Genomic DNA, 54307 nt, shown 5'->3' on the forward strand with positions numbered 1-54307 from the left:
CGATGATCTCCCCGGTCACAGGATCGATCATCTCGGTCGTGTCCATCACGGCCTGTTCCTTCCAGTCAGGCCACCCCAGAAACACCGGAAATCAGACAGTCCCGCGCGTGTGGCCGGATAGCTCATTGATCGGGAAAGTCCCGAGGTCGCTGATGCCGGTTTCTATACTGGGCGCAACGGGCAGAGGGGGCCGCGCGATGCCGTCAGGACACCGACCGACAGCGAAGGTGTACGGCTTCTGGGTGTGGTCCGGACTCTGCTGCGCCGGGGCTGCGATCGCAGCGATCGCGGGCAGGTACACGTTGATCGTGCTGGCCGCCGTGGTGTTCGTGGCCCCGCTTCTGATCCTTGGCCGGATGTGGCGGCAGACGCACCAGCGCATGGGCGGCTTCCGGAACTGGTTGAGGAGCTGAAACCGCCCCCCTGGCGCAGAGCGATCTGGCAACCGGGACTTAAGTGCCCGGCGCAGGATCCGCCATCGTACGGTCGAGTGTTCCGTGAGGCGTTCGGGATGGAGCCGTCGGAGACATGGTGCCCGCGCCGCTTGGGCCAGAGGAGCGTGGTCAGCAGGTGCCGGAGTTCGTGCTGGGCGGAATCACGCCGGATGCTTCTGTGTCGGCGAGCTTCGAGCCCCCGCGTTTAGTGGCGGTGGGAAGCAGCGATGCTGCCGGATCGTGAACTCAATCGGCGCGATCGGGAAAGTACTGGTGTGAGCACCGACCGAGACATCATCGCTGAGTCGTTGACGGACCCTGCGGTGTTCGGTCTGTTGTTTCAACGTCATTCCGGCCCAGTGTCCCGGTATGCCGTCAAACGCCTTGGGGTGGATGAAGCTCAGGACATCGTGTCTGAGACCTTCGCGACGGCATTTCGACAGCGGGCCCGGTTCGATCGGAGTCGTGAGGACGCGGGGCCGTGGTTGTTCGGCATCGCGACCAACCTGATCCGGAAGCAGCGAGGTGTCGAGGCGCGTGCGCTCCGGGCGTTGGAGGTCTCCAGGGCTGCGTTCATCGGAGACGTGGACTCGGGACCGGCGCTCGTGGACCGGCTCGACGCGGAACGGGAGCTTGGTGCACTCGCCTCCACGATCCGAGATCTCACCGCGCGCGACCGGGACACGCTGCTGCTGTACGCCTGGGCAGACCTCGATTACAAGGGTGTCGCGCAGGCGCTCGGGGTTCCGATCGGCACGGTGCGGTCGCGCTTGAACCGGGTGCGCCGAAAACTCACTGCCGCCGCCGCGGAAGCCGGGATCCACAAGCAGACAACGACGAAGACGGAGGGAGCACGAGATGGACGTGTTGGAGAAGGTGCGCAGTCTGCGCTCTGACGTCGAGGGGCTGAACTCAGCACAGACGGCGGCAGCCCTGGCCTACTTGGAGGAGGTGATGGCTGCGGAGGCCGCGCCTACCTCGCACCGACGTCGGCCGGGTGTCGTCTGGACGGTCGGGATCACCGGCACTGCAGCCGTCGCGGCAGCCACCTTCGTCGCTGCATCAATCGGCGGCATCGGCCCCACAGCTACGCCCGGACACCACAGCGTGATCGGCGTCGCGGTGCCGCCGGCCAACGCCGAGGAGGTCCTCGCGGGCGCCGCGAAACTCGCCAGCGCGTCAGTGCCGCCTCAGCCCGTGCCGGGACAGTACTTGCGCGTGGAGACCGACAGCACCGAGCTGCGCACGGCGGGGCCCGGTACCGACGGGCAGTTCCGGCGCGGCTCCACAGCATCCTGGATCAATCACGCGACTCTCGTGATCTACGTGCCCGCCAACCGCTCCGACACCTGGATCGAGGACAACAACGCCGCCCCGGTCACCACCTCCGACGAGCACGGAACCGACGTGGCCGCTGCGATCGCCCAGGACCAGAAGACCTATGCCAAGCAGGATGCCGAGTCCGTCCAGTACCTCCCGGGAGGACTCGCACCCACCGGCATGCCCAACGGCCACAAGTTCGCACTCGGCCAGGTCGCCGGAGCAGGCGTCAACCCGGCCACGATCCCGACAGACCCCGCAGGCCTACTCGCCTTCTACCGGCACGAGGTCGACTTCGGCGACCCGACCGATCCGGACAGTATCGCGATCGGCAACGAGATGGTCTTCGACCTCATCGCCAGCGACCTCGCCTCCGACCTCCTGCCCGCCAGCCAGCGCGCCGCCGCATTCAAGGCAATCGCGCTCATCCCCGGCGTGAGGCTGCTCAGCACGACCGGCACCTCATCGACACTGCAGCTCCTTGACCACAGCGACGACTATCGCCTCACCATCGACACCGCGACCGGACTCGTCACCGGCATCGAGACGTTCCTCAACGAACCCGAAGGAGCGACCCAGACCATCGGCGCCGTCCCGGCCGGCACGCCGACCAGTTCCAGCGCCGTCAAGATCTCCGTCGTCGACAGCCTCCCGCCCGCTCTGCAGGCCGGGCTCGAGAAAGCGAGCAAATGAAAGCAGTCACGACCGCGACGACAAGCGAGCGCGGGCACCTCGACCCGAGCGCAATCACCCTGCCATCCACACGCTCACTCGACCTCAGCCACCTCATCGAATACGCGCTACAAGCGCACCAAGGCGACCCACCGCTGGAAGTCACCCCGCAACCCGCGCCCACCGGCCGGTAGGCGATCCCCACGGTGTTCCGTCACGGGGCAAACGATGGGGCACCGACTACGTTTCTGCGCGCATCCAGATGTAAGCCCGTGCTGCTACCACCCCGGAAACCGTTGATATTACGCGGCTTTCTGAATCCCGACGTAGGCACCTGCGAGGGCAAGAGTTCAACTCCTCCTTCGCGTCGCCGGCTACCCGGCTCGGCCCTGGCGTCCGGGCGGGAGAAGCCCGCGGGCGCGGGCACGGGTGACCCAGCCCTGCGCTGTGGAGAGAGCGACGCCGCTAATGTCTGCCATCGTTGCTGAGGGATTCGGGTCGCCCCGACTGGCGAGCCGGCCGTGCTGGAGCGCTACAAGCTCGTAGAAGTCCGGAGTTCGTTTCGGGTCTCCGAGCGGCTTGAGCAGGTCACGTTCGGAGACCTTGTGGCCGGACGGCAGGACAATCTTGCCGCCGGTGATGGTCTCGGTGCGTGTCATGGCGAACAGTCGCTTGTTGATCGCCGCCTCGATTCGCGCGGTCGGCAGTTCGCGCAGTAGCTGGCTCGTGATCGGATCGCCCGGCCGCCAGGGCAAGTAGATGACTCCGGTGATCCGCACCTCTTCGGGGATGGCGAAAGTCTGCCGCTGGAGGCGGATGAACACGCGAGTTGCGGTCGCGGTGTGCTCGAGGTAGCGCCATCGACCATCGACTGTTTCGTTATTGCCCGAGTCAAGCTGCGACTTCCAGGCCGTGTCCGTGGCGACCTGATCCGTGTAGCCCAGGACCGCGTCGATCTGCCCGCTCGTGTCCTCAGGCCGCTCGCCCGGGAAGCGGTCGGGCAAATACCACCCATCGGGAAGGTCGGCCTGCACGATCAGACCGTCGTAGGACTGATCGCCAGGACGGCGGGGGGATGCGGCCATGACTCAGAGTGTACCGACCCTGAGAGTCATCTAAGACACTTGCGGTTATCTGCGCATCGTGGTCTAATCTCAAATATCCGCGACTATCTTAGCGGCGTCGCGGGAGGAGGTCGCGATGGGTGAGAGCGCTGAACGCGTCGTGCAGAACTGGCCTGCACCGCTGTTCTACTCAGAGGAGGAGACGGCTGCGCTGCTCGGCATCCATCGCACGACGCTGCGCGCCCTGGCGCTCGCTGATCGCGCCCCTGTCGAGCCGATCCAGCTGACCCAGCACAAGCGCGTGTACCGCCGGATCGACGTGGAGCGGCTGGCGGGAGTGGCCAAGTGATCGAGCCGCGCACGACGAAGACGGGAAAGACCTACTACCTCGTCCGGGTCAAGTCCGGCCGCGAGCTCGCGGCGTCTAAGTCGTTCGACACTAAGCGCGCCGCCGAGGCGTGGGAGCGCCAGCAGAAGCACCTCATCGAAACAGGCCGACCTCTGGCCCCCAAGCGGTCGTACACACTGAATGAGCTGGTAGTGACGTTCCTGGCCGTTCGCGCGGAAGGCAATCCGCACACCGTGGACACCGACGCAAACAATCTGGCCGCCCTCCCTCAAGCGATGCTCCGCAGGCCTCTGGCCTCCGTCCAGGCCGGCGACATCCGCTCCCATCTGCTGACGCAACTGCGCGGCGGGAAGGCGCCGGCAACTGTCGCCCGTGCCAAGACGACGCTGAGCGCACTGTTCACCTACGCCGACGAGCAGGGGCTGCTCCACCAGCCGCACCCGGTACGCACCATGAAGAAGATCCCCGAGCTGGGAGCGGCCGCCCAGCGCGCGGTGAACCCGAACGAGATCCCCTCGCCGCGACGGGTCGCTGCAGCCCTCGCGACGTTGCGTCAGCGGCGCAGCGATATCGCCGACGTGTTCGAATTCATGTCCTTGACCGGCGTGCGGTGGGGCGAGGTGCGCGCGATACGAGTCCACTGGCTCTCCGAAGTTCCATTCCCGCAGCTGAACGTGGAGCGATCCCATTCCGACCGCTACGCGGAGAAAGGGCCGAAGTCCTGGCGCGGCACCCGCCCCGTGCCTCTCTCTCCGCGCGCCCTGGTGATCTTCCGCCACTACGCCACAGGCAAAGCACCCGACGACTACCTGTTCACCAACCAGCACGGCGGGCAGCTCTCGGTCGGCGTCGCCCGCAAGTTCCCCCTCGGCTTCCGCCGCCACGCCCTGCGGCACTATGCCGCCTCGACCTGGCTACGCCTCGGCACACCCCTTCACGAGGTCGCTGAGTACCTCGGGGACGAGCCGCGCACCGTTCTCGCCGTCTACGCGCACGTCCTCGGAGAAGGCCAGCGTCGCGATCACCTACACCGGCTCGCCGAGAGCGAGAGTGCGGACAGGGGTCACCTGGGGGTCACTCAGCAGAACCCCGGACTCGGACGCTGAATGAGAATCGCCCGGCAAGCCATAAGAAACAGGCTCTAACCAGGCATTTGGCGGAGACGGAGGGATTTGAACCCTCGGTGGGCTTGACGCCCACTCCACCTTAGCAGGGTGGTGCACTCGACCGGACTATGCGACGTCTCCAGGCAGCCTTGCGACTGCGCAGGTTCCACAATAGCGGAACCGCGAGCCGGTTCTCGCATCGAGGCGTGATCCGGGCCGGATGCGCCCGGCATCCGCTCAGCTCTCGACGGTGCCGCGCAACTCGATCGCGATCTGCGCCGCGTCGAGGTTCGCGAGCAGGCTCTCGAGAACGTCGGCGTCGAACGTGCCCGTGTCGCGTGCGTCGAGCAGTGCGGCGCGCTGCGCCTCGAAGACCTGCAGCCGGCGTTGCCGCACGGCGAGCAGGCGCTCCCGCGTCGGCGGGCCGTCGGGCGCCGGCGGGAGGGCGGGAACCGAGTCGGCGCTGGTCCTCATCAGGGCGATCATCCGGTCCTGCTCGGCTGCGGTCTGCTCGGCCACAGCGGTGGAGTCGACCTTCGGAGCGAGGCGCCGCACGAGCGGACCGATGGTGCCGCCCTGCACCACCAGTGACACCGCCGCGACGGTGTACGCGATGAGCACGAGCACCGAGCGTTGCGGCGTGCCGGCGGGCAGCGTCTGCGCCGCAGCCACCGTGACCGCGCCGCGCATGCCGGCCCATACGACGGCCGTGCCCTCGCGCCAGCCGAGGGGTTCGCGCACGAAGTAGTCGATGTCCGCGAGCGACTGTGCGACCCGCACTGCGACGCGCTCGATGTCCTGCTCGCTGCGCCGGAAGCCTCGCGCGCGTACTTCCTCGACGGTCTGCTTCTTCCCCTCGGGCGTGCTCAGCTTCTCGTGCATGTCCTGCATGCGATCGCGCATCTTGACGCCGTGCCGCGCGCGGCGCGCGAGCACGCCGAGCAGCGGGGTGACGTAGAGCGCCCGCACGATGATGGTGAGGGCGAGCGCGCCAAGTGCCACGATCACCGCGGTGCCCACTCCGCCGTGATCGTGCTCGACCTGCTCGATGATCTCCCGGATCTGCAGTCCCATCGTGAGGAAGACGGCGCCCTCGAGCAGCAGTTCGACCGTGCGCCAGTTCTGCGAGTCGGACAGCCGGTTCTGGGGGGACAGATCGCGGGCGGCGCGGATGCCTGTGACGATGCCCGCGACGACGGCTGCGACCAGGCCCGAGGCTCCGAGCAGGGTGGCGGGAACCGCCGCGACGAACGGCACGGCGAACGAGATCACGGTGTTGACAGTCGCGTCGCGGACGTGCCGCCGCACGACGAGGTTGAGCCACCCGACCAGCCACCCGAGGACCGCCGCGACGGCAACCGAGTACGCGAAGGTGCCGACGGCACCCCAGAACGAGAACGCCGCTGCGGTCGCGACGATCGCCGTGCGCAGCAGCACGAGCGCCGTCGCGTCATTGAGCAGGCTCTCGCCGTCGAGCATTGCGACGACGCGCTTCGAGACCGACGTGCGCTTGATGATCGACGTGGCGACGGCATCCGTCGGGCTCACGATCGCGCCGAGCGCGACGCCCCATGCGAAACCCAGCCCCGGAATGACGAGCGCGAAGAACGCGCCGAGCACCAGTGAGCTGGCCACGACGAGCACGATCGACAGGCTGCTGATCGCGCCGAATTCGCGCCGGAAGTTCATGGCGGGCATCGAGACGGCGCTCGAATACAGCAGGGGCGGCAGGATGCCCTCGAGAATCCAGTCGGGCTCGATATGGACCGACGAGAACGCCGGCAGGAAGCTCGCCGCGACCCCCACGACGACGAGCACGAGCGGGGAGGCGATGCCGAGGCGTGGCCCGAGCACGGTCGACGCGGCGATCACGAGGAACGCGATCACGAGCACGACGAGGAGTTCGGTCACGACTCCAGCCTGGCAGGCGCGGTGGCAGGGGCGCGAGCACTCAGCCGACGGCCGTCAGATGCGGCACGTAAATCGTTTTCGATTTCCGTCGCGTTTTGCTTGACCCCCGTTAGGGGGGCGAATACCCTGGCGACGCCCCCAAGGGGAGCCGAATCCCGGCACTCCAGACAATGGCGTAAACGGAGGTATCCAATGGAACGTCGTAGCGTTCTGACGATGGGCGCGGCCGGCGCGGCCGCACTCCTCACCGGCGGGGTCTCGCTCGCCGCCGCACCCGCATTCGCATCAACGCCGAGCAGCCGCCCGGGTTCCGCGCCCGACACCCTGCGCGGCGCGGGCGCCCTCATCAACCTGCCGATCGGGTCCGCGCTGACCCCGCAGGACATCGAGCAGTGGCCGAGCATCTCGGGCGGCCAGTTCTCGGTCGTCACCGGTGCCAATGCGATGAAGTGGCAGACCGTCGAGCCGAACGCTCCCGGTGTGTACGACTGGACGGACGCCGACCAGCTCGTCGCGTTCGCGAAGCAGAACGGTCAGCTCGTGCGCGGCCACACCCTGCTCTGGCACAACCAGCTGCCGAACTGGCTGGTGAACGGCTTCGATGCCGGGACCATCTCGAAGAACCAGCTCTGGGGTCTGCTCGAGAAGCACATCTTCACCGAGCTGGGGCGTTACCGCGGCAAGATCTGGCAGTGGGACGTCGCGAACGAGTTCTTCACCGATGCGAGCCCCTCGGGAATCGACCCGACCAACTGGTGGATCACCGCTCTCGGTGAGTCGGTCATTCCGCAGGCGTTCAGATGGGCACACGAGGCCGACCCGCACGCGCTGCTGTTCTACAACGACTACAACATCACCGGCGAAGACGGCACGAACGCCAAGTTCACCGCCGTCTCCACCTGGGTGCAGCAGCAGCGGGACAAGGGCGTGCCGATCCACGGCGTGGGCACGCAGGCTCATCTCGACACCCAGTACGGGTTCGACCCGCAGCGATTCCAGTCGGATCTTGAGAGCTACGGCAAGCTCGGCCTGAGGATCGCGATCACCGAGGCCGACGTGCGCACCAACGTGAACAACGCGACCGACCAGGTGCCCACCGACAGCCTCGCCCAGTTCGCGCAGCCCTTCGAGTACTCGGCGATGCTGCAGGCCGCGATCTCGGTTCCCGAGGTGATCTCGTTCACGGTCTGGGGCTGGACCGACTACGACTCGTGGGTGCCCAGCACCTTCAGCGGTGAGGGCTACGCCTGCATCTACGACGTCAATCAGCAGCCGAAGCAGGCCTACTACAGCCTGCTCAAGGACCTGCAGCTCGCCGCCGGCACGGCGCCCCGGCGTGCGGCACCGCCGCGCACCACCGCCTGAGCGAGCCCGTAGAGCCGCTGAAGCCGGCCGAGCGGGCTGGTGCTGTCATCCCGTTCGGCCGGCCGGCTGCCTCACAGTGCTCTACTCGGCCGCCTGCGTGCGCAGATATTCGATCAACGTGCGCGTCGCGATCGACACGGGCCGGTGCGTCGACCGGGCTATGCCGACCGTCCAGAGCGGACCGCCGGCGATCGGAATGCGGCGAATGCGCGGGTCGTCGGGCACCGCCTGGCGCGGCAGGAGCGTGACGCCGAGAGAACGGGCCACGAGGTCGACGGCGAGGTCGAAGTGCGTCACCTCGGTGCGGATCACCCGTGGGGTGAAGGATGCCTCGAACCAGGCATCCGCTACCGCGCGGTTGCCCCAGCCGAGCGGGTACTCGATGAAGTTCTGGTCAGTGAGGTCGCGCGCCTCGACGCTCTGGTGGCCGGCGAGCGGGTGGTCGGCAGCACAGACGAAGTCGAGCGGGTCCTCGTGCGCCGACTCGATCTCGACGTCGGCGGTGCTGCGCGGCATCCCGGCGATGAGTGCCACGTCGAGCGAGCCGCTGCGCAGCTCGGCAAGGCTCGACGTGCTGCCCGCCGAGGTCTGGCGCAGCCGCACGATCACGCCGGGGTGATCGCGCTGGAGGCGCTCGAGCGTGCCCACGATGTCGAAGGGTCCGGTGTGCTCCATGGTGCCGACCGTGACCACGCCGGAGATCTCGCCGCGACGCTGCGCCGCCGCATCCGCCACCGCGGCGACCGCCGCGAGCGCCTCGCGCGCCTTCGGCAGCAGCGCTGTTCCGTGGTCGGTGAGCGTGATGCCGCGGGGCCCGCGGTCGAACAGCCTCACCCCGAGTTCGCCTTCGAGGTGGCCGATCGCCGCCGAGACCGCGGACTGCGCGGTGTGCACACGCTGCGCGCCGCGCGTGAAGCTGAGCGTCTCGGCGACGGCGACGAAGTATTCGAGCTGATGCAGCTGCACGCCCTCTAAGTTACGGCGCAGGCGCGAACGCTCCGACTCGTGCAAGCAGGACGCTGACCGCCGCGAGCAGTACGAGCAGCAGCGCACCGAACGAGAGCACCGCGACGAGCGTCGACACGACGAGCAGCAGCGCGCCCACGGCGACGACGGGAATCGCGATGCCGATGTAGGAGACGAGGAAGATCCCGGCCAGCGCTTCGCCGCGCGCGTTCGCGGGGGCGATGCCGACGACGGTGCCGATCGCGGCCTTGAACGTCGTTCCCGCTCCGCCGCCTGCGACGAAGCCGCCGATGAGCAGCACGGGCAGGGCCGCGGCGGCGATGCCGACCGAGACGAGCACGATGCCCGCGGCCAGCACGAGCGTGCCGATCAGGTATTGCAGGTGGCGCGGCCACGACGACGTCACGACCTGGAACAGCGCGCACGAGCCGAACGCGATGAAGCTCACGCCCCCGGCGAGCACGTGCGACGTGAGGTGCAGCTGCCCGGCGAGGAATGTCGGCACGAGGGCGCTGAAGAATCCGAACATCGCGAAGCCGACGAATCCGGTCAGTGCCGCGCCGATGTAGGCCGCGCGTGACTCGGGCGGCACGACGACCCGCTGGGGCCGGTACCGCCACGAGCTGTCGGTGAACGCCACGCTCTCCGGCACGGTGACGAGGGCCAGCAGCCCCACGACGAGCAGGAACGCCAGCACCAGGTACGGCGTGAGCAGCGGCTCGGGCGCGAACTGCGCGAGCAGGCCGGCGATGAGCGGGCCCGCGCCGATGCCGCCCATGTTCGCAGCGGTCGAGACGGCCTCCGCACGCCGGCTGCTGCGCGTCGGGTGCGCGGTCTGGTGCAGCTCGGTCATGTGGGCCGTGGCCGTCGCGGTCAGCATGCCGATTCCGAGGCCGGACAGGAACCGGGCGACGAGCAGCAGCACGAGAGCGTGCGAGCTCATGAACACGAGCATCGCGAGCACGTTGAGCAGCACCGCGGGCGCGATGATGCGGCGGCGGCCGAAGCGATCGGAGATGTGACCCGCGAGGAAGAGGCTCAGCACGACACCGACGGCGTACACGGCGAAGATCACAGTGATCATGAACGAGCTGAAGTGGTCCTGCTGCTGGTACAGCACGTACAGCGGCGTCGAGACGGCGCCAGCGGCCATCGTCACCGCGAAGAGGTAGCCGACGAGCCAGAACCCGCGCGCGTGCGATGGCGATGCGGCAGGGGGGCGGGTGACGGATGCTTCGGCGGTGGTGCTCATGTCATCACTGTCGCCCCGAACGCACCATCGCGTCCAACGCTGAATTCCGATGACCGCGATCGTCGTACGCGATACCGCATGTTCTTCGTCGCCAGAGACGGTCCGCGAAGTCAACCCTCTCTGGCGCGTGAATTGCGGGGGGCGCGGCCGGGTACGTCGAAATCAAAGCCACCCTTCACCACTGGGGTTCACGCATGACATGTGGAAGGAACAAGCGATGAAAGCAGTCGTCTACAACGGGCCGTTCGACGTCTCCGTCGAGAACGTGGAAGATCCGCGCATCGAGGACGCGAACGACGCGATCATCCGCATCACCACCGCGAACATCTGCGGTTCCGACCTGCACCCCTACGAGGGCCGGGTGGAATTCGAACCCGGCTCTGTCTTCGGTCACGAGAACATGGGCATCGTCGAAGAGGTCGGCCCGGGGGTCAACCGCATCAAGGTCGGCGATCGCGTGTCGGTTCCGTTCAATCTGGCCTGCGGTACCTGCCGCAACTGCACGGTGGGCTTCACGTCGGCGTGCCTGCGCGCCAATCCGTCCGGGCAGCCGGGCGCCGGCTACGGCTATCCGATGATGGGCCCCTATCGTGGCGGGCAAGCCGAGCTGTTGCGGGTGCCGTGGGCGGACTTCAACCTGCTCGAGCTGCCGGCAGGCAACGAGCACGAGCTCGACTTCGCGATGTTGTCAGACATCTTCCCGACGGGTTACCACGGCGTCGAGCTCGCGAAGCTCGCGCCCGGCGAGACGATCGCGATCTGGGGGGCAGGGCCGGTCGGGCTCATGGCCGCGCACAGCGCGGTACTGCGTGGGGCGTCACAGGTCTTCGTCGTCGACTTCGAACCGGATCGCCTTGCCCTCGCCGAGCAGTTCGGAGCCACCCCGGTCAACGCCGCCGACGTCGATGCCGTTGAGGCGATCACCGATGCGACCGACGGCTTCGGTGTCGATTGCGGTGTCGAGGCGGTCGGCTACCAGGCACACGATCCGGCGGGTGACGAGCACCCTGCCATGGTCATGGACGGCTTGATCGCTGCCGTGCGGGCCACGGGCCGCATCGGCGTCGTCGGGGTGTACGAGCCCGAGGACCCCGGAGCCTCGGCGGATGCGGCGAAGGAGGGGCGCTATTCCTTCGACTTCGGCACGGCCTTCACGAAGGGCCTCGCGATCGGTACCGGTCAGTGTCCTGTGAAGCGATACAACCGTGAGCTGCGCGATCTGGTCATTCGCGGCGTCGCGACCCCCGGTCGCCTTGTCTCGCACGAGCTCGCCATCACCGAGGCGCCGCGAGCGTACGACCAGTTCGACAAGCGGGTCGACGGCTGGACGAAGGTGGTGCTTCACCCTGCCGCTTAGGCATCCGGTGGCAGCGCCACGTGCGTTTGGCGGACTCGGGTGTGCGCTACGGACGTCTGCCCGGCGCTTCCCAGTCCGTTCGGCGCACCTGGCGCGAGCTGCTACCCGATGACGCGGTCGCGCGCCGCGAACAGGCCGAAGACGATCTGCGCGATCGCTATGGCGAGCAGCGTCACCAGCGCCGTCGTCCACGAGCTCGTAGCGTCGTGCAACGCGCCGATGGCGAGCGGGCCGGCCGCCGCCAGCAGGTAGCCGATCGATTGCGCCATGCCCGACAGCGCGGCCGCCTGGGTGTGGTCGCGGGTCCGCAAGCCGAACAGCGAGAGGCCCAGCACGATGGTGCCGCCGCCGGCGATGCCCGCAAGGCATGCCCACACCGCCGCCAGCTCCGGCGCGAGCAGCAGGCCCAGAACCGCGGCGACGAGGAACAGGGGAGCGGTCGCCGCGATCAGCCGCTGGTCGGAGAAACGGGGGATGAGCGTGGCGCTCGCGAGACTGCCCGCGATCGCGAACGCGTTGAACAGCAGCTGATGCAGGCCCGCCGTCGCCGCACCGATGCCGTCGGCGTGCTCGATGGAGGCGAGCCAGGTGACCAGCACGTAGTAGCTCACCGATTGCAGTCCCATGAAGAGCGTGACCTGCCACCCGAGAGCCGTGCGCCATGGGCTTCGCCCTGCGGCGGCTGCCCCTGGTACGACCGGCGTCGTGGCATCCGTGGCATCCGTGGCATCCGTGGCATCCGTGTCTTCCGGAACCGAGCGCAGTCGAAGCTGCGGCGCGAACACCCCCAACGCGATGATCGCGAGCCCCGCCCAGATGCCGAACGCAAGTCGCCACCCCGATTCCGACGACCCGGCGATAGGCACGGCGAGACCGGCGGCAAGCGCGGCGAACACGGACTGCACAGCCGAGTAGAGGCCGGTCACCTGGCCGATCCGGTGCGGGAAATCGCGCTTGACGAGCGCGGGGAGCACGACATTCAGTATCGCGATGGCGACGCCGAGCGCAGCCGTGCCGATCCAGAGCAGCGCGAGACCGGGCAGCGACCGCAGCACGATTCCGACGGCGAGCAGCCCGAGGGCGAGGCCCAGGGTGCGCTCGATTCCGAAGCGGCGCGCGAGTGCGGGCGCGAGCGGCGAGACGACCGCGAAGGCGAGCAGCGGCAGGCTGATCAATACGGATGCTTCGACCGACCCGAGCCTCAGGTCGCGCTGCACGTCGTCGAGAACGGGCCCGACGGTGGTGATCGAGGCGCGCAGGTTCGCGGCGATGAGCAGCACCCCGACGAACACGAGGCCCGACCGCACCGCCCGCGCGGACGTCGAAGCGGGGGCCGGGGCAGCGGTCGAGCTCACGTGGATCCACGATAGCCGCGCGCGGTGACGGCGGCCGGCGCCGCCATCGTGAAGGCGGCGGCGATCCGGCGCTCGAAGCGCGGTCCGGCCATGGCGCGCACGATGACGTTGCGCGCCGCGAGCATCCGGCCGTGCCGTGGGCGCCCCATGGCCGTGTTGAAGAACGCCTGGCGCGCAGTCATCCGCTCTCGCTTCGCTGCTCTCGCGGCGTAGGCGGCGAGCGCGTCGCGAGGGCCGCCGCCGATCACCTGCGCGAGTGCGGCGGCGAGTTCGCTCGCGTCCAGCCACCCGAGGGTCATGCCCTGGCCGCCGATTGGACTGATCTCGTGAGCCGCGTCGCCCACGAGCGCTATACGTCCGCGCACCGCGGCTCTCGCCCACACGTGGCCGACCCCGAACGAGCTGACGTCGCCGATCGTGCCCCCATCGACGGCAACACCGGTGCGCCGGCGCACCGTGTCGGCGAGCTCGGACGCATCGAGCGCGGCTCGGTCAGCGCCGCGATGCAGGACCCAGCGCCGCCGCCCGCCCGGGAGCGGGAACGACTCGACGACTCCGTCGCTCTCGAGGTAGAGCACGGCGCGCTCGCCGAGCCCCGAACGGTCGGGCGCATCGGCCATCACATAGCGGTCGGGGTACGCCCGCCGGCCGACAGCGAAGCCGCCGAGCGTTCGCATGATGCTGCGCGGGCCGTCTGCGCCGATTGCCCACCCGGCCTCGACCGGTCCCCGGCTCGTCTCGAGCCGCACGCCCGTCGCGGTCTGCTCGCACCCCGTGACCTCGCACCCGGTGAGGAGCGCCTCGGGCGCTCGCGCGGCGAGGGTGGCGCGGAGCATCCGCTCGGTCACGTGCTGCGGCACGGACAGGACGTACGGATGCCTCGGCGACGCGCTCCGGAACGACAGCATTCCGAGAACGGCCCCGCCGCACCGCACTTCCCCCTCGCGGACTCGCACGCCCGCGTCGATGACCGCATCGGCACAGCCCAGACCGTCGAGCACGTCGAGCGCAGGCGGGTGGATACCGATCGACCGCGAGCTGTCCCGCGGTTCGCTGCGTCGTTCGAGCACAGTGACGGAAATCCCGCGTGCAATGAGCTCCAGCGCGGCGACCATGCCGACGGGGCCGCCGCCGACGATCGCGACGTCAGCCACGCGGCTCCCCGTGCAGCACGTAGCGGAACGGCGACCGCGCCTGCGCGTGCCAGCCGGGCGGTACGAGTCGCTGAAGCTCGCGTGGCCGGTAGCTGCGCCGGATCGAGCGCAGGCCGTCCTCGCGAATGAACGAGTCGCGGAAGAACGGCATGGTGCCCACCGAGAACGCGGCATAGCCGAGCCGGTTGCGCGTGATGTCGGAGTGCAGCACCGTGCGGCGCGCAAGCCGTGACGTGTCATCGAGGAGAGCAAGCAGCTCGTCGGCGCTGAGGTGGTGCAGCACATGGTTGGACACCACGATGTCCGCGCGCTCGCCGCCTGCGACCAGTTCGCTGGTCGAGGTGCGCAGGAACCTCACGCCGTCGATCGGCGGCCTCGAGCGCGCAAAGTCGAAGGCGCGCTCGTCGGGGTCGATGCCGGTCACGGTGAGCGCGAGGCCGTCGCGTCGCGCCCAGCCGCGCAACGCGACCGCGAGGTCGCCGCCGCCGCTGCCGACGTCGAGAACGGTGGTCGGGCGGTCGTGGCGCAGCAGCGGCCGGATCCCCCGTCGATACGTTCCGCGCCAGCCGGCCACGACCGCATTGATGGCGCCGAAGTGCCGATACGTGTTGTTGAGGAGCCGCAGGTCGCAGTCCGGGTCGTCCATCAGCTCGGTGAGCTGCGTGGCACGGCGGCTGAGACTCACCGCTCCCCGCTCGGCGGGAGAACGGTCATGAGCGCCGTCTCGACGGTGAGGCCGGGGCCGAACGCCATCGCGCACACGCGCTCGGGGTCGGCGGGTCCGCGCTCGGCCGCGCGCGATTCCGCCCCGTCGAGAAGGTTCCGCAGCACGAACAGGATCGTGGCGCTGCTCATGTTGCCGAAGTCGCGGAGCACCTCGCGAGACGCGCGCAGCTGTTTCTCGTCGAGGCCCATCCGGCTCTCGACCTTGTCGAGGATGCTGCGGCCGCCGGGGTGGATCGCCCACTGCTGGATGCTCGTCGCCGGCTGCTCGTGCGCGCCGGGCTCATGCGCGAAGAGGGGCTGCAGAGCATCCGTGATGTGATCGTCGATGATCTGAGGCACATACGAGCTCAGCACCATCTCGAAGCCCTGATCTCCGATCGTCCACGCCATGTCGCCCTCGCCGACGGGCGTGATCACGGTCTCGAATGCGTCGAGTCCCAGCTGGGGCCCGGGCGCGCCGACATCACGGGCCGAGACGACGGCGGCACCGGCGCCGTCCGCGAACAGCGACGACGCGATGATGAGGTCCGAGTCGTTCGAGCTGCGCACGTGCAGGGTGCAGAGCTCGACGCTGACGACGAGCACGACGGCATGAGGGTCGGCGTCGCAGAAGCTCTTGGCGAGCCTCAGTGCCGGCATGCTCGCGTAGCAGCCCATGAAGCCGAGGTGATAGCGCTGCGCCGCCGGGCTGATGCCGAGCTCACGGACGAGCATGTAGTCGGGCCCCGGCGCGAAGAATCCGGTGCAGGACACCGTGATCACGTGAGTCACGTCGGAGGGGCGGATGTCTGCGCACTGCTCGAGCGCGTCGCGCCCCGCGTCTACGAACAGTCGGGTCGCCTCGGTGATGTACAGCTCGTTGCGGACCTTGGTGCTCGGGCTGAGCAGCCGCCTCGACTCGCCGTCGAAGAACACCGGGTCGTCGCTGCGACGGTCGAGCTGCAGCTCTTCGAGCACGGTGTGACGGGTCTCGATTCCCGAGCCGTCGAACGCCGCGCCGAGGATGCGCAGGGCGAGGCGCGAGAGCCCGGGCTGGTCCGCGAACACGTCGCGGACCTCGTTCTGTATGAGCAGGGTCGAGGGAACCGCGGTTGCCAGTGACTGTATGCGTGCCGAAGTTCCCATAACCCCAGTGTCAGCCCCGTGGGGCCACTTCGCGCGGCCTTGACAGCGGCTCTCGCGTCAGCTGGTGCGTGGGCGGTGGATGAGCACGGGGCAGTGCGCGTACTGCGCAACCGCGGCGCTCACGGAGCCGAGCAGCATTCCGATGACACCGCCGTGGCCGCGGGTGCCGACGACGACGAGGTCGGCGTTGCGGCTTTCGTCGATGAGCGCCGCGACCGGTGGGTGATCGACGAACGTGCGCTCGTACCTCGCCGGCAACTCGCCGCCGAACGCCGCGGCTTCCGCCTCGGCAAGGATCCGCCTGGCGTCGTCTTCGGGGGAGTAGCCGCTCGGGGAGGTGCCCTCGAAGGGCGGCATCTGCCACGCGACGACGGCGACCAGCGTCGCGCCCGAGTCGGTCGCGATCCGCGCCGCCGCCTTCAGCGCCCCCACGGATGGCTGCGACCCGTCGACGCCGACCACGACACGGTATGCAGCCGATGATGCGGCGGCCACGGTGGAATTCGAATCCTGTTCCTCGCTCACGGTCTCACCGTAGCGACGACGGGGGCGATTGTGGCGGGTCGATCGCGTACTCGCGTGCGTCGTCAGCGCACCCGGATCGGCAGCTCGGCGACGGCGTGGACGGCGTCGTTGAACTGGAACACGGGGTCTCCCGGCGTCGCGTCGGGGAGACGCTGCAGTACCTCGCCCAGGATCGCCTTCACCTGTGCCCGGGCGAGCGTGTTGCCCAGACAGAAATGCACGCCGCCTCCGCCGAACGCCTGGTGGTGATTGGGGTGGCGCGCGAGGTCGAGGTCGGCAGGTGAGGTGAAGATCGTCTCGTCACGATTGGCGGAGCAGTAGAACAGTGCGATCTTGTCGCCGGCGGCGATGTGCTTCCCCCCGAGCTCGGTGTCGTTCATCGCGGTTCGGGCGAAGCTGAGGACCGGTGAGGCATACCGGACCAGCTCGTCGAACGCGATGTCGAACCGGTTGTCGTAGTCGGCCATGAGCCATTCGCGCTGGTCGGGGAAGTGCTGCAGAGCGAGGTACGACAGCGTGATCGCCTGCTTCGTCGTGTCGTCGCCCGCAACGACGAGCAGCACGACGGTGGAGAAGATCTGTTCCTCGGTGAGCGCCGCGCCTTCGACGCGAGCCTCGACGAGTGCGGTCATCAGGTCGTCGTGCGGTTGGTCGCGGCGCTCGGCCGCGAGTTCGGCGCAGAGTGCCTGCAGGTACTCGCCGCGCGCTGCGATGAACATCTCGGCGGACACGCCCGGCGGCAGTTGAGCCGGGATGCGCGTGCTGACGTACGCGTCGGCGGCCTCGACGAAGTGATCGACCTCGTCGTGGGGAACGCCGATGAGCTCGGCGACGGTCCGCAGCGGCATCTGCGCGGCCACTGTCGTCACGAAGTCGAACTCGTCGTGCGCGGCCGCGCGCAGCACGATTCGTTTGGCCCGGTTGCGGATTCCCGTCTCGAGGCGCGCGACGGCCTTCGGCGTGAACGCGCTGCCGACGATCTTGCGATACTCGCTGTGCGCCGGCGGGTCGAGCACGAGCATGTTGGGTGTCAGCCGATACGGCGCGGGTCGCACGCTCACCTGCCCGATGGCCGAGCTGAAGAGATCGGGGTGCCTGCTGACGTGGGCCACGTCGTGCGCTGTCGTGACCGCCCAGAACCCGGCCTCCCACGCGCGCTTCGGAAGGCCCGGGGTCTGCAGCGGCGGGTGCCAGCTCACCGGTGACTCCGCGCGCAGACGTGCGAATGCCCTGTCCCTGGTCGGGAAGTCTTGCTGCCAGAACCCGATCGTCGAGATGTCGACGTCGGAGTCGTGACGATGAGCCGTGCGGAAATACGACATTGTGATCGCGCCTTTGTGATCATGCCTCGAAGCGCATGACGCTAGCAGAGAATTCCTCAGGCCGAGAGGGCTCGTGTGCGAAGCATCCGTCTTAATTCGTTAGCATTGGCTAACGAAACATGTTGACGAGCGCCGCGGCGCACGAGGGGGTTTGAACGGATGCCTGCAACCCGCGGCCTCGAGTCGGGCATCGGCAAGACGTTCAGTTCGCTGCGCACGCGCAACTTCCGGCTGTTCTTCTTCGGCCAGCTCGTCTCCAACAGCGGGAACTGGCTCACCAACATCGCCATCACGCTGCTCGTACTCGATCGCACGGGCAGCGGCACGGCGGTCGGATGGCTCGCGGCCTGTCAGTACGGGCCGATCCTGCTGTTCTCGATTTATGCCGGGTCGCTGGCCGATCGGATGTCGAAGCGCAAGCTCCTCTACTGGACGCAATCGCTCGAGATGGCCGAATCGATCGCGCTCGCCGTGCTCGCATTCCTGCCGCACACGCCGATCGGCTTGTTCTTCGCCGTCGCGGCGATCGGCGGATGCCTGCTCGCCGCCGACAACCCCGCGCGGCGCTCATTCGTGCGCGAGATGGTGAGCACCGAGCAGGTCTCGAACGCGGTCACGCTCTACAGCTCGATGGTCAACCTGTCGCGCATCGCGGGCCCGGCGATCGCCGGTGTCCTCGTCACGACCCTCGGCTTCGGCTGGTGCTTCACGATCGACGCGGCGTCGTACGTCGTCGTGATCGTGGCGCTGGTCATGATGAGGGGGTCCGAACTGCACCCGACGCCGCGAGGGCCGAAAGGCCGCGGGCAGGTGCGGGCCGGCATCCGCTACATCGTCCATACGCCCGAGCTCGCGGTCTCGTTCGGCATGCTCGTCGTGATCGGCCTGCTCAGCTACAACTTCAACGTGACGTTCCCGCTGTTCGTCGAGAAGGGGCTGCACGGCACGGCGACGCAGTACACGTTGCTCTACTCCTGCTTCAGCGTCGGGGCGGTGATCGCGAGCTTCATCGTCGCGCGCCGTGCTCGGGTCACGCTGCGCACGATCGTGCTCAGCTCGGGCGCGTTCGGGATCACGCTGCTCGCGCTCGGCTTCGTGCCGAACGTTCCGATCGGGTACGTCGTCGCGGCCATCGTCGGCGGCTTCTCGATCTCGTACATGACCGCGACGACCGCGTTGGCGCAACTGCGCGCCGACCCGCAGATGGTCGGCCGCGTCGTCGCCGTGCAGACGGTGCTGCAGCTCGGCACGACGCCGATCGGCGGCCCGCTGCTCGGCTGGGTCGCCGATCTCTGGGGTGCGCGACTGCCGATCATCATCGGCGGCATCGCGGCACTCGCGACCTTCGCCGTCGCCTGGTTCGCGGGTCGGCGGCGGCTCACGACAAGCCCGGTCGCTGAGCAGCAGCACGAGGCCGCGGCGTAGCGAGCGCCTCGGCAGCGCACGCGACGCGTGGATTCGCGTTGGGGCAGCCGGCTATACCGTCGTGCAGGCGATGACGGTGACGATGAGCGCGATCAAGGGCGCGAGGCCCTGCGTGAGTGCCGCCGCCGCGAATTTCGTGCCGAGCGAGAGCAGGACGACGGATGCTGCGAGCATGCTCCCCACGCTGAGGAACACCAGCGCGTAGCCGGCGGCGTGCAGGCCGGCAGCCAGCAGTACGACACCGGTGACGGCGCCGAATGCGAGGAAGAGGTTGTAGAACCCCTGGTTGAACGCGAGGTCGCGGTTCGAATCGGCCTGCGCCTGGTCGGCGACGTTGAAGCGCGCCCAGATCGCCGGGCGCGTCCACGCGACGCTCTCCATCCAGAAGATCGCGACGTGGATCAAGGCCGCGATGATGACAAGCACGCACGCGATGACGAGCACCATGCCCGAAGCCTATTGGCGCGGGTGGGCTGCTCGGCCGAGCAGCGGCCGCCTGCTCGAGCGTGGGCCGGGCTCGGCTACCTGGTCGGGTTGCCCGTGTTTCCACGGAAGCGTCGGATCAGCAAACAGTTCACTCCCTAGCGTCCTTCTTGGCCCGTGGGTCAAAAGGTGACAACTGCGTGAAAGATCACGTCGCGGGTCGGAGATCACGAAAGGGCATTCGCACATGACACAGCAGGTTGCGCCCCAGGGCGCCCGGAAGAACAGCCGTAAGCGACGTGTGCTCATTGCGGCCACGGCGACAGCGCTGGCCGCAGGGGTCGTCGGTGTCGAGGCGCTCGACACGCTGCGCGTCTCACTCAAGGACAACGCCTCGGCGGTGAGCGGGGCCTACGTGCCAGCTCCGCAGCTGAACGTGGAGGGCGAGCCGTTCGAGATCGCTTACTCGGCCAATGGTGAGATCACGGGAACCGGCACGCAGCCGTGGAAGATCGCCAACACCGGAGACGCGGATGCATCCTGGGACGGCGTGTTCGTCCCCGACGCTGACGTCGACGAAGCTGTCGCGGCAGCGACCCGCGTGCGCGCCACCCTGACCGTTCCCATGTTCGCCGGCGTCGGTTGGTACACGGGAGACGTCGACCTGGATCTCGGCACGCTCGCGTCGCCGATCTCGCTGTCGAAGGCCTACGCCGCATGGGTGGCCGAAGATCCGTCAGCTACCATCGTGATGAGGAGCAGCACTGGCGGCCAGGCGCCGTACCAACGACGATCGGTCCCGTTCCCGAGCACGATCACCTACAACTACCGAGGCGATAGAGTCGGGCGCCCGCAGCTCTCCCTGACAGTCACGCCCTCGTTCGACGAGAAGGCGGTTGCTGAGGCATCCACGGGCATCGAGTTCGGCCAGCTCGCCAAGGCGAAGGCGTCGTTCGACGTCACGTACTCCAAGCGCTAAGCGCTGCGTACCCAAAGGGGGCGACTGGGGTGATTCCCGGTCACCCCCTTTCGTGTCTTCAACCGAGGCCCGGTGACAAGAAGAAGTCGGCCATGAGATCAAGGCCCGCCTCCACCATGTCGCCGCCGCTTGCGGTCGCGCAGCCGGCATCCTGTGCTGCGGAAATCAATCGCGTGACTCCGTGGCCCGCGATCACGTCGCCCACGAACTGTGCGGGCGTCAGCAGAGTGGGGACGACGGGAATGGGGTCGTCGGCGTTCATTCCCATCGGGGTGGCGTTGAGAACGAGGTCGCAGCCGCTCGGGTCGGGCGTGCCCACTGTCGCTCGGTCGTCGCTCAGCACGCTCAGCAGCGCCTCGGCGCGTGATTCGTCAGCGTCGTGAATGACAAGCCGGCTGACCCCGGCGCCGAGCAGAGCCATCGCGATCGCGCTGCCCGCTCCGCCGGCACCGAGAAGAAGCGCTCGAGCGCCTTCGATGCGGGCTCCGTTGCGCTGCTGCGCCGCAACGAACGACACACCGTCGAGCATGTCGCCGTGCCAACCGCCGTGCGGGCGACGTCGCATCACACTGACGACGCCGAGCGTCTCGGCTCGAGAGGAGACGGTGTCGCAGTACTCGATCGCGGCCCGCTTGTGAGGCATCGTCACGAGGATGCCGTCAACGTTGCCGACGGCGGTGAGTGCCGCCATCGTCGTGCTGAGCGCGTGCTCGGGAACCTGGAGCGGCACACAGATCCCGTCGTGCCCGCGGCCCTCGAAAGTACGAGTCAGGCGAGCGGGTGTCTCGACGTACTTTATTGGATCGCCGATGATCGGATACAAGCGCGTGGTGCCGCTGTAGTCGTCGAGGATCGTGAACTCCCTCCCGCGCTCGGCGCTCGTCCAGTGCGGGGGTCTACCTCGAACCCGTCCACCGGCGGCAACACGGTGCCCTCGCGATTACGACAGCGTATCCGCGCGGGCTGCTCTGCGTGAGGCCGTCACCCTCGTTCATCGAACGCGCTCGCCGGCGATCCACACGCCACGGATGTTGCGAGTCACGGTGATGTCTGTCGTCGGATCGCCGTCGACGAGCACGAGATCCGCGCGCTTGCCGGGCATGACCGCGCCGCGGTCCTTCAGATTGAAGGTGTCGGCCGAGAGCGATGTGGCGCCCGTGAGCACTTCGACCGGCGTGAGGCCGGCCTGCACGAGAAGCTCGAACTCGTGATGAAGCGACTCCCCGTGCTTCGGCCCGAACGGGGCCCCGGGTGCGGAGTTCGCGTCGGTTCCGGTAAGGATTCGGATGCCGGCTTCGTAGAACTTGACGACACTGTCGCGTGCGTTCTCATAGCGAAGCCCTCGGGCCGCGAACAGTTGCGCGGTGCCCTCCATCATCGTCAACGTCGGCACGGAAACCATCGCCATCTCGCGCATACGTGCGACGAGCTCGTCGTCGAGGACGGCGTCCAAGGGGGCGTGCGTGCTCACGTCGACTCCTGCCTCGATGGCCACGCGGAACGCGCCAGTCGTGATCGAGTGCGCAACGACCAGCAGGCCGTGCTCGTGCGCGGCCTGAACGATCGCGTTGACCGTGGGCTGATCCATCCCGGCAGGGGGAGCGGCCTCTGTCACGATCTTGATCCAGTCGGCGCCGTCAGCGACGCGCCGCTCGACGAACGACCTCGCCTCGGCCGGCGTCGTCACGACGCCGTCGGCCGGGAATCCTGGCATCTTCGCGTGATTGCCGCCCGGACCGACCGCGGGGACCGTGGCGCTGAAGATCTGCGCAACGTCCGCCTCGTGGCGCATCGCGTTCACGAATTCCAGGGGCCACGCCGCCATGTCCAAACCGGTGGTGACGCCCCACTGAGCCAGGTTCTGCAGATCCACCCGGCCGAGCACGGTATGCACGTGTGCGTCGATCAAACCGGGCAGCAGCGTCGCTCCCGCGGCGTCGATCACGACACCCGCTTCCGTCGCCGCGTCGGCGATGAGTACATCGCCGAAGATCACCTCGCGAGGCTCGCTCAGCCCCGCACTGTCGAATACCCGAACGTTCTGGATCACTGTTGTCATCACGCCTCCGTAAATACCTTTCGTGAAAGGTATCACGAAAGACGTTCCACTAGGCTGAGTCGATGGATCACGATCAGCGGGATTCGGCGCTCTCTCTCGCCCAGCACGCCGTGCGTCTTCAGACGCTCCTCGACCGCCGCATCGTGGACGTGCTGAACGCACACGGCCTCTCGCGAAGCGAGCTGGACGTACTTGGGGCCTTGGCTGAGCGCGGAGATGACGGCGCACGCCCCCGAGAACTTTCGTCGCGACTGCTGCTGACCACGGGCGGCACCAGCAACATCCTGCGCCGACTGCACGAGGACGGGTTGATCGAGCGCGAAGCCGACCCCTCGGATGCGCGCAGTCAGATCATCCGGTTGACGACGCAAGGCAAGGAAGCAGCGCAGCGCGCGGGCACCGCCGCAGGCGAGGTGATCAGTCAGGTGCTCGAGCCTGTCGACTCGTCGCTGCTTCAGTCCGCTGCCCAACTGCTCCACGAGGTACTCACCGCGATGAACGACGACGCGCCGGTGCACCGCGACCCGAGCGGCGCTTCGCGACAGCCTTAGGCGCGTCGTCGGTCAGGGGGGTCAGACGGCGTACGACCCACCCGCGGGCCGGCAGGCGATGCTCAGGCTGTGAAGAAGGCGAGTTGCTCAGCGAGGTAGGGGAATGATTTCTCCGCAGGGGAGCCGAGCAGGGAGCGCAGCTGCCGGGTCTCGTCATCGGCGAGTACTTCCAAGGCGCCATCCGAGATGCCGTCGTAAGCCTGAGTGACCACGCTGGCAGGGGCGGTCTTCGGAACATCCCAGCGCGCAGACATCGGGGTGTCGATCATCCCGACAAGGAGGCCGACGACCTGGGTTCCCTGGCCGTGGAGCTGGAGGCGCAGGGCATTGGTCGCCGACCATGCCGCGGCCTTCGATGCTGCATACACCGTGGGAACCGGCGCCCACGCGGACGATGACAGGACGTTCAGCAGGGTCCCGCCACCGTTGGCGGCGAGGATCGGGGCGAACGCGGTGGCCACGCGAAGGGTGCCGAAGAAGTTGGTCTCGAAGATGAGCCGCGCTTCCTCGTCGGGCCCGGTGATGGAGTCGCCGGCGGGAGCGATTCCGGCGTTGTTGATCACCAGATCGACGTCCGTGGCGGTCGCGGCCGCCCCGGCCACTGCGTTCGGGTTCGTGATGTCGAGCGGCAGGGCAACGACACGGGCATCCACCGTGTCCTTCGGGTTTCGGCGGCGGCGTAGACCCTGCGGGCGCCTCGTTCGATCGCCTGACGCACGAATTCCATCCCGAGGCCGCCGTTGGCCCCGGTGACAAGGACGGTGCGGCCGGCTAGTGACTGATTCATCTAAACTCCTCGATAGAAATGGGGATGTTCCCCGGATCCACTATATGGGGAATGTCCCCACTTATCCCGAGAGGTTGCCGATGGTTGCTGCACAAGGCTCCGATGCGCGTGAGTCGAGTCCGCCGCGGACTCCGCGACTCCGCTCGGATGCCCGCCGCAACCGAGAGGCCGTGCTGAGTGCGGCGCGTGAGATCTTCGAGTCCGACGGAGTCCTGGCCCCCCTGAACGGCATTGCCGTGCGTGCCGGGATCGGGAACGCCACGCTGTATCGCAACTTCCCTACCCGCGAAGACCTGCTCGCCGCGGTTGTGGAGACAAGCGTCGAGGATGCGGTGGTCAAGGCTGAGGAACTCGCGACCGCCCTGGCGCCGCGCGATGCCCTTGCCGAATGGCTGACGGAACTTGCCTGGCGGCTAAGGATCTGGCACGACCTGCCGTACTGCGTCGCGGCGGCTCACGGTGACGCAGATGCCCCCCTGAGCTCCGCCTACGCCCCGATCTTGCAGCAGACCGCGAGACTCCTCCGGAACGCGCAGGACGCCGGATGTGCCACTTCGGAGATCACGGCCGAGGAACTCTTTGAGCTGGTCACCACGCTGTCATGGGGCATCGATCGCTTTGGCGACGACGAGGAAGCGGCCCGACGACGGACCGGCATCGCTACGGCCGGCGTCTTCCTCTGAGTCGTCGCACTACCCGCCCGTTGCCGACCATTTTCCGGTGAGTGCGGGGCCCTCCGTCTTTCAGTTCGAGCCGACGGCAGGCGAGGAGCACGACCAGGTTCCGCACGTCGGCGGAACCGGCTACGAGGGACAGGCCTCGCGTCACTGCCGGGGCGTTGCCGCATTCGGCGGCCCCAGCGGCGGTTGGGCGATGAAGTCTTCACCTTCGGCGAAGTCGGTGATTTCAGCTGCGCACTTATGGTGAGGGCAAGAGATCGGAGTGCCAATGCTCGTTCGTCATCGTGGCGCTGAACCCGTGATCGATCCGACCGCCTATGTGGCTCCGTCCGCGGTCGTCATCGGCGACGTGCGAATCGCGGCAGGAGTGCGCGTTCTTCACGGCGCGGTGTTGAGCGCGGAAGACGGCGAAGTGATCATCGGTGAGGACACTGTCGTGATGGAGCAGGCGCTTGTGCGTGGCCGGGCCACGCATCCGGCCCGCATCGGAGCCGCGGTAATGATCGGCCCGCACGTACATGTCAACGGCAGTCATGTCGAAGACGAAGCCTTCATCGCTACCGGCGCCGCGCTGTTCCCAGGCAGCCGTGTCGGCGCCGGCGCCGAAGTGCGGATCAACGGGGTGGTCCAGGTCAATACGGCGCTCCCAGCTGGCGCGGTCGTTCCGATCGGATGGGTCGCGGTGGGGGATCCTGCCTCGATTCTTCCGCCAGACCGTCACGAGGAGATCTGGGCAGTGCAGCGAGAACTCGGCTTCGTCGAAACGGTGTACGGCGTCAGTAGTGACGCTCCGATGCGCGCAATCATGCGCGCCCAATCGGAGTACTACGGCGCTCACGCAGCGGACGTGGTCATTGACGGCTGAGCGACGAGGGCGACCATGGCGACTGCCCACCCGACAGCGGCGGTCACCGCCAAGGTCGAGCCCGATCTCGCGGTAGTCCCGGCCAGAAGTCGCGTCAAGGCCTGGTCGCCCTCCCCGCCGCTGTCATGGATCGTCGTGACATCGCAGAGGGCGTCGAGCTGGCGTGGCCTCGGGCGTCATCGTCTGGCGATCGAATCCGCGGGTGACAGCGCGATCGATGTCATCCTCCCGCTCCTCCTCGATCACCTGGAACAGGTCCGAATAGCAGCCCGAAGTGCTCGGTGCCGTATTCGTAAGGAGGTCGCCTCGCGCTCTGTGTAGGAGCCGTACCTCGCCTCGCGCTGAGGCCGCCCCACTCGTGCTCTCGACGGCGCACGCGGGCCGACGTGCAGTCTCCCGCCGCGCGGTTCACAACGACAAGTCGGCCTCACCGGCGCGCCTAGTCACCCGAACCTGAGTTATTCCTCGTCGTCAGCGGCTTCGGCGACCGCTCGCAGCGACTCGTATTCCGCCTGCAGTGCTTCGAGCTTCGCGAGGGTGACTGCGATGGACCCCGCGCCCAGTGGGAGGTGCGCGTTGGGACCTCCGGCGTGGACGTCTCGGACTATTGCGGCTGCAGCTTTGGCTGGGTTTCCCGCTTGCGGAGTGCTGTTGTCCTGGGCGCCCGCGACCATCTGCCGCAGGGGAGTGCTGTCGTAGTCCGCGATCGGCTGCCGTACTCCGCCGGAAGAGCGTGCCCAGTCGGTACGGAACCCGCCTGGCTCGACGAGAAGCACACGGATGCCGAACAGCTCGACCTCCCGGGCCAACGCCTCCGAGATCCCCTCGACCGCGAACTTCGACGCGGAGTAGTAGCCAACCGAGGGGAAGCCATTCAGCCCTGCGATCGACGCCATGTTGACGATGGTCCCGAATCGCTGCGCTCGCATGATCGGGAGCGCCGCGTCGGTCACGCGCATGAGGCCCCAGAAGTTGATGTCGAACAGCCTTCGCACATCGTCGGTGTCGCTCTCCTCGACCCCGGAGAAGTACGAGATGCCGGCGTTGTTCACGAGCACGTCGATCGTCTCGAAGCGTCGGATCGTCGCGCTGATCGCATCGCTGATGGATTCGGGGTCGGTGACGTCGAGGCGATGGGTGAGGATGTGGTCGCCACCGAGCGACGCGAGTTCGGCGAGGTCCTCGGGCCGGCGTGCAGTGGCTGCGACGTTGTCGCCGGTCGCGAGCGCCGCTTTAGCTATCTCGCGACCGAACCCGGACGAGCATCCGGTGATCAGCCAGTTCCTCGGAGTGGATGTGGTGTCTGCCATGAAGACATGGTCGGAAATCCCAGGGGCCGCTAGTAGGCCAGATATCGCACTCTCTTGCCCGATCCTCTCTGCGCCCCCGCCGGAAGTCTCGAACCATGCAAGGATCACTTGATGAACACGGTGGACGAGTTGCTCGATGAGATCACGTGCAGAGTCGAGCGCCAAACACGCGCGGTCCCGGTGCGCGAACTGGGCGATCTCATCGCGACCCGTCACAACACGTCCGAGCCGGACTACGAGCTCGCAGAGCCCCTCTTCGTGCTCATGGTGCAAGGCGGCAAGCGGCTATACGTGGGCGACGCTGTTGTCGAGTATCGGGCCGGCGACTGCCTGTGTGTGACCACAAGCATGCCTTTGTCCGGCCACTTCCTCGGCGCCACGCCCGAGCGCCCCGCTCTGGCTGTCGGGCTCCGCTTGACAGCTCCGAAAGTCGCCGAGCTGCTTCACCACCTGCCTGACGCCAGTCGGCTTCCCCGTGTGAGCGCGGCGGTCGCCACATTTCGCGCGGACACCGATCTCCTCGACGCAATCGCTCGCCTGCTTCGGATCGCCGACGACCCGGTGGACGCTGCTGCCCTTGGCCCGCTCATCGAGCGTGAAATCCTCTGGCGGCTGGTCCGCGGTCCTCATGGCGTGAACGTCGCACAGATCGGTCTGGATGGCAGTGTCCTGCATCACATCGGCGAAGCGATCTCCGCCGTTCGCAGTTCCTTCACCGAACCGCTCTCGATCCCCGAGCTCTCGAGAATCTCGGCGATGAGCCCGTCCACGTTCCATCGGCACTTCCGGCGCGTTACCGGCATGTCGCCGCTGCAGTATCAGAAGAGCCTCCAGCTGCAGGAGGCCCGCTCACTTCTCCTTTCAGAGAGAAGTGCGACCGAGGCAGCAATTCTCGTCGGCTACCGCAGCCCCACACAGTTCAACCGCGAGTACCGGCGGTACTTCGGGCTCCCACCCGCACGCGACGTCGCTCGGCTCCGGGGAGCGCAATGAGCAGTCGAACGTCGGTGGGGAACACCTTGGGTCACATGAAAGTGGGAACGCAACGTGAGTACAGGCGCCGCTAGGGCAAAGGAAAAGGCCCGGAAAACGTTGGTTTTCCGGGCCTTTTTTGTTGCGGGGGCAGGATTTGAACCTACGACCTCTGGCAGAATCGGAGAGGACTCCGGTTCTTGCGTGCTGAAGCTCGGTAACCACGGATTTCTCGTGATTTCTAGGTGAACCGGGTGGTTCACGTCTTCGAATATACGCGGTTGTTGCCGGTTCGCTGGGGATGATTTCGATGAGTAAAAGATGACGTTCGGGTGCCGCAGCGGATCAAATGGGATGCGCTCACGTGGGGTCGGTTCGCGCGCAAATGGCTAGCGTCGATCTGCTGAAGGCGAGTTCTGGGATTTGAGTAGCGCTTGTGGTTGGGCCGGCGAATGCGCGCTCGATGGCGGGTTGCCCTAGCGTCATTCATCGAGCAGCTTCGCCACGTCGAATGCGAGCGCCGCTGTCTTGCGGTGGATTGGGGGCCGCGTGGGGTGAGCTCGTGCGGTAGGTCGCGATGGCGTGCGCCTGCCGTGTCGGTCGAGCGGCCCCCGTGCATTGCTCTTGGCGGATTGTCTGAAGGCATCGCTGGCGTCCCTGGCGGCGCGGATGGGACTCATGCAGCAGATATTGATCTATCAATAGATGTCATGACACTGATTCACCGTCAGGGCTGCGGGATCATGTCGGCTATTGGCTGCGGCGGCTCTCGGATGAGGTGCATGTGAGTTTCGAGCGGAAGCTCGCGGTCAAGGACGTCACTGTCGCTCAGTGGAACGTCCTGGTGACCTTGTAGCGGGGGGAGACGGTGGGGGAGGTCGCGCGGTACATCACCATCGATCCGGCGGCTGCCTCGCGGGTGGTCGATCGTCTCGTGGGCAAGGGCCTCATCTCGCGCGGGGTCGATCCCGGGTCCCGGCGGCGTGTTCCGCTTCGCCTCACGCCCGCCGCGCGTGCGCTCGTCCCGGAGCTCGTCGCGCTCGCGGACGCGAACGACGCCGCGTACTTCGGAGCACTCACCTCGCGGCAGCGGCAGGAGCTGCTGGTCCTGCTGAGGAGCCTCAGCGCGCCGCGCTCGCCTGGCCCGAACCCCGACAAGCAACACCCGCCACGCGACGGAGAGCAATCATGAGCATCGCCACCGACAACCTGCAGGCCGCGCAGGCCCGCGCACGGGAGCTGCGACCCGCGGTCGGCGGGTTTCCCGTCCTTGCCCGGGTCCTTCACGATGCCGGTGTGCGCAGCAACGAGTGGCTGCTGCCTTCGGCCCAGAGCATCTACCGCACCGAGAAGGGGCCCGTGGTGGAGCAGGGTCAGCCGATCGCGACCGGTGTCCTCGATGTCCCGGAGTTTGACGAGGGCGGGGTGGTTCGTGCTCTGCGCGCCGACCAGGCGGGGCAGACGGCCTTCGCGGAGTTCCTCATTGCGATCTGGGAGGCGGGCGTGACCCGTTTCGTCGTCGACTTGCATGCGCGCAACGTGACTTACTACGGCTGCAACGGGGAGAGCTACCTCGAGGAGTATCCGGACGCCGACCTGGCGCAGTGGCTCGCGGTGAGCGTCTGCTGCAGCGAATGTGAGTCCATCGCGGGAACAGCTGTCGCTCAGCGCCGCGAGAGGATCCGATTTCTGCGCTGGTGCGATGCTGAAGTGATCGGCGGCCGGCTCGCGATGCGTGCAATGCAGCCCATCGCCGCAGGTTGATCTCTGCGGTTCGTGCGTTTCTGCGTGATGGTCTCGCCGTGCCACGCACATTGCTCGGCGAGCTCGCAGCGGCCAACTTCGACGGGATTGAACCGGCCGCGCAGCTCGTCGCGCCGTGCGTTTAGCCGGCGCGCGTCTCCTGAATGAATGTGACAGCGGCTGCGACGGTGGTGCAGCCCACCGCCACACAGATTTACCGCCGGGCTCGCGCGGCGGGAGGTTCGAGGACCGGTCGGCGCTGTCCGGTGCTACCGGAGACCGCTGAGGTGGCTTCTCCCGTTCGCCGCGATAACGATCGCGTGTTCACGCGGCGGCGTGGTGGCAGGAGCGGAGTGAGAGCGGATTGCTTCTTACTCGGCGTGATTCCGCTGGTACCGGATGTGCGTGGCCAGCGGCGAGTGGAGCACCTCGACGGGGGAGAACCCGAATGCCGCGGCGCCGTCGAAGATGCGCTCGCCGCGCCCGAGGAGCACGGGGGCAATGTCGAGGGTGAGCTCGTCGATCACGTCGGCGCCGAGCGCCTGCCGAACCGTCGAGGCGCCGCCGGCGATGTCGACGCCTGTACCGTCGGCGGCGTCGAGCGCCTGGGCGTAGGCGGCGTCGAATCCCTCAGTGACGAAGTAGAAGCTGGTGCCGCCTTCCAGCTTCAGCGGCGCGCGGGCGTAGTGCGTGAGCACGAACACGGGGGCGCGGTAAGGCGGCTCGGGTCCCCACCATCCGTTCCACGTGTCATCCCAGCTGCCGCGGATCGGCCCGAACATGTTGCGGCCCATCACGTAGGCGCCGCGTGGCCGCATGAGCCAGTCGACGGCGGTCCGGTCGGCGTCGGTCGCGCGAGGGTCCCCCATGTGCCAGCGGTGCAGCTCGGCGCCGCGCTTGCCGAGCCCGTCCTCCAGGCTCTGCTCAGGCCCGGCGACGAAGCCGTCGAGCGAGATCGACATGTGGCAGGTGGTGTCAGACATCGGCGTCCTCCCTCTGAGTTTTGTGGGCAACACTATGGTGGCGACGTGGACACGTCCGGCACCAGCCCGTTGAGCATCGTCTCGGATCTCGTGGTGCTCGTTCTGTTCTCGGCTGTCGTGGCCCGTCCACTGTGGCGGGGTGTGCTGCGACCGACGCCGTGGTTCTCGATCACCGCCGTGATTGTCGTCGGCGTTCCCTCGCTCCTGCAGTTCGCCTTCCCGCAGCTGGGCGCGGCACTCCGGCGTGAGCCGGAGCTGACCGTTCAGCACGGCCAGTGGTGGCGAGTCGCCACCGCGCTTCTCGCTCAGGACGGCGGGCCGTCCGCGGCAGTGTTCAATCTCGTTGTCGTCGCCGTTGTCGCGCTGCTCGGCAGCCGCGTGTGGGGTCAGTGGCGTGCGGCCGCGGTCTTCCTGGGCTGTTCTCTGGTACTGAACCTCGCCGCGCTGCACTGGCAGGCCGGCGGCGGGACGTCCTTCGCGAGCGATGGCCTTCTGGGTGCGTCCGCGGCGGGACTCGCGCTGACCAGCCCAAGGCACCCCGTGCGCTGCGGAGCGGTCCTCTGCCTGGTGGCGGCGATCGTCCTCGTCGCCGCGGATGACGCGCATGGGGTCGCGCTCCTGCTCGGCTTCGCGACCGGCGCGATGCTGGCCGTGCTTCGCCGCCCGCCCGCGGCCAGTTTGATCCGATGCTCAGGCGCTGACGAAGGGAGCCGGCTCAGCGCACCTGTCAGGTTAGGCGACACCGAGCCGTGGGGGTCAGTTGCGACGGCAGATCGCGAGATTCAGCGCGGTGGCGAATCCGGTCCACGCAGCGTATGGCAGGAGGAGGATACCTGCCGTGCGGTCGTGACGGAGGGTGCGCCTGACGAGGGCGGCGTTTGCCGCGTTGAGCGCGGCGATGGTCGCGAGGGCCGTCGAGGGTGAGCGCGCGGTGAAGAACATCCAGCACCAGCCGGCGTTGAGAGCGAGGTCGACGCCGAGGAGGGCCGCGTAGCCGCCGACGCGTCCCTCTCGCGATTCGGCCTTCAGGGAGCGGGCTGCCGACCAGGCGATCGACGCGTAGAGGGGAGTCCACACGAGGGGGAATGCCCGTCCCGGTGGCTGCCAGTCGGGCTTGTCCAACGCGCGGTACCACGCCGTCTTCGGTCTGGTACCGGCCGCGCCGAGGGCGGCGGCAGCGGCCGTCGCGGCTGCGGCGATGAGTGTCCAGCGTGCCATGTCCTCTACCCTCCCGGCGGCGTGCGGATCGGTGCCGACGCGCCCCGCTGCTCTTGCGGTGTCTCGGCTTCGGCGGTGGCGGTGATGCGAGTGGCCATGCCGCTGAAGATGAGCCCGTGGAAGGGGAGCACGGCGGCCCAGTAGAGCCGGCCTCTCAGCCCACGGGGGAAGAAGACGGCGCGCTGCTCGTAGCGGGCGCCGTCGCCGTCGGGGAGGCTGCGCAGCTCGAGCCAAGCGTGTCCCGGCACTTTCATTTCGGCGCGCAGCCGCAGCAGGCGACCTTCCTCGATCGCCTCCACGCGCCAGAAATCGATGGCGTCACCCACCCGCGCGGTGCTCACGCTGCGCCGCCCGCGCTGCAGCCCGACGCCGCCCGACAGGCGGTCCCACCAGCCGCGCAGCGCCCAGAGAAGCGGAGACGAATACCATCCGTTCCGGCCCCCGATCCCGATGATGACCGACCACAGCCGTTCGGGGGAGGCCGGGGTGTGGCGGGTGCGGTGGTCGGTGAAGACGGCGCGGCCGGCCCAGTCGGGGTCGCTGGGGAGGGGGTCGCTCGGGGCGGCGGTGAGTTCGGAATCGACCCAGCTGGTCTCCACGGCATCGGCATCGATGCGGCCCAGGGCGAGGCGGACGGCGCGCCGGTAAGGGGTGAGGCCGCCGGGCGGCGGCGGGATGATCTCATCGATCTCCCGGTCTTTGACGACGCATTCGTTCTGCAGCGAGGCGATCAGCGGCCGGGCGATCGAGCCCGGCACCGGCGTGACGAGATTCACCCACAGTGAGGCGAGGTTCGGGGTGAGCACCGGCAGCGGGGCGATCGGGCGCTGGGGCAGCCCGGCCTCGACCGCGTAGCTGTTCATCATCTGCCCGTAGCGCAACACGTCCGCGCCGCCGATGTCCACCGCCGTGTTGACATCGGCGGAAACGCGGGCGGCGCCGAGCAGGTAGTACAGCACGTCACGTACGGCAATGGGCTGGATCCGGTTGCGCACCCAGCGCGGGGCCGGCATATAGGGGAGCACCTCGGTGAGGTGGCGGATCATCTCGAATGACGCGGATCCGGAGCCGATCACGATCCCGGCCTGAAGGACTAGCGCCGGCGTCGGCGACTGAAGGAAGATCTCGCCGACCTTCACCCGCGAGCGCAGATGCGGAGACAGCTCGACACCGTGAGGATGCAGCGCACCGAGGTACACGATCCGGCCGACCCGCGCCCGGGTGGCCGCCTTCGCGACCGTCCGCGCCGCTCGTTCGTCGGCTTCTTCGAAGCCCCTGCCCGAAGCCATCGAGTGGACGAGGTAGTACAGCACATCCACGTCGTCGCACGCGCGAGCTAGAGCCTCGACATCGTCGGCCGAACCCGTGACGATCTCGCAACGGTCGCTCCACGGGAACGCTCGCGCTCGCGCCGCGTCGCGCGCGAGGACCCGCAGACGGTACCGGGCGGCAAGCAGACGCGGCACGAGGCGGCCGCCGAGATACCCCGTCGCGCCGATCACCAGCGCCCGCGGACCGGCGCCGTCCGCACGTGGCCGCGCGTGGAGCTCGGGCTCCTCGCCCGTCGGACCGGACAGCTCAGTCATCCGCTCACCTTAGAAGCACGCCCCGCGACGGCAACGCCCCTTGACGCGAGGCCGCGCACGTTCCTCAGAACCGGCACGGCCCCGGCGGCCCCACGCCATCCTGACCGGCACATCTGCGTCACGTCCGTGCCGGATGGACTCGAGGCCGCCACCGGGCGTGGTCAAATCCCGCATGACGCACGTCCAAGTCGGTGTCACTGGCGTCGGCGCGGGCTCTGAGCCGAGCCCTAGGCGGTCACCAGCCAATCGAGACGCGGTGATCATCTCCCGCTTCGCGACGGCCATGGCCACAATTGCGACGGCCTTGCGGAGTGAGGCGACCTCGGCGATGCCCGAGAGACCCTCCCGTCAAGGGCTCGACGCAGCTGCCGCCGTGCGGTTGTGTTCGGCGATGCGCGTTGTTTGTCGTTGGCTGCTCGCCGGCTCGATGGTCTTCGCAGGTCTGAGCCATCTCCTGTGGGCGCGGCGGGCATTCCAGGCGTAGGTGCCGGATTGGTCAACGAAGGTCACCCGCCTCGACAAAGACGGGGTGGTGATTGCGTCCGGCGCGCTCGAGGTCGCCATCGGCGTCTCACTCGTCACCTTGCCTCGGGAGCAACGTCGTGTGGGCGCATTTCTGGCGGCCTTCTTTACCGCGGTTTTCCCGGGCAACATCGAGCAATACCTGAAACGGCGCAACGGCTTCGGGCTGGACACCGACAAAAAGCGGCTCGTACGGCTGTTCTTTCAGCCCGTGCTCGTCGCATGGGCGCTTTGGTCGACACGTCGCTGAACTTACGCCAAACACGCCGTGTGAGATCGGAAGGGCGGTCACGATGCTGCCGCCGACGACAGTGACGCCGCGCGTTCAAACAGCTCGGCAGTCCTCGCGAACACGACCAAGGGCCCCGACAGCCTCACGACCGTGCCGCGAGGTTTCGCTCGGGCGTATCGGGGCGACTCGGCCGCGAGGGCGAGCCCCTCACGCGCCGGGAGCGATGGCTCGTGAGCTGACGCGCAGGCGAGGATGGCGCGGTGCTCTCCTGTCTGACTGGGTCGAGTTGTTCGGGCAAGCCGACGAGCGGCCTCAATCCGCGAATCGGTACTGACACGGAGCGCATGAAAGACCTGCGCGAAGGGGCGCCTGTGATGCTCGCGCTCGGCCGGCATCGCTCGGCTGCCCGCTCTACGCGCTGGCAGCTCATGAAGCGGGCCCCCACCACCACCAAGGCGAAGCAGCCCATGGGCGCCGCATCAGCCTCGCAGCCCGCATCGACGGCCACGCCGTGCGCCGACGCCGCCGCGTGCGGTCGGCGCAAACAAGACTGTTGTGATCAGCTGGGCGAAGGCCCAGTTTGAGGAAACGGGCGTGTGGCCGAGCGGACCGGAGCTGGCGGAGAAGCTGGGGCAGTCTCGGAAGAGAGGCCCGCGAGTTCGTGCTCAGTTTGTGGCTGAAATGGGGTAGCGAGAAACCGATCAAGGGGGTTCGGGTGCGAAAACTCCAGCTGCCTATGGCGTCTTGCAGCCCCGAAAATCGTCTGGCACTCTCGTGGCTCGAGTGCTAATCTGCTTCCAGGTTGAGTCGATGCGGCTCAACTCTCGAACACTACGTGAAGGAGCTGATTCCAATGGCCAACAACTTCGATCCGTTCCGTGAGTTCGACCGTCTGGCGGGCGCGTTCTTCGACCGCCCCGCCGGTCCGCGGCTGATGCCGATGGATGTCTACAAGGACGGCGACACCTACGTGCTCTCCGCCGATCTGCCCGGCATCGACCCGGGCTCGGTCGATATCGACGTCGACGGGCAGCTGCTGACCATCCGCGCGCAGCGCACGCTCGCGACCGGCGACGGGGTCAAGTGGCTCACGCGTGAGCGCCAGGGCGGCACGTTCCTGCGCCAGCTCAGCCTCGGGCAGGGCATCGACACCGAGCGCATCGCCGCCGACTACTCCAACGGCGTGTTGTCGATCACGATCCCGATGAGCGAGAAGGCGAAGCCGCGCAAGATCACGGTGACGTCGCGCCCCGAGACGGTACACCCGGCCGTTGAGGAATCGCACAGCGAGCACACCGACGCATAGCGGCGGCCTCCCCGCAGGTGGCCGCCGAGACACCATAGGCGCCCGCCCGCAGGCTGGGTAGCGATGAAGCCCGAAGCGCCTCGAGCCCGATGGCTCGGGGCGCTTCGTGGTCGTCGTGGACCCGGCGTCCGTCGTACTCGACCACGGGAGCGGTTGGCGGCCGGATGTAAGCGAGGTGTGTCCTCTCCTTGGTGTGAACCGCGCTCCGAGGCGCGATGTGCGTCATCGTCAGGTGGTGTTCGTGGCATGGACATTCCCGATCGGCGTGCCCCGCGAGACGATCAGCTGTTGTCGTGACCTTGCGCCCGTCCAATGGCCGGCGCGGTGAGCCGCTTCCGCCGTTCCGGAGCTGTGTGTCGTGCCGTTCGAGGAGTCGTCCTGTGCTGCTCGCTCGATGTTCGCCACGATCCTGCCGATCGTGTGGCCGAGATGCCGTGCGTGAGTCTCCTCGGTCCCGATCTGCCGACCGAACTTCGTGTTCGACGAGTGTCGTTCGGAGTCCACGAGCACGCTGTCACAGTCGAAAATCACGAGCGGCAGCGATGACGACAACAGCGTCGTGGCGCAACACGATGGGTCTATGTCTGCTGTTCCTCCCGGCGCGGACTGGCCGCATGAGTCAAAAAGGCCAAATCACGAGCTGGACGAAGCGGGTACCGGGCCCGGTGGCGGCGACCTGGCCACGCTGCGGGTCGCAGGCCGCGATCTACACGATGCCCCGCAGCGATGAGGCGGCGTGCGGATTCGTAGCCGATGCCCTTGTCGGCGCGGGTGATGAGCGTGGTGGTCATGTCTCGATACTTTGACTGGGTGATGGGGGGCGGACTTGGACGGCGCTCAGTAGTTGCCGTGTCCGATGGCGGCGTGGCGGATGCCGCCGGCGGCGTGTGGGACGTCGCTGGCGTAGCGGGGGATGACGTGGAGGTGGGCGTGGAAGATGCTCTGTCCGCTGGCTGCGCCGTCGTTGAATCCGACGTTGTAGCCGTCGGGCGTGAACCGCTCATCGAGGTGCCTCTTTACGGCGCTGACGAGCTGGATGGCGTCGCTGACTTCTTCGCTGGTGGCAGCGAACCAGCTGGCGACGAGTCGGTGTGGGATGACCAGTACGTGCCCGGGCGAGGCGGGGTTGGCGTCGAAGATCGCGAAGCAGCTCGCGTTGTTTGCGATCCACTGGCCCTCGGGGATACGCAGAAAGACGGAGTCAGGCGCGGTCATGGGTCCTCCTTTGGGTCGGTGGTCATTGCATCTGGCCGTGCACGTGATGGCCGCTCTTTCGCTGCCGTGTCGTTCATGGCTCGCGGTCTGTGTTCCTTGTCCCGAGGCGTCTGAGCTGTGCGCCGAGGTGGCTGAACCACTCGCGTGAGTCGCTGTGTTTGGGGACTCGGCGCAGCACGAGGTGTTGGAAGGCGAGTAGCAGGATGAGCCCGGCGACGACGGCGATCGCCGAGCCGAGCAGGCTTTCGGGGGTTGCGCCGGGCAGCCAGCCGATCTCGATGGCCAGGGCGACGGCAGGCGGGTGCACGGGGCCGCCGGCGGAGATCACGGCGGTGGCGATCGCGGCGGCTATTGCAGCGGCGATTTCGGTCGGCAGGTGGATCAGAGCGACGGCGGAGCCGGCGGCGAGCGCGAGGAGGTAGCCGCGCGCGACCGTGGGTGCTGCTGCCAGGGGCCCGTTCGGGGCGATCAGCATCACGAGCACGCTAAGCGAGAGTGGCACGATGACGACTTCCTGACCGCCGGCGGTCGCGGCCAACGCGATGCAGAGCACGGCGGCGCCCATGAGCGCGCCTCGTCCGACGGAGGCGGCGAGGCGGCTCATGGCGCTGGCTCGTTCGGCCGGTGTGTGCTGGGTGGGGGAGGGGTCACCGGTGCGTGGCGAGGAACTGGTGGATGTGGTGGGCGATGTCATCGGTGTATTCGGCTGAGGCGAAGTGTCCGCCGTTCAGGAGGTGCAGTTCGGCGTTCGGCAGGTCGGTGAGGTAGGCGCGGGCGCCTTCGGCGGTGAAGAACTGGTCGTTGGCGCCCCAGGTGATGAGGGTCGGCGGCTGGTTCTCGCGCAGGTATGCCTGCCATTCGGGGTAGTGGGCGGTGTTGCTCTGGTAGTCGAAGAGCAGGTCGACGAAGGCGTCTTTGCGGTTCGGCTCCTCCATGTGCAGCTGGTCCAGGAGCGGCGCGTCGGGGTTGATGGCTTCGGGACGCCCGGCGCCGTCGAAGTACTGGGCTCGGGTGACCGGGAGGGTGAGCAGCTCGCGGATGGAGGGTTCTACGCCGTTGCGGTCGGCCCAGAAGTCGCGCTGGATGTCCATCATCGGCCCGAGGCCCGCTTCGTAGGCGTTGCCGTTCTGGATGATGAGCCCGGCGATCTTCTCCGGGTGCCGGGTGGCGATGCGGAAGCCGACGGGCGCGCCGAAGTCGAACATGTAGAGCCAGAGGCGATCCAGGCCGAGTTCCTCGAGGAGGAGCTGCTCGGTGATACCGGCCAGGTGGTCGAACGTGTAGGTGAAGTCGCCGGTCGGCGGGGTCTGGGAGTGCCCGAAGCCCGGGTAGTCCGGGGCGATGAGGTTGGCATCATCGGCAAGGCGTGCGATGAGGCCCTCGTACTGGGCCGAGCTCGAGGGGAACCCGGGCAGGAGCACGAGCGTGGGAGCGTCCGGGCCGGCGGTCGTGGAGCGGCGGACGAAGAGGTCCAGGTCGGCGACGCGGTGCGTCGAGTAGTCGGTCATGGCACTCACCCTTTCGTAACGGTAATTGCGTTATCAGAATCAGAGTAACGCATTTGGCGTTATGCTGTGAGCATGCGGTTTCCTCTGATCGGCGAGCCCGTCGCCGTCGACCTGGCGAACACGATCGTGCGCGAGCGCGGCGTGGACATCGACCTGTTGTCCGATCGGGCGGGGATCGACGAGTGGCTCGAGCTGCACTCCGGTCAGCTCCCGTCCGGCCCTGTGGACGGCGAGGCGCTGTTGGAGCTTCGCGGGGCGCTGCGCGAGCTGCTTGAGGACGTGGATGCCGGCCGGCCGGTCTCGGCTGCCGCTGCGGCGGAGATCAACCGCGCGGCGGTCGCGGCGCCGGTGCCGCAGCTGCGCGCCGGAGACGGTGCGGCGCTCCTCAGCTGGGAGCGGGGTGGCACGGAGGCGACTCTCGCGGCGATCGCGCAGAACATGTTGCAGGTGCTGGCCGCCGGGTCGCGGCTGCGCACTTGCGAGAACCATGACTGCCTGCTGCATTTCGTGGCCTATGACAGTCGACGCCGATTCTGCGCAACGGCGCGCTGCTCCAACCGTGCTCGGCAAGCCCGGCACCGTGGGCGGCAGGCTGCGTCGTAGTCGCGTCACCAGGTGATCGATTTCGGGTCCGCGTTCAACCGGGCGAGGAACGTGTCCACCCAGGCGGGGATCGGCCCGTCATCCTCTACGTCTCTAGGGTCGGCCACGGGTCTCCTCCGGTCGGTCAGCTGCGATGGGGGCGCGCTCGGCACGCGGCCCACGGCTCGTGTTCGTCACGCGGCCGGGCGCAGCACCGCCGTGGGATCGTCTGCGAGCCGTGAAGACGCCGAGGCTTGCGAGGATTCCGAGGATGATGACGACCCCGCCGAGCGGCTCGCTCCACTGCACCGGCTCGCCCAGGAGCAGCAGCCCGAGGACGACGCCGACGACGGGCGACAGGTAGGTCACCGTCGACACCCGCGCCGGCCCCCAGTCGCGCAGCACCCGGTTGTACCAGATGTAGGCGAAGCCGGTCCCGAGCACACCGAGCGCGGACACGGCAAGTACGACCGGAACGCTGAGGTGGATGATGCCGCGAGCGTCGAGGGGCGCGATCAGCCATGCAATCGCCGCGCCGAGCGTGATCTCCACCGTGGAGAGCGTGATCCCGTCATAGCCAGTGCCGGACAGGAAGCGGCGCATGTACAAGGCGGTGAACCCATAGGAGGCCGTCGCACCAAGGCAGGCGAGCTGGGCCGGAAGCGACCCGGTGAGGGCGTGAGAGGCCAGCAGCTGCCACGGCTCGGCGAGCACGGCCACACCGGCCAGACCGATCACGATTCCCAGGATCTGCCGCCCGCGCAGCCGCTCGCTGCTCAGCAGGAGCGGCGTGAGCAGCAGCGTCATGATCGGGGTCGTGGCGTTGTAGATGCTCGCGAGGCCGCTCGGCACGTACTGCTCCGCCCACGAGAACAAGGAGTAGGGCAGCACGGCGAAGGTGACGGCGACGACCAGCATGTGCGCCCAGATGCGCAGCTCCCGCGGCCAGCGGCGCCGGGTGGTGAGCATGATCGTCACCAATGCCACCGTCCCCAACGTGAGCCGACCCAGCACCACCTGCGCTGGGCTGAGGCCTTCCAGGCCGACCTTCATGAACAGGAAGCTGCCGCCCCAGACCGCCGCCAAGGCGACGAAGGCGAACACGGTGCCGCGCGCCGCCGTGCCCGAGTTGCCGACCTGAGCCATGACGCCTAGTGTCAGCGCAGCATCTAAATGAGACAAATGCATATGGCTCATTCGCCCATGAAGGGATCTCATGGCACTCACTCTTGTGCAGCTGCGGGCGCTCGTCGCGGCCGCCGATCAGGGCTCGTTCACGGATGCCGCCAGCGAGCTTGGGGTCAGCCAGTCCGCGATCTCCCATGCGGTGCACGGGCTCGAGCGGGAGGTCGGCGGCCGGGTCCTTCATCGGGAAGGGCAGGTGGCGCTGACCACCTTGGGCTTCCGCGTCCTCACGCATGCCCGCGCCGTCCTCGACGCGGTCTACGCGCTGGAGGACGCGATCACGCAGGACGGGGAGCCGGCCGGAGCGATCCGACTCGGTGCCGTCGCGACGGTCTGCCAGGGCTTGCTGCCGGAACTGCTCCCGGCCTGGAACGCCCAGCTGCCGAACGTCGAGATCTCAATCTATGAGGGCGACGATGACGAGATGCCGGAGTGGCTGGAGAGCGGCGTCGTCGACGCGGCGATCCTCGTTGAACCCACCCCGGACCCGCCGGGCAGTGTGCTGCTGGCCTCCGACGAGTTCGCGGCCGTTGTGCGCGCGGACCACCCGTTGGCCGGCCTGGACGGCATCCCCTTGGCGGAGCTCGACGCGGATGGGCTGATCGTGTCCACCGGGGGCTGCGAAGCGCACGTCAGGAAGATGCACGACGAGGCCGGCCTTCCCTACGTCTTCACCCACCGGGTGCGCGAGATGAGCACCCTGTTGCGCATGGTCGAGCAAGGCCTCGGCGTCGCGATCGTCCCCTCGCTGGGCCGGGACATGCTGCCGAAGAGCCTCATTATGAAGCCTCTGGCGCAGCGTCGCCCGCGCCGCCTGGTGCTCTCCGGGCCCGCCTCACGGCCGTGGCATCCGCTCGTGCAGACCCTCATCGACCACGTCGCATGACGGGCGGTCCCGAAAACTCAAGACGGCCGAGCCTCGTCTGCGGTGTCGGTTCCGCGGACTGGCCAGCAGATCTCGGTGATCCATGCCGCCTCATCGTCGGTCTCCAGCGGCCCGACCAGATAGACCTCGCGAATCGGACCGGGCGCAGACACCTCCTGTTCGGCGACATGCGCGCCAAGCGCCGCGTAGGAGCGGCCGATGGATGTGTGCGGCCCGGAATGTGCGATCACGCACAACTCAACCGCCGGCGTAGTGAACGTCGCAGCGGAGCCCTCAGCGCGCGTAGGTGATGACGGGATGACGATGCGTGCGGTGCCGGAGCCGCGGGTGAACAGGGCGTCCTCGAAGATCCCGACGGCAGGCCCCACGGCATGAGCGCCGGCTTGACGCAGCGCCATGGAGAGCCGACCAAGACTGCGAGACAGCCACCCCACCACCGATGCCGCAGCGATCTCCTCGCAGAGCGTCAAGCCCGTGACCTCCGGCATGCTGCGGCGGGAGACCACCCCGCGGGCTATTTCAGGGGCGAGCAGAGTCTCGAGCTCAGTGATCGCGTTCTGAATGTCGGCGCGCTCAAGGAGGAGATCAGCACGATGCCGCTGGATCACCCTGCTGCGCCCGGAGACGCTTCCCGCCTCCAACAGCTCACGGATGCGATCCAGGGGCATGCGCAGCTGCCTCAGCCGCTTGATCAACACAGCCTGCTCGATCTGCTGCGTGCTGTAGCGGCGGTACCCCGTCGCCTCGTCGACCGCCGCCGGCACCAGCAGCCCCACCCGGTGGTAATGCCGCAGCGCCGTGACGCCCAGAAGCGTCGCCCGGGAGAAGTCGCCGATCGAGAGCGTACCCATACCCCGATTCTGTCCCGACCCGCATCGGACGGAGGCCGTGGCGGCTTGACTCTCACCCTGGGTGAGACCGCATCGTGTTGTTGATCCACTGTCGACCTGAAATGAGGACCACGATGCGCAAAGCCCAGCTCCCTGACGTTCTGACCGAGCACATCCGGGCAACCAACGCCTTCGACACGGACGCCATCCTCGCTACGTTCACCGGGGACGCCTACGTGCAGGACATCGCCCGCGAATTCGTCGGCCACGCCGCGATCCGCGCGTTCATCGAGAAGGAGATCGTCGGCGACCACGTCACCTACGACCCGGTCGAGGTCCTCGAGCACCACGGCGAGTGGATCGTCCGCGTGAAAACGGACGGCGACTACGACAAGTCGGACCTGCCGGACCCGCTGATCCTCACGCACTACTTCCGCCTGGACGGCGAGAAGATCGCCTCGGTGATCACCATCCGGGTCCGCCCGGCGGACTACTGAGCATCGGCCGTCGAGGTCAGTGGAGGCCCGCGGTGCCCGACTCAGCGACAACACCGGAAATCGTCATCTTCGACGTCCTCGGCACCGTGCTCGACGAGCGGGCAGGATTCCGCCACCAGGTTGCACGCCTGGGCACGGTGTCGGACCCGATCGCGTTCGCCGACCAATGGTTCGACGCGGTGAGCGCGGGCGTCGCGGAGATCGCCGCCGGCCGGAAGCCGTGGCGCCCGTGGGAGCAGGTCATCGTCGGTGTGCTCCGAGACCTCGCACCGGGGCTGTCCGAATCAGTGACTGCGCAGCTCGGCCAGGTGGGCCGCCGTCTTCCGGCATGGCCCGACAGCCGGCAGGGATTGCAGCAGATTCGCTCCCGCCGGCGCGTCATTGCGCTGTCCAACGCAGGAGTGGAGGCGCTGATCAGCTCGTTCCGGGCTGAGGACCTGCAGTGGGATGCGGTGCTCTCCAGCGAGATGGTGCACTCGGCCAAGCCGAACCCGCGCGTGTACGAGTTCCTGCTCGACCATGTGCGGGCTGATCCCTCTGCGATCGTCATGGCCGCGGCACACCCGTGGGACCTCCGCGCCGCCGCACAGCACGGCCTGCGCACGGCCTACATCGCGCGGGCCGGGGAAGGAGACGCCAGCCCTGACGACACCTTCGACTGGCAGGTGGAGAGTCTGACCGGGCTGGCCGAGGCCCTCGACGAGTAACAGGCAACCTCGCCCTGGACGGAGAGACCATATGACCATCAGCACCCACGACGCGCCGGTACGGCGGACAACGAGCTGGCTCATCACCGGGACGTTGAGCGGATTCCGGCGCCCGCTCACCACGCAGCCGATAGCGCGCGGCGATCGCGCCGCCGGCGTGCGACGGCCGGAATCCCTGCCGAGGGAACCGCGTCCTACAACAGCATCGCCTTCGCCGACCTCAGGGATCGCGCGAGCGCGCACTAGGCAATCGTCGCGTGAGAACCCAAGCGGGCGCCGTCAGCGCGCGTCGTAGATGCCGCGGGCATCGAGCACATCGGTGATGTGGGTCAGAGCCCACTCATGTACGGGCATCACGATGGCCAGCAGCGAGCGGCCGAGCTCGGTGAGCTCGTACTCGACGTGCGGCGGGATCTCCGGGAACACGGTGCGCGTGGCCAGCCCGTCCCGCTCGAGCGCCCGCAAGGTCTGGGTGAGCATCTTCTGCGAGATGCCCTCGATGTCCTGCGACAGGACAGAGAACCGCACGGGCCCAGCAGCCAGGCGCCCGATGACCAGCATCGTCCACCGGTCTCCGATGCGATCCAGCAACGAGCGAGTCGGGCACTGCGCGTGGTACGGCGAAAACCCCTCGAGCGCTGCGTCACTCATCGCGGACTCCTCACTTACTTCAAAGTGCCTACTTACCAGAAGAGACTAACCCTGCCTACGGTAAGTGGGCTACCAAATGAGATGAGGAAATTCATGAGCAACATCACGGTCTTCGGCGTCACCGGATACGTCGGCGGTGCGATCACCGCGGAAGCGCGATCCCGAGGCCACCACGTCCTCGGCGTCGCACGCGACACCTCCGCCATCCAGGAGGGCGAGGGCCTCACGCTGCGCTCCGGCAGCATCTTCGATGCGGCATTCGTGGAGACGGCGGTGCAGGGGGCTGACGTGGTCGCGATCGCTCTGCCGGGCGCACCCGGAGAGCACGGCGGCCTCGCCGATGCGATCCCGGCCATTCTGGAGGCGATGCAGAAAGCCGGGGCGCGGCTCGGCATTGTCGGTGGCGCCGGGAGCCTTCTGGCTGCCGAGGGCGGTCCTCGGCTGATTGAGGTGTTCGAGCCTCCGGCCGAGCTCAAGGCGGAGATCGCGGGGACCGCCGCGGTCCTGGAGCGGCTGCGAGCCACGGACACGCCGGTGGACTGGTTCTACCTCATGCCGCCGACCGAGTTCGGCGCCCATGTTCCGGGCACCCGGACGGGGAAGTTCCGGGTGGGTGGCGAGGTGCTGCTGAAAGATGACGCCGGAGAGTCGAAGATCTCTGGCGCGGACTTCGCGATCGCGTTCGTCGACGAGATCGAGAAGCCTGCTCACCAGCAGAGCCGATTCACTGTCGCGTACTAAAGCGACGAAAGCGGGGCCTGCGGTTGCTCCGCAGGCCCCGCTTCGCCTCCCGGCTAGTTGGGCTCGTGGAGCCGGAGGCCGACGAGCGCCGCGACGACGGGCATCAGCACGAGCGTCGCGATCGACATGGACAGCCCGGCGTGGTCGGCGATCACGCCGAGGACCGGGGCAAGCAGGCCGCCGACGCTGACGGCGAGGCCAAGGGTGACGCCGCTAGCGGTGCCGACATGGTTAGGAAGGAAGTCCTGCCCGAGCGTGACATGGATCGAGAACGGCACGTAGGCAGCGACCGCGGTGGCGGCGATCGCGAGGAACACCGCGGGTCCAGGGATGAGCCACACGCCGAGCGTGAAGAGGATGGTCGCGGCGTACGCAGCGCGAATCGTCGGGATGCGGCCGAAGCGCTTGGCGAGGCGTCCGCCGAGCAGGGTGCCGACCGCGCCGACACCATAGAAAGTGATGAGGGCTGCCTCGCCGACGTTGGTGCCGGTGTGCAGGCGGTGCTCGACGAACAGCGCGAGGAACGTGCCGAACCCGGCGGTGAGGATGGAGCGGGCGATGACCGGCACGACCAGCGTGCCGAAGCCCTTCCAGTCGTCCTTCTTCGCCAGAGCCGCAGGCTGGGCGGACGCCGTCGTCGTGGCGCCGGTCTGGGTGCTATTGGTCGGCGGGGTGATGCGGCGGCGGAGAGCGCCGGCTGTTACGAGGGCCCAGATGATGGCCGGAACCGCCAGCGGCAGGGTGCCGGAGATGCCGAGCGGGATGAGGACGAGGGGAACGAGGAGCGGGCCGAGGGCGAAGCCGATGTTGCCGCCGAGGGAGAACCAGCTCATTGCCACATGCGAGCCGCGGGCGGCGTCCCGGGCCAGGCGGGCGGACTCGGGGTGGTAGGCGGCCACCCCGACCCCGGAGAGCGCGACGGCCAGCAAGGTGATCGCGTAGGAGCCGCTAAGACCCGACAGGGCGATGCCGATGCCTGCCAGTGCCATCCCCAGCGGGACGAGCCACGGAAGGCGGCGCCGGTCGGTGATGACGCCGAACGCCGGCTGGATGAGCGCGGACAGGACCGTCGCGGCGACCGTGATGCCGCTGGCGGTGGAGTAGTCCCAGTGCCGTGCGGCGACGAAGAACGGGATCAGGGCGGGCACGGCCCCCTGGTAGAGATCATCGACGGCATGACCTACCGAAAGCAGCCACACCTTCGGGCCCGCGAGTTCGCTCGGGGCACCGCGGAAAGACGACGCGGCCATCTGTGGGCTGCGCGGCACTTCGGAGGAGGTGGTCATGACTTAATGGTCGGCCGTCACGAGCGTGCAGACTACTGATACTCTGCCTGCTAATGCGGGAAAACAGCCAAGCTGTAGAGCAGGTTTCGTCGCTCGCCGTGCCGCGGCAGGTGCCAGCCAATCTGCACCGCGCCCTGGGGGCGGGTGAGCTGATCGATGCCCATCACCACGATCGCAACCAGATCGTCTACCCCGCGCACGGACTGCTGGCTGTGACCACCTCGCAGGGGACGTGGATGGCGCCTCCGCATCGGGCAGTGTGGATACCGGCATTCACGGAGCACCAGCACCGTGCCTGGGGTGCCACCGACATGCGCGGCGTTCTGATGTCCGCCCGCACCCGGAGTCTGTTCCCGAAGCCCACCCCCATCACTGTCATGCCGCTGCTTCGCGAGTTGCTCCTTGCCCTGACTGAGCCCGACCCGCTGTCGGTAGCTCAGAGACGCAGGCTCGAGGCGGTGGTGCTTGACCGACTCGTCCCATCGGACGACCAGCCTCTCCACCTCCCCGAAGCGCGGGACGACCGGCTCCGAGACGTCCTCGCGGCCCTGCAAGCGGACCCGGCTACGCGCGCCAGCCTGTCCGAGCTCGGCCACCAGGTCGGGGCAAGCGAGCGCACTCTGAGCCGCCTGTTCCAAGTCGAACTCGGGATGACCTTTCCGCAATGGCGCACGCAGCTGCGCATCCACCAGGGCCTCATGCTGCTGGCCGAAGGCCAGAGCGTGACTAGGGCAGCAGCCGAGACCGGGTGGACCACCACGAGTGCTTTCATCGAAGCATTCGCCCAGGTCGTCGGTACCACTCCGGGCCGCTATCTGGCCGACCTTCAGCACCGTTGAGCCTCAGACGCCGCCAGCGGGCGTCTGAGGCTTTGCGCTCGCCTGTGTGCGAGCACGGAATTCGTTACAGCTTGGCGGCTACGGCGGCCCCGAGGTTCGCGTCTACGTTCGTCCAGTACTGCACGAATCTGCCGCGGATGCCCTGGTCGCGGATCTGCCGGCCCTGGCCGATGAGCGTCGCCTGAAGCCGGGCGCGGGTCTTCTCCGAGAACACGTTCCGGTAGAGATTACCGGCTTGCCCGAAGTCGTCGTCCTCGGCGTGCAGGGTGGCTGCGGCGCGGGTGAGCTCGCCGTCGGACTCCCAGCAGCCCTGTCTCGCTGCCGCCGCGTCTCCGGTCGGACCGCCGAAGGAGTTGGGAGCATAGACGGGCGCGGTGGCCGGCTTGAAGTTGCGGCGTCCGGAGCCGTCCTGGGTGTACGAGTGCACGGGCGCGATCGGCGAGTTCACGGGGATCTCGGTGTAGTTGGTCCCGACGCGGTAGCGCTGGTCGTCCGCGTAGGCGAAGACTCGGGCCATGAGCATCTTGTCGGGGCTGATGTCGATGCCGGGGACGGTGTTCGCTGGCGAGAAGGCAGCTTGCTCGATCTGGGCGAAGAAGTTCGCGGGGTTCTCGTTCAGCGTGTAGTGGCCGACCTTGATCAGCGGGTAGTCGGCGTGCGGCCACACCTTGGTGACGTCGAAGGGGTTGAACCGATAGCTCTTCGCGTCCTGGTAGGGCATCACCTGCACGCCGACATCCCAGCTCGGGAAGTCGCCGCGCTCGATCGCCTCGTACAGGTCGCGGCGGTAGTAGTCGGCGTCCTGGATCGCGGCTGCTTCCGCCTCGTCCATCTCGGCGGTGCCTTGCCGCGGAGTAAAGTGGCACTTCACCCGCACGCGCGTGCCTTCGGCGTTGATCTACTGGAAGATGTGCGAGCCGTACCCAGACATCTTGCGCCACGAGCAAAGCCTGACGAGGTTCTGAGGTAGGCCTGCGGTCGATCTGTACTCGCACGAAGCACACTGATTCCGGGCGGTTCCCCCGCCGCCCGAAACCCGAATACCCGAACCAGGCCGTGGGGGTCTACCTGTTCCGACGCTGAGCAGGCCCGATTGTCGCCTGACGGGTCTACGCGGCGACATCAACCACTGTGAAATCGGTGCCGACGGTCGTGGTAAGCCACACGGAGGTGTAACTGTTAGCGGTCTGTGGGGCTTTTCGGAAGCTCTTCGGCGCGGGACTGAGAGGGGATCGGTCGGCGGGGCACCTCCACACCAGGCGCCCGGCTTCCCCGCGTCCGCTCTCAGTCCGAGCTCGCGCCACTCGGCTTCGGAAGGTTGAGGCTCGCCGGTCCCACCGTCGCCTGCACCGGTACCTTGATCCGCTCGACCAGGTTCCCCGCCCTGTTCTTCGCTGTGATGTCGACGGTCAACTCGAACTCATCGAGATTCGTATCGTCGTCGGCGATCAGCGCCATGTTCTGGAAAGCATGAGACCGGCCGGCGTGTAGCTCGTCGAGGTGCAGGTGGACGACCGTATCCGTGATCCGCTGCTCGATGCGCCCGTCGTCCGGCTGAGGAATCCGTGGCATTCCGCTGACACCCGTTGGGTAGGAGCTGCGTTCGGTCCAGAGCCTGGTCGTCTTAAGCAGCGGCGGCTCGGGGATCTCTCCGAGCTTCGGCGCCCAAAGCCAAACGCCGAGCCCATGCGGTACGTGGACCGTGATCTGAATCGACTCGAGCGCAGTGTTCCCCGTATTCCGCAACCTCAGGTTCGTCGGCCCAGTCTGCAGCCGTTCCCTCGCCCACGCCGCAGTCGCAGCCGGTCCGAGATCGCTGCGCAGTCGTCCGACGTACTTCTCGATCTGTTCACGGAAGAGGGTGATCTCGCCCGAGGTTGTGTAGCGGAAGCGCCTGCCGTCCTTCGGGGCGGCCTCGTCGGAGCCGACAGCGTTGATCTGAGATTCGAGAAGTGCACGGTGCTCTTCGACGATCGGCTCGACGAACTCGGGGCGCCTGCTGACGCGGATGACCGGGGCAGCACTCGTCAGCCGGACCTCTGCGTCGATCGTCGGGAGGCCGCCGCCAGCGATAAGCCTGTCTTGCAGCATCTGGAAGTCCTCGGGTGTCGCCGGCTCCGTCTTACCTGGGCGGCGCACGAAGACTGTCCCCGCCGCCACCTGCCGAGTCTTGCCTGCGGATTCCACTTCATACGCGGTGAGGAGCGTGGCGATCCGGTCGCCGGCCATGGGTGATTCGACGGTGAACACCGCGACCGCCTTTCCGCCGGTCGATGTGGACGTCGAGTTCCAGCGCACCGAAACCGGGACGTACTTCCCGATCAAGTTCGAGAGATCCGCCGGGTCCGGCATGTCTACGCCGTGCACGGCTCCGGGCTCGGCGCCGACCACTACATATGCGACGCCCTCGAAGGTGGTCTTCGCTGTCTCCACATGCCGGTTCGCGAACGCGAGCATGGCGCGGGCTACGTGCGCGGCGCCAGCCTTCGAGCGCAGGTCGAGTATGCCTTTCCACTCGATGTACGTCGTTTCGTCTGGAATGCGTCCATCGACTACTGCGCGAACGAGCGATTCGATCTCAGTAGCTGACCGCGCTGCGCGTCTCACGTCGAAGTCCGTCCCCACAGGCGAATGCTCTCACGGGGCTATGACATGAGCGGCGGGCACTCGCCTGGCGACGTGATCTCCAGCGTCGTGCTCCGACCTCATATGTTGGCGCCCGACGCCGGCAACCGGAGCGTTCCAGGATCCGCCAGCGTGCAGCTTCGCCGTCAATGAGTCGGCGAGGGACCGTGCGAAGCTGACGGCATGCGCGAATTCTGGTCTGCTTCGGCTAACGCGTTCCTGAGGTTCGTGGACCTGCCGGGCGACGATGTCCCGATCCTGTTCGTTCATGGGCACGGTTGTGCCGGCAGCTTCGATTATCCCGAGGTTGCGGCCCAGCCCGGCCTGGCACAGCATCGTCGAATCCTGGTCGATCTGATCGGTGCTGGGTACAGCGACCGTCCGGCGGAGTTCGGCTACACCGTGGACGATCACGCGGGCGTGCTGCAGGAGTTGGTCGAGTGGCTCGATCTGGACGCGCTGATCATTTTCGGTCACAGCGCTGGTGGCGCTATCGCACTCGAACTCGCCCGGCGAGTCGGCCGGCGGCTCCGCGGGCTGGTACTGAGCGAGGCGAATCTGGACCCGAGCCCGCCGGATGCCGGTTCGTACCGTGTTGCGAGCCAAAGCGAAGAACAGTTCGTCGGCCGCGGCTAGCGCGACCTCATCGACGAGGCTCGGCACTCGGGCAATCAGCACTGGGCGGCCGCGCTGTCGCACTGGTCGCCTGCCGCGACCTGGCGACTTGCAAACTCTTTGAAGCAAGGGCAGCAGCCCAGCGGGCGAGAGGTGTTCTACCAGTTGACGGCGCCTCGGGCGTATCTCATCGGCGAGAACTCGCTCCCGGACCCGGACCAGATTGAGCTACCCCGACACGGGATCAAGATGCTGACCGTGCCCCACGCCGGTCACTCGATGGCATGGGAAAACCCGACAGGACTCGCCCAGACGCTCAGCGCGGCCATTGATGAGTGGATCGTGTCAGAGCAGGCGTAGGGATCCCGCGCCGGGCAGTTAAGTCCCTGTTGCTAGATCGCTCTACGCCAGGGGTGGGGCGGTTTCAGCTCCTCAACCAGTTCCGGAAGCCGCCCATGCGCTGGTGCGTCTGCCGCCACATCCGGCCAAGGATCAGAAGCGGGGCCACGAACACGAGAGCGGCCAGCACGATCAACGTATACCTGCCCGCGATCGCTGCGATCGCAGCCCCGGCGCAGCAGAGTCCGGACCACACCCAGAAGCCGTACACCTTCGCTGGCGGTCGGTGTCCTGACGGCATCGCGCGGCCCCCTCTGCCCGTTGCGCCCAGTACAGAAACACGGCATCAGGGACCTCGGGACTTTCCCGGCCAATGAGCTATCGGGCCACACGCGCGAAGGCCGATCCGCTTGCGCGCACGGCCATCCATTCGGTCGGGGTCCTACCAACGCTCGCCGATGGAGTGACGCAGGCGCACGACCTGAGCCTCGAGATGCTGATGGCACTCTTCATTCGTCGGCACATGCCCGATGTCGTGGCCGAGATCACGACGGTAGCGATCCATCATCGCCTCGTCACCGCCAGCCTCGGGGGCGAGAAACCAGCCCGCCAATCTGGCGAGAACACCAATCGTCAAGACGCGGTCTTGGTGCGTGTACTCGTCATCGGACCTCACGCGTAAGTGTTTCAGCCCCGGAGCGAGATTCGAAAGCGCACCGGCTTGCGTGCCTTGGACCTCTGATCAGGTTTCAGGGCTGGTTTGCGGTATTGGGGCGGTGACGTCAACCGAGTAAGTCGGAGGCAGGGTCACCGCGTCAGGCCGGATCTGGTGTTCCATGGGATCCGCGTTCCAGCCCGCGCGTGCGGCGAACGATGAGTACAACCGCAGAGGCTATGGCCCACGCCACGGCCATGATGACGAGGCGCTGCAGGATCCTCGAGGTCGGCGCCCATCCTGTCCAGCTGATCGCGTATGCCGCCAATGCGGCCGCAGCCCACGGGGCGAGGGAGAACACGATGGTCGCTGCCGCGGTGCGTCGGCCGGCGAGGTTGACGATCGCGGCCAGGATCAGGGCCGCGGTGATCACTGTCAGGACAGCAGCCGGGGCCTGCCAGAGGTAGCGGCCGAAGAAGTCGTACCACCACCACCGCCACTGAGTCTGGGGTATCGCGGTCCGATCCAGTTGGTGAGCGGTCAGGATGAAGCCCGATAGGGCGATGCCCCATCCGCCTGCGGTCGCCAGAGTGCTCCAGTGCCGGCGCGGTCGTCCGGCCGAGGCAACCAATGCGAGCGCGGCGAGCAGGACGAACGTCGGCCGGTCCGGGCTCGGGTAGCTGAACGTTGGCGATGGTGTTGGCGGCTGAAGGGCCACGATCACAACGGCCGCCCCTGCGGAGGCCAGCAGGGTGATGCGCGCCGCTGCGACCTGCCCGGCCCAGAGCAGCATAATCGCAGCGGTCCACAGGGTGGTGACGATGACTCCAGGGCTGTTGAACACGCCGAACGGCTGCGGCGCTAGACGGTGCGCGGCGGGCGCCCAGGGCATCCAGTCTTCGATGAGGAAGTAGAGCAGCGACCACGCTAGACCTGTCGCCAGAGCGAAGCGCGCCGCGCGCTCGCGGGCCGCAGCGGGCAGGACGGCGGCAATGCGGGCGCCGACGCCATTCGCGGCAAGGTCGAGGATCTCGCTGGGCCGCGGATGGTCTCGCCCTTCGCTGTCTGCGATGTCGAGCAAGGTTCCCANGGGCCCGGTGACCGATCCGCTTGCGTGCCCTGGACCTCTGATCAGGTTTCAGAGCTGGTTTGCGGTATTAGGACGGTGACGTCAACCGAGTAAGTCGGAGGCAGGGTCACCGCGTCAGGCCGGATCTGGTTTTCCATGGGATCCGCGTTCCAGTGCGCGCGTGCGGCTCACGATAAGTACAACCGCAGAGGCTATGGCCCACGCCACGGCCATGACGACGAGGCGCTGCAGGATCCTCGAGGTCGGCGCCCATCCCGTCCAGGTGATCGCGTACGCCGCCAACGCGGCCGCAGCCCACGGGGCGAGGGAGAACACGATGGTCGCTGCCGCGGTGCGTCGGCCGGCGAGGTTGACGCCCGCTGCCAGGATCAGGGTCGCGGTGATCACCATCAGGACAACAGCCGGAGCCTGCCAGAGGTAGCGGCCGAAGAAGTCGTACCACCACCACCGCCACTGAATCTGGGGAATCGCGGTCCGATCCAGTTGGTGAGCGATCAGGATGAAGCCCGATATGGCGATGCCCCATCCGCCTGCGGTCGCCAGAGTGCTCCAGTGCCGGCGCGGTCGTCCGGCCGAGGCAACCAATGCGAGGGCGGCGAGCAGGACGAACGTCGGCCGGTCCGGGCTCGGGTAGCTGAACGTTGGCAATGGTGTTGGCGACTGAAGGGCCACGATCACAATGCCCGCCCCTGCGGAGGCCAGCAGGGTGATGCGCGCCGCTGCGACCTGCCCGGCCCAGAGCAGCACAATCGCGGCTGTCCACAGGCCGGTAACGATGACTCCAGGGCTGTTGAACACGCCGAACGGCTGCGGCGCTAGACGGTGCGCGGCGGGCGCCCACGGCATCCAGTCTTCGATGAGGAAGTAGAGCAGCGACCACGCTAGACCTGTCGCCAGAGCGAAGCTCGCCGCGCGCTCGCGGGCCAACGCAGGCAGAACGGCGGCAATGCGGGCGCCGACGCCATTCGCGGCAAGGTCGAGGATCTCGCTGGGCCGCGGATGGTCTCGCCCTTCGCTGTCTGCGATGTCGAGCAAGGTTCCCAGGAGCGCTTCCTCGTTCTCGTTGCGCCATCGATCCGGGTACCACCGCAGCAGTCGTCGGTAGCGGGCCTCCAGTTGTCCGCCGGCCGTCATCAGGGTGCTCATGAAATCCACCCGAACTGAAGCTGTCCGGTCCCAGCCGGGCGCCAGCCGGCAATGCGCGCGCGTGCCGCTGCAGCATTTGCCTCCAGCCGGCGCGCTTCGCCCTCAAGCGCGTCGATTCCCTGCGCGGTGATCTCGAAGTACCGGCGGTTGCGGCCGTCCACGACTTCGTCCCCCGCGATCTGAACCAGGCGCTGCTCGACGAGCCGATCCAGCACTGCGTACAGAGTGCCCGCTTTCAACTTGACGCGGCCTGCTGAGAGGTCAGTGGCGTCGGCTATCAGCGCGTAACCATGCTTCCGCCCTCCAGCGAGGGAGGCGAGAACCAGCATCGTGGGTTCGCGCATTTCGGTCTGAGTCATTACGCCAGCATATGCAGATGAAATGATTATTCAAGCGACTTGACCTAAGTTCCGCAGCGTACGGTGATCGATCGGCTTGCGTTCTGGCCTGTCCGTGGAGCGGCGTTGCGTAAAGCGCGGGTTTTGAGACGATTCGTCGCGTGCTGACATCTGTTGTATGTGAGTGAGTTTCAAACCGTGCGGGGGTCAGCTGTGATGGATGCCGATGCGCGCACGGATGCCGAGCTGCTGGCTGCTGCGGGTGATGACACTCGAGTGTTCGGGACAATGTTCGACCGGTATTCCCGGGTGGTGTTCGCCGCGGCGTTCGTGATCGTGGAAGACCGGCACTCTGCGGAAGAAGTGATGTCGGACGCATTCATGGTGTTGTGGCGTAAGCGCGAATCGATCGTCCTCGCGAACACGGTCCTCCCGTGGCTGCTGGCGACCGCCCGTAACCTTGCGCGCAACCGGCGGCGCAGCACGCGTCGGGACGTCGAGTTGAACGAGGAGATCCTCGCCTCGCTCGTGCCATCGGCGGAGCATGTCGCGGCCGTGCACGATCTCAACCGCCAGCTCGCGGCCATCGTCGAAGGCCTCCAGCCGCTGGACCGGTCGATTGTCCAGCTGTGCCTGATCGACGGGCTCAGCTACGACGACGCGGCTGCGCGCCTCGGCATCAGCCATGGCACGGTCCGAAACCGGCTCTCTCGCAGCCGTAGCAGCATGCGACGGCTCTTGAACAACCTGACCGATCAGGAGGAATCATGACCCCCCACATCGACAGCCCCGTCTTGCCGGACGAGGCCGAGTTCGATCGGATGCGCGCGGAGATTCTCGCCCGCATTGACACCGAATCCCTTGAGGCGGGCGCCCATGTCCCATCTCGGAAGCGGCGACGTGCCCGCGTCCCGCGCCGACGCGTCGG

At 67.6% G+C, this 54307-nt stretch carries 58 protein-coding genes, 1 tRNA gene and 1 pseudogene (1 of these 60 cut by a window edge); 26 read left to right on the forward strand and 34 right to left on the reverse strand.

Going from position 1 to position 54307, the window contains the following annotated elements; translation table 11 throughout:
* Positions 1–197: 197 nt before the first annotated feature.
* The 3 genes from ACFOYW_RS00005 (at position 198) to ACFOYW_RS00015 (ending at position 2447) form a co-directional block, all read left to right on the forward strand.
* The gene (locus ACFOYW_RS00005) at positions 198–413 is read left to right on the forward strand and encodes a hypothetical protein (protein WP_390226476.1); all 216 of its coding nucleotides are present in this window, start codon (positions 198–200) and stop codon (positions 411–413) included.
* A 248-nt stretch (positions 414–661) separates the two neighbouring features.
* Complete coding sequence (locus ACFOYW_RS00010; protein ID WP_390226477.1) at positions 662–1330, forward strand: RNA polymerase sigma factor; 669 nt, start codon at positions 662–664, stop codon at positions 1328–1330.
* Positions 1293–2447: a hypothetical protein gene (locus ACFOYW_RS00015; protein ID WP_390226478.1), complete on the forward strand. Its 1155-nt coding sequence runs from the start codon at positions 1293–1295 to the stop codon at positions 2445–2447. The genes ACFOYW_RS00010 and ACFOYW_RS00015 overlap by 38 nt, the downstream gene beginning before the upstream one ends.
* A 353-nt stretch (positions 2448–2800) precedes the next feature.
* Here ACFOYW_RS00015 and ACFOYW_RS00020 read toward each other — a convergent pair whose 3' ends face one another.
* Entirely contained in the window at positions 2801–3511 is a 711-nt protein-coding gene (locus ACFOYW_RS00020) for a hypothetical protein (protein WP_390226479.1), read from the reverse strand.
* 115 nt (positions 3512–3626) lie between these two features.
* On the opposite strand from ACFOYW_RS00020, the gene ACFOYW_RS00025 reads away from it, so the two are divergent.
* Both ACFOYW_RS00025 and ACFOYW_RS00030 read left to right on the forward strand, forming a co-directional pair.
* Complete coding sequence (locus tag ACFOYW_RS00025) at positions 3627–3839, forward strand: hypothetical protein (RefSeq protein ID WP_390226480.1); 213 nt, start codon at positions 3627–3629, stop codon at positions 3837–3839.
* Entirely contained in the window at positions 3836–4945 is a 1110-nt protein-coding gene (locus ACFOYW_RS00030; RefSeq protein WP_390226482.1) for a tyrosine-type recombinase/integrase, read from the forward strand. Before ACFOYW_RS00025 ends, ACFOYW_RS00030 begins: the two co-directional genes overlap by 4 nt.
* Positions 4946–4993: 48 nt before the next feature.
* On the opposite strand, the gene ACFOYW_RS00035 is transcribed toward ACFOYW_RS00030, so the two are convergent.
* Positions 4994–5086, reverse strand: a tRNA-Ser gene (locus ACFOYW_RS00035).
* A 96-nt stretch (positions 5087–5182) separates the two neighbouring features.
* Positions 5183–6856 (reverse strand): cation:proton antiporter, encoded by a 1674-nt coding sequence (locus tag ACFOYW_RS00040; protein WP_390226483.1) that lies wholly within the window; start codon positions 6854–6856, stop codon positions 5183–5185.
* Between the two features lie 192 nt (positions 6857–7048).
* Between ACFOYW_RS00040 and ACFOYW_RS00045 the strand changes: the two genes are divergently transcribed.
* Positions 7049–8221: an endo-1,4-beta-xylanase gene (locus ACFOYW_RS00045; protein ID WP_390226484.1), complete on the forward strand. Its 1173-nt coding sequence runs from the start codon at positions 7049–7051 to the stop codon at positions 8219–8221.
* Positions 8222–8302: 81 nt separating this feature from the next.
* Here the strand turns inward: ACFOYW_RS00045 and ACFOYW_RS00050 are convergent, their stop codons facing one another.
* On the reverse strand, positions 8303–9187 hold the full coding sequence (locus ACFOYW_RS00050; protein ID WP_390226485.1) for a LysR family transcriptional regulator: 885 nt from the start codon (positions 9185–9187) through the stop codon (positions 8303–8305).
* 10 nt (positions 9188–9197) lie between these two features.
* Positions 9198–10439 carry an MFS transporter gene (locus tag ACFOYW_RS00055; protein ID WP_390226486.1) on the reverse strand — a complete coding sequence of 414 codons (1242 nt, stop codon included), beginning with the start codon at positions 10437–10439 and terminating at the stop codon, positions 9198–9200.
* A 217-nt stretch (positions 10440–10656) separates the two neighbouring features.
* Between ACFOYW_RS00055 and ACFOYW_RS00060 the strand changes: the two genes are divergently transcribed.
* Complete coding sequence (locus ACFOYW_RS00060) at positions 10657–11796, forward strand: glutathione-independent formaldehyde dehydrogenase (protein ID WP_390226487.1); 1140 nt, start codon at positions 10657–10659, stop codon at positions 11794–11796.
* Between the two features lie 101 nt (positions 11797–11897).
* Here the strand turns inward: ACFOYW_RS00060 and ACFOYW_RS00065 are convergent, their stop codons facing one another.
* The 6 genes from ACFOYW_RS00065 to ACFOYW_RS00090 all read right to left on the reverse strand — a co-directional run bounded on the left by ACFOYW_RS00065 (position 11898) and on the right by ACFOYW_RS00090 (position 18003).
* Positions 11898–13151, reverse strand: a complete 1254-nt coding sequence (locus tag ACFOYW_RS00065) for an MFS transporter (RefSeq protein ID WP_390226488.1) — start codon at positions 13149–13151, stop codon at positions 11898–11900.
* Positions 13148–14305, reverse strand: a complete 1158-nt coding sequence (locus ACFOYW_RS00070) for an FAD-dependent oxidoreductase (protein ID WP_390226489.1) — start codon at positions 14303–14305, stop codon at positions 13148–13150. The genes ACFOYW_RS00065 and ACFOYW_RS00070 overlap by 4 nt, the downstream gene beginning before the upstream one ends.
* Positions 14298–14990, reverse strand: coding sequence for a class I SAM-dependent methyltransferase (locus ACFOYW_RS00075; RefSeq protein WP_390226490.1), 693 nt, complete (start codon positions 14988–14990; stop codon positions 14298–14300). The genes ACFOYW_RS00070 and ACFOYW_RS00075 overlap by 8 nt, the downstream gene beginning before the upstream one ends.
* Positions 14987–16156 (reverse strand): type III polyketide synthase, encoded by a 1170-nt coding sequence (locus ACFOYW_RS00080; RefSeq protein WP_390226492.1) that lies wholly within the window; start codon positions 16154–16156, stop codon positions 14987–14989. Before ACFOYW_RS00080 ends, ACFOYW_RS00075 begins: the two co-directional genes overlap by 4 nt.
* Before the next feature lie 57 nt (positions 16157–16213).
* Positions 16214–16681: a universal stress protein gene (locus ACFOYW_RS00085; protein ID WP_390226493.1), complete on the reverse strand. Its 468-nt coding sequence runs from the start codon at positions 16679–16681 to the stop codon at positions 16214–16216.
* 62 nt (positions 16682–16743) lie between these two features.
* Positions 16744–18003: a cytochrome P450 gene (locus ACFOYW_RS00090; RefSeq protein ID WP_390226494.1), complete on the reverse strand. Its 1260-nt coding sequence runs from the start codon at positions 18001–18003 to the stop codon at positions 16744–16746.
* A gap of 159 nt (positions 18004–18162) precedes the next feature.
* On the opposite strand from ACFOYW_RS00090, the gene ACFOYW_RS00095 reads away from it, so the two are divergent.
* On the forward strand, positions 18163–19428 hold the full coding sequence (locus ACFOYW_RS00095) for an MFS transporter (protein WP_390226495.1): 1266 nt from the start codon (positions 18163–18165) through the stop codon (positions 19426–19428).
* 51 nt (positions 19429–19479) lie between these two features.
* Here the strand turns inward: ACFOYW_RS00095 and ACFOYW_RS00100 are convergent, their stop codons facing one another.
* Positions 19480–19875 carry a DUF1304 domain-containing protein gene (locus ACFOYW_RS00100; RefSeq protein WP_390226496.1) on the reverse strand — a complete coding sequence of 132 codons (396 nt, stop codon included), beginning with the start codon at positions 19873–19875 and terminating at the stop codon, positions 19480–19482.
* A 223-nt stretch (positions 19876–20098) separates the two neighbouring features.
* On the opposite strand from ACFOYW_RS00100, the gene ACFOYW_RS00105 reads away from it, so the two are divergent.
* The gene (locus ACFOYW_RS00105) at positions 20099–20830 is read left to right on the forward strand and encodes a hypothetical protein (RefSeq protein WP_390226497.1); all 732 of its coding nucleotides are present in this window, start codon (positions 20099–20101) and stop codon (positions 20828–20830) included.
* Positions 20831–20888: 58 nt separating this feature from the next.
* On the opposite strand, the gene ACFOYW_RS00110 is transcribed toward ACFOYW_RS00105, so the two are convergent.
* Both ACFOYW_RS00110 and ACFOYW_RS00115 read right to left on the reverse strand, forming a co-directional pair.
* A complete protein-coding gene (locus ACFOYW_RS00110) occupies positions 20889–21653 on the reverse strand; it encodes a shikimate dehydrogenase family protein (RefSeq protein ID WP_390226498.1) in 765 nt (254 codons plus the stop codon).
* A gap of 168 nt (positions 21654–21821) precedes the next feature.
* Positions 21822–22889, reverse strand: coding sequence for an amidohydrolase family protein (locus ACFOYW_RS00115; protein WP_390226499.1), 1068 nt, complete (start codon positions 22887–22889; stop codon positions 21822–21824).
* 62 nt (positions 22890–22951) lie between these two features.
* Here ACFOYW_RS00115 and ACFOYW_RS00120 point away from each other — a divergent pair, with 62 nt between their 5' ends.
* The gene (locus ACFOYW_RS00120; RefSeq protein ID WP_390226500.1) at positions 22952–23440 is read left to right on the forward strand and encodes a MarR family winged helix-turn-helix transcriptional regulator; all 489 of its coding nucleotides are present in this window, start codon (positions 22952–22954) and stop codon (positions 23438–23440) included.
* 62 nt (positions 23441–23502) lie between these two features.
* Here ACFOYW_RS00120 and ACFOYW_RS00125 read toward each other — a convergent pair whose 3' ends face one another.
* A complete protein-coding gene (locus ACFOYW_RS00125; protein WP_390226501.1) occupies positions 23503–24093 on the reverse strand; it encodes an SDR family NAD(P)-dependent oxidoreductase in 591 nt (196 codons plus the stop codon).
* Between the two features lie 304 nt (positions 24094–24397).
* Between ACFOYW_RS00125 and ACFOYW_RS00130 the strand changes: the two genes are divergently transcribed.
* Entirely contained in the window at positions 24398–24910 is a 513-nt protein-coding gene (locus tag ACFOYW_RS00130) for a TetR/AcrR family transcriptional regulator (protein ID WP_390226503.1), read from the forward strand.
* A gap of 388 nt (positions 24911–25298) precedes the next feature.
* The gene (locus ACFOYW_RS00135) at positions 25299–25772 is read left to right on the forward strand and encodes a gamma carbonic anhydrase family protein (protein WP_390226504.1); all 474 of its coding nucleotides are present in this window, start codon (positions 25299–25301) and stop codon (positions 25770–25772) included.
* Positions 25773–26230: 458 nt separating this feature from the next.
* Here ACFOYW_RS00135 and ACFOYW_RS00140 read toward each other — a convergent pair whose 3' ends face one another.
* Positions 26231–27082: an oxidoreductase gene (locus tag ACFOYW_RS00140; RefSeq protein WP_390226505.1), complete on the reverse strand. Its 852-nt coding sequence runs from the start codon at positions 27080–27082 to the stop codon at positions 26231–26233.
* A gap of 111 nt (positions 27083–27193) precedes the next feature.
* Between ACFOYW_RS00140 and ACFOYW_RS00145 the strand changes: the two genes are divergently transcribed.
* From ACFOYW_RS00145 to ACFOYW_RS00155, 3 genes are all read left to right on the forward strand, one after another.
* Positions 27194–28075 (forward strand): AraC family transcriptional regulator, encoded by an 882-nt coding sequence (locus tag ACFOYW_RS00145; RefSeq protein ID WP_390226506.1) that lies wholly within the window; start codon positions 27194–27196, stop codon positions 28073–28075.
* Positions 28076–28922: 847 nt separating this feature from the next.
* Entirely contained in the window at positions 28923–29246 is a 324-nt protein-coding gene (locus ACFOYW_RS00150; protein WP_390226507.1) for a MarR family winged helix-turn-helix transcriptional regulator, read from the forward strand.
* Positions 29243–29818 (forward strand): DUF1398 domain-containing protein, encoded by a 576-nt coding sequence (locus tag ACFOYW_RS00155; RefSeq protein ID WP_390226509.1) that lies wholly within the window; start codon positions 29243–29245, stop codon positions 29816–29818. The genes ACFOYW_RS00150 and ACFOYW_RS00155 overlap by 4 nt, the downstream gene beginning before the upstream one ends.
* Before the next feature lie 350 nt (positions 29819–30168).
* On the opposite strand, the gene ACFOYW_RS00160 is transcribed toward ACFOYW_RS00155, so the two are convergent.
* The 3 genes from ACFOYW_RS00160 to ACFOYW_RS00170 form a co-directional block, all read right to left on the reverse strand.
* Positions 30169–30780, reverse strand: coding sequence for a dihydrofolate reductase family protein (locus tag ACFOYW_RS00160; protein ID WP_390226510.1), 612 nt, complete (start codon positions 30778–30780; stop codon positions 30169–30171).
* 756 nt (positions 30781–31536) lie between these two features.
* Positions 31537–31998, reverse strand: a complete 462-nt coding sequence (locus tag ACFOYW_RS00165) for a TspO/MBR family protein (RefSeq protein ID WP_390226511.1) — start codon at positions 31996–31998, stop codon at positions 31537–31539.
* A gap of 5 nt (positions 31999–32003) precedes the next feature.
* Entirely contained in the window at positions 32004–33584 is a 1581-nt protein-coding gene (locus ACFOYW_RS00170; RefSeq protein ID WP_390226512.1) for an SDR family oxidoreductase, read from the reverse strand.
* Between the two features lie 484 nt (positions 33585–34068).
* On the opposite strand from ACFOYW_RS00170, the gene ACFOYW_RS00175 reads away from it, so the two are divergent.
* Entirely contained in the window at positions 34069–34356 is a 288-nt protein-coding gene (locus tag ACFOYW_RS00175) for a DoxX family protein (RefSeq protein WP_390226513.1), read from the forward strand.
* An 835-nt stretch (positions 34357–35191) separates the two neighbouring features.
* Entirely contained in the window at positions 35192–35644 is a 453-nt protein-coding gene (locus ACFOYW_RS00180; protein WP_390226514.1) for an Hsp20/alpha crystallin family protein, read from the forward strand.
* 228 nt (positions 35645–35872) lie between these two features.
* Here the strand turns inward: ACFOYW_RS00180 and ACFOYW_RS00185 are convergent, their stop codons facing one another.
* The 4 genes from ACFOYW_RS00185 to ACFOYW_RS00200 form a co-directional block, all read right to left on the reverse strand.
* The gene (locus ACFOYW_RS00185; RefSeq protein WP_390226516.1) at positions 35873–36154 is read right to left on the reverse strand and encodes a hypothetical protein; all 282 of its coding nucleotides are present in this window, start codon (positions 36152–36154) and stop codon (positions 35873–35875) included.
* Positions 36155–36481: 327 nt separating this feature from the next.
* Entirely contained in the window at positions 36482–36859 is a 378-nt protein-coding gene (locus tag ACFOYW_RS00190; RefSeq protein ID WP_390226518.1) for an HIT family protein, read from the reverse strand.
* Positions 36860–36932: 73 nt separating this feature from the next.
* Positions 36933–37463: a hypothetical protein gene (locus tag ACFOYW_RS00195; RefSeq protein ID WP_390226519.1), complete on the reverse strand. Its 531-nt coding sequence runs from the start codon at positions 37461–37463 to the stop codon at positions 36933–36935.
* A 43-nt stretch (positions 37464–37506) separates the two neighbouring features.
* Positions 37507–38367 carry an alpha/beta fold hydrolase gene (locus tag ACFOYW_RS00200; RefSeq protein ID WP_390226521.1) on the reverse strand — a complete coding sequence of 287 codons (861 nt, stop codon included), beginning with the start codon at positions 38365–38367 and terminating at the stop codon, positions 37507–37509.
* 72 nt (positions 38368–38439) lie between these two features.
* On the opposite strand from ACFOYW_RS00200, the gene ACFOYW_RS00205 reads away from it, so the two are divergent.
* Complete coding sequence (locus ACFOYW_RS00205; protein WP_390226523.1) at positions 38440–38970, forward strand: CGNR zinc finger domain-containing protein; 531 nt, start codon at positions 38440–38442, stop codon at positions 38968–38970.
* Between the two features lie 93 nt (positions 38971–39063).
* Here ACFOYW_RS00205 and ACFOYW_RS00210 read toward each other — a convergent pair whose 3' ends face one another.
* On the reverse strand, positions 39064–40095 hold the full coding sequence (locus tag ACFOYW_RS00210) for a DMT family transporter (protein ID WP_390226525.1): 1032 nt from the start codon (positions 40093–40095) through the stop codon (positions 39064–39066).
* A 70-nt stretch (positions 40096–40165) separates the two neighbouring features.
* Here ACFOYW_RS00210 and ACFOYW_RS00215 point away from each other — a divergent pair, with 70 nt between their 5' ends.
* Complete coding sequence (locus ACFOYW_RS00215) at positions 40166–41020, forward strand: LysR family transcriptional regulator (RefSeq protein WP_390226526.1); 855 nt, start codon at positions 40166–40168, stop codon at positions 41018–41020.
* Positions 41021–41037: 17 nt separating this feature from the next.
* Here the strand turns inward: ACFOYW_RS00215 and ACFOYW_RS00220 are convergent, their stop codons facing one another.
* The gene (locus ACFOYW_RS00220; protein WP_390226527.1) at positions 41038–41871 is read right to left on the reverse strand and encodes a MerR family transcriptional regulator; all 834 of its coding nucleotides are present in this window, start codon (positions 41869–41871) and stop codon (positions 41038–41040) included.
* Between the two features lie 113 nt (positions 41872–41984).
* On the opposite strand from ACFOYW_RS00220, the gene ACFOYW_RS00225 reads away from it, so the two are divergent.
* Together ACFOYW_RS00225 and ACFOYW_RS00230 are read left to right on the forward strand one after the other, a co-directional pair.
* Complete coding sequence (locus ACFOYW_RS00225) at positions 41985–42347, forward strand: nuclear transport factor 2 family protein (protein ID WP_390226528.1); 363 nt, start codon at positions 41985–41987, stop codon at positions 42345–42347.
* A 32-nt stretch (positions 42348–42379) separates the two neighbouring features.
* Complete coding sequence (locus ACFOYW_RS00230; protein ID WP_390226530.1) at positions 42380–43054, forward strand: haloacid dehalogenase type II; 675 nt, start codon at positions 42380–42382, stop codon at positions 43052–43054.
* A 279-nt stretch (positions 43055–43333) separates the two neighbouring features.
* Here the strand turns inward: ACFOYW_RS00230 and ACFOYW_RS00235 are convergent, their stop codons facing one another.
* On the reverse strand, positions 43334–43705 hold the full coding sequence (locus ACFOYW_RS00235) for a winged helix-turn-helix transcriptional regulator (RefSeq protein ID WP_390226531.1): 372 nt from the start codon (positions 43703–43705) through the stop codon (positions 43334–43336).
* Positions 43706–43798: 93 nt separating this feature from the next.
* Here ACFOYW_RS00235 and ACFOYW_RS00240 point away from each other — a divergent pair, with 93 nt between their 5' ends.
* Positions 43799–44446: an NAD(P)-dependent oxidoreductase gene (locus tag ACFOYW_RS00240; RefSeq protein ID WP_390226532.1), complete on the forward strand. Its 648-nt coding sequence runs from the start codon at positions 43799–43801 to the stop codon at positions 44444–44446.
* Positions 44447–44499: 53 nt separating this feature from the next.
* Here the strand turns inward: ACFOYW_RS00240 and ACFOYW_RS00245 are convergent, their stop codons facing one another.
* Positions 44500–45732, reverse strand: a complete 1233-nt coding sequence (locus ACFOYW_RS00245; RefSeq protein WP_390226533.1) for an MFS transporter — start codon at positions 45730–45732, stop codon at positions 44500–44502.
* 53 nt (positions 45733–45785) lie between these two features.
* Here ACFOYW_RS00245 and ACFOYW_RS00250 point away from each other — a divergent pair, with 53 nt between their 5' ends.
* The gene (locus ACFOYW_RS00250) at positions 45786–46571 is read left to right on the forward strand and encodes an AraC family transcriptional regulator (protein ID WP_390226534.1); all 786 of its coding nucleotides are present in this window, start codon (positions 45786–45788) and stop codon (positions 46569–46571) included.
* A gap of 64 nt (positions 46572–46635) precedes the next feature.
* On the opposite strand, the pseudogene ACFOYW_RS00255 reads toward ACFOYW_RS00250, so the two are convergent.
* Together ACFOYW_RS00255 and ACFOYW_RS00260 are read right to left on the reverse strand one after the other, a co-directional pair.
* Positions 46636–47544: pseudogene (locus tag ACFOYW_RS00255) on the reverse strand (catalase); the annotation flags it as partial.
* A 311-nt stretch (positions 47545–47855) separates the two neighbouring features.
* Positions 47856–49196: a hypothetical protein gene (locus ACFOYW_RS00260; protein ID WP_390226535.1), complete on the reverse strand. Its 1341-nt coding sequence runs from the start codon at positions 49194–49196 to the stop codon at positions 47856–47858.
* A gap of 183 nt (positions 49197–49379) precedes the next feature.
* Between ACFOYW_RS00260 and ACFOYW_RS00265 the strand changes: the two genes are divergently transcribed.
* Positions 49380–49832 carry an alpha/beta fold hydrolase gene (locus tag ACFOYW_RS00265; RefSeq protein WP_390226536.1) on the forward strand — a complete coding sequence of 151 codons (453 nt, stop codon included), beginning with the start codon at positions 49380–49382 and terminating at the stop codon, positions 49830–49832.
* Between the two features lie 403 nt (positions 49833–50235).
* Here ACFOYW_RS00265 and ACFOYW_RS00270 read toward each other — a convergent pair whose 3' ends face one another.
* The 5 genes from ACFOYW_RS00270 to ACFOYW_RS00290 all read right to left on the reverse strand — a co-directional run bounded on the left by ACFOYW_RS00270 (position 50236) and on the right by ACFOYW_RS00290 (position 53400).
* The gene (locus tag ACFOYW_RS00270; RefSeq protein WP_390226537.1) at positions 50236–50451 is read right to left on the reverse strand and encodes a hypothetical protein; all 216 of its coding nucleotides are present in this window, start codon (positions 50449–50451) and stop codon (positions 50236–50238) included.
* Between the two features lie 141 nt (positions 50452–50592).
* Complete coding sequence (locus ACFOYW_RS00275; protein ID WP_390226538.1) at positions 50593–50826, reverse strand: hypothetical protein; 234 nt, start codon at positions 50824–50826, stop codon at positions 50593–50595.
* 139 nt (positions 50827–50965) lie between these two features.
* On the reverse strand, positions 50966–51886 hold the full coding sequence (locus ACFOYW_RS00280; RefSeq protein WP_390226539.1) for a hypothetical protein: 921 nt from the start codon (positions 51884–51886) through the stop codon (positions 50966–50968).
* Between the two features lie 123 nt (positions 51887–52009).
* Positions 52010–53041 carry a hypothetical protein gene (locus ACFOYW_RS00285; RefSeq protein WP_390226540.1) on the reverse strand — a complete coding sequence of 344 codons (1032 nt, stop codon included), beginning with the start codon at positions 53039–53041 and terminating at the stop codon, positions 52010–52012.
* Positions 53038–53400: a PadR family transcriptional regulator gene (locus ACFOYW_RS00290; protein ID WP_390226541.1), complete on the reverse strand. Its 363-nt coding sequence runs from the start codon at positions 53398–53400 to the stop codon at positions 53038–53040. The genes ACFOYW_RS00285 and ACFOYW_RS00290 overlap by 4 nt, the downstream gene beginning before the upstream one ends.
* A gap of 267 nt (positions 53401–53667) precedes the next feature.
* Between ACFOYW_RS00290 and ACFOYW_RS00295 the strand changes: the two genes are divergently transcribed.
* On the forward strand, positions 53668–54150 hold the full coding sequence (locus ACFOYW_RS00295; protein WP_390226574.1) for an RNA polymerase sigma factor: 483 nt from the start codon (positions 53668–53670) through the stop codon (positions 54148–54150).
* Positions 54147–54307: the beginning of a CU044_5270 family protein gene (locus tag ACFOYW_RS00300; protein WP_390226542.1), read on the forward strand. The gene runs 997 nt beyond the window's last position; only the first 161 of its 1158 coding nucleotides appear in the window; its start codon is at positions 54147–54149; its stop codon lies beyond the right edge, outside the window. The genes ACFOYW_RS00295 and ACFOYW_RS00300 overlap by 4 nt, the downstream gene beginning before the upstream one ends.

The sequence above is a fragment of the Gryllotalpicola reticulitermitis genome, assembly GCF_042651345.1.
Lineage (GTDB): Bacteria > Actinomycetota > Actinomycetes > Actinomycetales > Microbacteriaceae > Gryllotalpicola > Gryllotalpicola reticulitermitis.

Coding starts and splice junctions, on each gene's coding strand:
- ACFOYW_RS00005 (WP_390226476.1), top strand. CDS start 198: ATGCCGTCAGGACACCGACCGACAGCGAAGGTGTACGGCTTCTGGGTG.
- ACFOYW_RS00010 (WP_390226477.1), top strand. CDS start 662: ATGCTGCCGGATCGTGAACTCAATCGGCGCGATCGGGAAAGTACTGGT.
- ACFOYW_RS00015 (WP_390226478.1), top strand. CDS start 1,293: ATGGACGTGTTGGAGAAGGTGCGCAGTCTGCGCTCTGACGTCGAGGGG.
- ACFOYW_RS00020 (WP_390226479.1), bottom strand. CDS start 3,511: ATGGCCGCATCCCCCCGCCGTCCTGGCGATCAGTCCTACGACGGTCTG.
- ACFOYW_RS00025 (WP_390226480.1), top strand. CDS start 3,627: ATGGGTGAGAGCGCTGAACGCGTCGTGCAGAACTGGCCTGCACCGCTG.
- ACFOYW_RS00045 (WP_390226484.1), top strand. CDS start 7,049: ATGGAACGTCGTAGCGTTCTGACGATGGGCGCGGCCGGCGCGGCCGCA.
- ACFOYW_RS00055 (WP_390226486.1), bottom strand. CDS start 10,439: ATGAGCACCACCGCCGAAGCATCCGTCACCCGCCCCCCTGCCGCATCG.
- ACFOYW_RS00060 (WP_390226487.1), top strand. CDS start 10,657: ATGAAAGCAGTCGTCTACAACGGGCCGTTCGACGTCTCCGTCGAGAAC.
- ACFOYW_RS00080 (WP_390226492.1), bottom strand. CDS start 16,156: ATGGGAACTTCGGCACGCATACAGTCACTGGCAACCGCGGTTCCCTCG.
- ACFOYW_RS00090 (WP_390226494.1), bottom strand. CDS start 18,003: ATGTCGTATTTCCGCACGGCTCATCGTCACGACTCCGACGTCGACATC.
- ACFOYW_RS00095 (WP_390226495.1), top strand. CDS start 18,163: ATGCCTGCAACCCGCGGCCTCGAGTCGGGCATCGGCAAGACGTTCAGT.
- ACFOYW_RS00100 (WP_390226496.1), bottom strand. CDS start 19,875: ATGGTGCTCGTCATCGCGTGCGTGCTTGTCATCATCGCGGCCTTGATC.
- ACFOYW_RS00105 (WP_390226497.1), top strand. CDS start 20,099: ATGACACAGCAGGTTGCGCCCCAGGGCGCCCGGAAGAACAGCCGTAAG.
- ACFOYW_RS00115 (WP_390226499.1), bottom strand. CDS start 22,889: ATGACAACAGTGATCCAGAACGTTCGGGTATTCGACAGTGCGGGGCTG.
- ACFOYW_RS00120 (WP_390226500.1), top strand. CDS start 22,952: ATGGATCACGATCAGCGGGATTCGGCGCTCTCTCTCGCCCAGCACGCC.
- ACFOYW_RS00140 (WP_390226505.1), bottom strand. CDS start 27,082: ATGGCAGACACCACATCCACTCCGAGGAACTGGCTGATCACCGGATGC.
- ACFOYW_RS00145 (WP_390226506.1), top strand. CDS start 27,194: ATGAACACGGTGGACGAGTTGCTCGATGAGATCACGTGCAGAGTCGAG.
- ACFOYW_RS00155 (WP_390226509.1), top strand. CDS start 29,243: ATGAGCATCGCCACCGACAACCTGCAGGCCGCGCAGGCCCGCGCACGG.
- ACFOYW_RS00160 (WP_390226510.1), bottom strand. CDS start 30,780: ATGTCTGACACCACCTGCCACATGTCGATCTCGCTCGACGGCTTCGTC.
- ACFOYW_RS00165 (WP_390226511.1), bottom strand. CDS start 31,998: ATGGCACGCTGGACACTCATCGCCGCAGCCGCGACGGCCGCTGCCGCC.
- ACFOYW_RS00170 (WP_390226512.1), bottom strand. CDS start 33,584: ATGACTGAGCTGTCCGGTCCGACGGGCGAGGAGCCCGAGCTCCACGCG.
- ACFOYW_RS00180 (WP_390226514.1), top strand. CDS start 35,192: ATGGCCAACAACTTCGATCCGTTCCGTGAGTTCGACCGTCTGGCGGGC.
- ACFOYW_RS00190 (WP_390226518.1), bottom strand. CDS start 36,859: ATGACCGCGCCTGACTCCGTCTTTCTGCGTATCCCCGAGGGCCAGTGG.
- ACFOYW_RS00195 (WP_390226519.1), bottom strand. CDS start 37,463: ATGAGCCGCCTCGCCGCCTCCGTCGGACGAGGCGCGCTCATGGGCGCC.
- ACFOYW_RS00200 (WP_390226521.1), bottom strand. CDS start 38,367: ATGACCGACTACTCGACGCACCGCGTCGCCGACCTGGACCTCTTCGTC.
- ACFOYW_RS00205 (WP_390226523.1), top strand. CDS start 38,440: ATGCGGTTTCCTCTGATCGGCGAGCCCGTCGCCGTCGACCTGGCGAAC.
- ACFOYW_RS00210 (WP_390226525.1), bottom strand. CDS start 40,095: ATGGCTCAGGTCGGCAACTCGGGCACGGCGGCGCGCGGCACCGTGTTC.
- ACFOYW_RS00215 (WP_390226526.1), top strand. CDS start 40,166: ATGGCACTCACTCTTGTGCAGCTGCGGGCGCTCGTCGCGGCCGCCGAT.
- ACFOYW_RS00220 (WP_390226527.1), bottom strand. CDS start 41,871: ATGGGTACGCTCTCGATCGGCGACTTCTCCCGGGCGACGCTTCTGGGC.
- ACFOYW_RS00225 (WP_390226528.1), top strand. CDS start 41,985: ATGCGCAAAGCCCAGCTCCCTGACGTTCTGACCGAGCACATCCGGGCA.
- ACFOYW_RS00235 (WP_390226531.1), bottom strand. CDS start 43,705: ATGAGTGACGCAGCGCTCGAGGGGTTTTCGCCGTACCACGCGCAGTGC.
- ACFOYW_RS00240 (WP_390226532.1), top strand. CDS start 43,799: ATGAGCAACATCACGGTCTTCGGCGTCACCGGATACGTCGGCGGTGCG.
- ACFOYW_RS00245 (WP_390226533.1), bottom strand. CDS start 45,732: ATGACCACCTCCTCCGAAGTGCCGCGCAGCCCACAGATGGCCGCGTCG.
- ACFOYW_RS00250 (WP_390226534.1), top strand. CDS start 45,786: ATGCGGGAAAACAGCCAAGCTGTAGAGCAGGTTTCGTCGCTCGCCGTG.
- ACFOYW_RS00265 (WP_390226536.1), top strand. CDS start 49,380: ATGCGCGAATTCTGGTCTGCTTCGGCTAACGCGTTCCTGAGGTTCGTG.
- ACFOYW_RS00270 (WP_390226537.1), bottom strand. CDS start 50,451: ATGCCGTCAGGACACCGACCGCCAGCGAAGGTGTACGGCTTCTGGGTG.
- ACFOYW_RS00285 (WP_390226540.1), bottom strand. CDS start 53,041: ATGAGCACCCTGATGACGGCCGGCGGACAACTGGAGGCCCGCTACCGA.
- ACFOYW_RS00290 (WP_390226541.1), bottom strand. CDS start 53,400: ATGACTCAGACCGAAATGCGCGAACCCACGATGCTGGTTCTCGCCTCC.
- ACFOYW_RS00295 (WP_390226574.1), top strand. CDS start 53,668: ATGTTCGACCGGTATTCCCGGGTGGTGTTCGCCGCGGCGTTCGTGATC.